Below are 57,671 nucleotides of genomic sequence, written 5' to 3'. Positions count from 1 at the left end.
CGCGCCGGCCTGGACTTCGTCATCCTCGACGAACAGGAACGACCGGGCGGGGCCTGGCAGCACGGCTGGCAATCGCTCAGGATGTTCTCCCCAGCCCAGTACAGCCCCCTGCCCGGATGGCCGATGCCCGCCCAGACCGGCGAGACGTTCCCCACCGCAGGCCACGTCGTGGACTACCTCGAACGATACGAGGAGCGCTACGAGTTGCCTGTGCGCCGGTCGGTCGGCGTCACCAGCGTCCGCCGGGGGCATGAGCGTTGGACCGTGGACACGGACGCAGGCTCTCTGAAGGCCGCTTCGGTGATCAGTGCCACCGGCACGTGGCAGAGCCCCTACCTGCCGTACTTCCCCGGTCAGGACACGTTCTCCGGCAGGCAGCTGCACACCGTCGCCTACGACTCGCCCGACATGTTCGCCGGCCAACGGGTCGTGATCGTCGGCGGAGGGAATTCCGCCGCGCAGATCCTCGCCGAGGTCTCCACGGTGGCCGAGACGCTGTGGGTCACCCGGCACCCACCGCGATTCATGCCAGACGATGTCGACGGCAGAGTGCTCTTCGACGTCGCTACCGCCCGCGAGGCAGCCCGTCGCTCTGGCCGGAACCACGACGGTGTGGCCGGACTTGGAGACATCGTCATGGTGCCTCCCGTGCAGGCGGCACGAGATCGCGGCGTCCTGGACCGTTCGCCCATGTTCGACCACCTCAGCCCGACGGGAGTCTCCTGGAACGACGGCCGAGAGCACGAGTGCGATGCGATCATCTGGTGCACCGGCTTCCGCCCACACCTCAGCCACCTGAGCGGGCTCGGCCTGACCCGCGAGCACGGCCATCCCGCCACCGACGACACTCGAAGCATCGACCACCCCGGGCTGCACCTGCTCGGCTACGGCGACTGGACCGGATTCGCCTCCGCCACCATCATCGGCGCGGCCCGCACCGCCAAGCCCGCCGTCGCCGAGATCGGCGCTCGGATGGCTAGGGCTTAAGGCTGATGTCGGACGTATCGATGACGCAGATGATATTGACGTCTATCGATGCGTCGCGTAGATTTTCTATATAGATTATCATCGAATCAAGGAGTTGGCAGATGGACTGCTGGGAACACGAAACGGCCGGCCAGGGTTCTTTCCCCGCCGTCGCATTCTGCCGGCACTGCGGCGCGGCGCTGTGCCGGGAGCATGCGACAGTCTGTACGGACGAACGCGTTCGCCAGAACGGCATGGGATCGCCCACGCGCCTGCTGCCTGACGGCCGGAAGATCTGCTGCTCGACCTGCCGCGAAGCTTTCGTCGAGTCCATCCCCGTGCACCGAGCGGAGCAACGCCTGCGCGATCTGGCAGCCACCGGGCCAGAGTCCGCAACCGCATCGTGCTGACCCGGCTGGCGCGCCCCTGTTGATGAGTGGTGGACATTAACGACGCTCTATGGAACCTCAACGATGACGAGCCGCCGGCATGCAGGGACTGCGCGGCCGCAATGACATCGCGGCCCGTGTCCACGAGCTCAACGTCGTTCTTACCAACTATTGAACAAAGGTAGATATCGTGATCGAGAAGAAGCCGTCCGTCCTGTTCGTCTGCGTCAAGAACGCAGGCAAGTCGCAGATGGCCGCCGCACTCATGCGCCAGGTCGCCGGCGACTCCGTCCGGGTGCACTCGGCCGGCACCTCCCCCGGGACAGCGCTCAATGCCTTGTCCGCTGCCTCTGTCGCCGAGGTCGGGGCTAGCATGGCCGACGAGCACCCGAAGCCGATCGATCCCACTATGCTGCAGACTGCGGACCGCGTCGTCGTCATCGGCGACGAGGCCGTCGTCGAGCCCGTGCCGGGGATGGCCGGGACCATCGAGACATGGACGATCGACGAGCCCTCGGCGCGAGGGATCGAGGGCGAGGAACGAATGCGCCTGGTCCGCGACGAGCTCGCCGAGAAGGTCCGTTGCCTGGCCGCGGGGCTTGTCAAGACGTCAGAGCCCTGAGCCGGCCACGCACCCCTCGCCGTCGTCGCCTTCGCCCGCCTGGACGTTCTCTGGCGCGCTGGCGATCCTGAACACCTCCTCAAGGTCAGCGAGGACGGCGAAGTCGCTGGCGACGGTGCCGGTCGCCTCGGCCGTCGGCTTCACCAGGAGAGACTCGTCACCAGCAGCACTCAAGTTACTGCACATATGGATGCCAAAGGCCGATTGCGTCCACGATCGCCTCCCACCCGCTCGACATTCACTCCATCATCAGCCGGTGCGCCGGCGCGCCCATCCGGCTACGGGTTATCCGCATGTCCCCGTTGAGCTCAATACCGAATTGAGCAACTAATGGCACTCACCGCTGGCCGTCAATCCAGTCTCGCGCGCAGCGCCGCTTCGATCTGCTCCTGACCAGGTGCGCCAGCGAACCCCTTCCCTGTGGCATAAACCCGGCACGCCAGCGAACGAACCGGTGTCGTTGGGAACAGGTCGACACCGTCGACGAGGATCGTGGGCGAGCCTGCGAACTGCGCGTTCGTTGCATCGACCTCGGTGTGAATCGTGACCAATTGGATGGGCACGGCCGTGAGTCCGAGAACATCCAGTGCTGCGCGCGCGTTGGCTTCGGCGCTGGCCGTGTTCGGGCAGTCGACGATGTGGAGCAGTTCGACCTTCACGAGATCTGCTCCTTCCGGGCCCGGGCGGCACGCAGGCCGTTGAGGATCACGACGACCTCTGCGATCTCATGCACGAGCACCACAGCGGCAAGCCCCAAGACACCGAACAAGGCAAGCGGAAGCAGGACGGTGATGATCAGCAGCGACAGAACGATGTTCTGGTTGATGATGTGCCGTCCCCGGCGGGCGTGGTCGAACGCGCGCGGGAGCAGACGCAGGTCGTGGCCGGTGAAGGCGACGTCGGCTGACTCGATCGCGGCATCGGAACCGGTGGCACCCATCGCGATGCCGATGTCCGCAGCCGCGAGGGCCGGGGCGTCGTTGATGCCGTCGCCGATCATCGCGACCGATCCGTTCTTCTCGCCGAGCTCGGCGATCGCTGAGGCCTTGTCCTGGGGGCGCAGCTCGGCGCGCACGTCATCGATCCAGGCCTGCGCGGCCAGGGCGCGGGCGGTGCGGGCGTTGTCGCCGGTGAGCATCGTCACCTCGACGCCCTGTCCGGCGAGGGTGCGGACCACCTCGGGGACCTCGGGGCGCAGCTCGTCGCGGACGCCGATCGCAGCCGCGGCGGTGCCGTCACGGTGCACGATCACGACCGTCATGCCTTGCTCCTCCAGACCCGCGACCCGATCGCCGAGACTCCCGGCGTCGAGCCAGCGCGGGCTGCCGACCGTGATTCGCGCGCCGTCGAGGGTGCCTTCGATGCCGTGACCTGCCTGCTCGGTCACGGCATCGGCCACAGGCGTACCCGGTGCGGCGGCGGTGATCGCCGAAGCGAGCGGGTGGGTGCTGTGCTGCTCCAGTGCGGCCGCCCACGCCAGCGCCTGCGCCTCGGTCACTCCGTCGGCGGTGAGCACCGCGTTGACGGCGGGCTCGTTGCGGGTCAGGGTGCCAGTCTTGTCCACGGCGACGTGGCGGATCACGCCGAACCGCTCGAACACGGCACCCGACTTGATGATCACGCCGAACTTGCTCGCCGACCCGATCGCGGCCACCACCGTCAGCGGCACCGAGATCGCCAGTGCGCACGGCGAGGCCGCCACGAGCACCACGAGGGCGCGGGTGATCCACAGCTCCGGGTCGCCGAACAGCGACCCGATGACCGCCACCAGGACGGCGAGGATCAACACACCGGGCACGAGTGGTCGGGCGATGCGGTCGGCGAGGCGGGCGCGGTCACCCTTCTCCGCCTGCGCCTTCTCCACCAGGTCGACGATCGTGGTCAGCGAGTTGTCGGTGCCCGCAGCGGTCGTCTCGACTTCCAGCGCGCCGGCGGTGTTGATCGCCCCAGCCGACACCGTGTCGCCGGGCTCGACCTCGACCGGGATCGACTCGCCGGTGATCGCGGAGGTGTCCAGGCTGGATCGTCCCGTCCGGACGATGCCGTCGGTCGCGATCCGCTCGCCCGGCCGCACCAGCATGAACTGACGGACAGCGAGATCCTTGGCCGCGACCTCGACCGATGCGCCGCCTTGGCGGATCGTGGCGGTCTCCGGGACGAGCTTGAGCAGCGCCCGCAGCCCGCCGCGGGCGCGATCCATCGCCTTGTCCTCCAGTGCCTCGGCGATCGAGTACAAGAACGCCAGCGCAGCGGCCTCCTCGACGTAGCCGAGGATGACCGCGCCGATCGCGCTGATCGTCATCAGGAGGCTGATGCTGAGCTTGCCCTTGAACAGCTTCCGGATCGCGCCCGGGGTGAACGTCGACGCGCCCAACAGCAGACCGATCCAGAACAGCACCAACGCCGGGACCTCCAGCCCCGACCATTCCAGCACCAGGCCAGTTAAGAACGCGACGCCAGAGAAGACCGGGACCATGATCCCGGCATCACGCCACCAGGGACGTCCCTGCTCCTCCTCGGCTTCCTCCCCGGTCTGAGTCTCCGGCTCGTCGCAGCCGCACGCCGCGCTCACGCGCCCGACTCGCAGCAGCCCGGCACAGTGCACTCGGCGTCCACGCACGGCGCGTGCTCGTCGACCGCGAGGGTCACATCCATCAGGGCCGTCAGCGCCGCCGCGAGGTGCGGGTCGGCGATCTCGTAGCGCGTCTGCCGCCCCTCGGGCTCGGCCACGACGATCCCGCAGTCGCGCAGGCAGGTCAGATGGTTCGAGACGTTCGAACGGGTCAGCTCTAGCTCGCGCGAGAGCACGGCCGGGTAGCTCGGGCCGGCAAGCAGGGTCATCAGGATCCGAGAGCGGGTCGGGTCCGCCATGGCCCGGCCGAGTCGATTCATGACGTCGAGGCGTGAAGCAATAGTCAGCATGCACTGAACTATACAGTGGCCGCTGAACTATTGTCGATCCTTATGTTGGCTCGACGCTGATCCCACCCCGGGGATCCCCTCGATGACCTCACGATTGACGGCGGAACTCGCCGACCTGCATATCCAGCGGGCGCATCCGACCGGCGGTTGTCGCCCTGCCGTGTGTGCTGGCGACCGTGAGGACGGTCCCTACGGCGGCCACCGCGGCCAGGACCGCGAAACCGGTTGCGTAGCTGCCGGTGACCTCGGCAAGGACCGCACCGGCCCCGGGAGCCAAGGCGGTGGCCAGCAGGACCGGGAGGCCGAGGACGCCGGAGAGGCGGCCGTATCCGCGTGCGCCCCACCGATCAGTGACCGCGGTCGCCTGGAGCAGCGTCGCGATGCCGCGCCCGACCCCGGCGGTCATCGACGCCGCGACCAGCAGACCAACCGGCCCGGGGACCACAGCGAGCACCGAGGTGCTGACGGTGACGAGGCCGAACACGGTCACGGTGCGCACGGTCAGCGAGGCATGCCGGGCAAGAGCGGTGTAGACGAGCCGACCGGCGACCTGCCCGAGTCCGCCGAGGCCGAGCACCCAGGCGGCGGCCTGAGGACTCAGGCCGCGCTCGAGCATAAGCGGCACCAGAGCCAGCAACGCGGCGTACATCGCCAGGGCCACCAAGGTCAGTCCGGCGGCAAGCAACCGGAACCGTGAGTCCCGCACGACGCCGGCAGCGTATGCCTTCTCAGCCTCTGGCTCCTCCGCGTCGACATGCACCGGGCGGGGCCAGGGGCGTCGCAGCACGAGCCAGTGGACCGGGACCGTGAGGACCGCCAGTACGACCGCCGCCCAGAAGTACGTGCCTCGCCATCCCAGCTGGTCATACGCGGCTGCGGTCAACGGCGCGAAGACCGTGCTCGCCAGTCCTGCCACCAGCGTCAGCGTGGTCAGCGCGCCGAGTCGGCCCGCAACGAACCAGCCGGTGATCGCGGCGAAGGCCGGCGGGTAGAGCACTCCGGCCATGGCGACTCCGGCCAGCGCCCAACCGACGACGAACACCAACAGATTCGGCGACGCGGCAATCACCACCAGCGTCACGACGCCGAGACCCGAGCCAGCCGTCATGACGAGACGGGGTCCGTGCCGATCGATAAAGCGCCCGACCGGCACCCCGGCCAACGCCGACACAGCCAGGGCCACAGAGAACGCCGAGGTCACGGCCACCGACGACCAGCCAGTGTCCGAGCTGATCCGCGGAACCAGGACCGGGAAAGCATAGTAGAGCAAGCCCCACGAGACGATCTCGGTCACGCACAGCGCAGCCAGCACCCTTCCCCGCCCGGGCCGCACAACAGCCTCAGCCAACGACGACGCCCCTCGACTGCCTGGCCAGGGCATCGACGACGTAACCCGCGTCGCGGTGGACACCGCGCAGGGTGTTCGACGAGAACGAGCGCTGGAACTCCAGGCCCAGGAACGCCAGGCCAGGCAGCACGGTCGAGACGCCGCGATCGTGCCTCGGCGCGCCGGCCTCATCGAGGACGCCGAGAGATCGCAGGTACGGCATGTGCGGCCGATAGCCTGTCGCGAAGACTATTGAGTCGACGCGCTCCCGCGAGCCGTCGGGCCACGCGACACCGTCCGGGACGTAATTGGCGAACATCGGCCGCTCGTCTGGATGTGCCGCCTCGAGCGCAGCCCTGTACTGTCCGTCGTCGATGATCGGTGTGCCTGTGATGATCCTGGCGAGGACCGACGGCGGCAGGAGGTCAGCGCGGGTGAACCGCAACCACCAGTGCAGGTCGCGCCCGGCAATGACCTGCGGCGCATACCGGACACGGTCCCGCACCGCCAGCGACGTCTCCGCGTGGTCGGCCAGTTCGTGGGCGATCTGGACGGCAGAGTTGCCCGCACCGACGACCACGACCCGCTGACCGGCGAACTCCTCCGGCGACCGGTAGTCGGCCACGTGCAGGACCCGGCCCTGAAATTTCTCCCGGCCGGGGATCATCGGCACGTAGGGGTTGGCGAACGACCCCGAGGCAGCGATGAGTGCATCCCCGACCAGGCTGCTCCCATCGGCCAGCTCCACGGCAAAGCCCGGGCCGTCGGCGGCGACCTCGGTGACGCGAGCATTGGTCCGCACCTCGACGCCCAGCCACTCTGCGTAGCCGCGGAGGTAGTCGGCGACCTCGTCGCGGCCCGGGTACCCGTCGGGGTCGCCGGGGAACCGGTGACCCGGGAAGGCGCTGTACCGGCGCGGGGAGAACAGCCGCAGGCTGTCGTAGTAGCGCGGCCACGACCCAACCGGCTCGTCACCGGCCTCGAGCACCACCGGCTCCCAGCCGCGGTCACGCCCAGCACGGGCCGCGGCGAGGCCCGACTGCCCGCCGCCCACGATCAACAGGCGACCGCGGCTCATCCGTCGGTCCTCGTGCCGATCTGGACCAGCTGGGGCGCGGGTGTGCAGCACCCGCCCGACGTCGCCTGCTCCGGGGCGTCGAACAGGCCCGATCCGCCGCACACGCCGGTGTCGGGCAGCTCCAGCTCGACACGGTCAGCCGCCTCGTGATCGCCGGCGAGCTCGGCGACGACACTGCGGACCTGCTCGTATCCGGTCATCGCTAGAAACGTTGGAGCGCGGCCGTAGGACTTCGCGCCGACGATGTAGAAGCCCGGTTCCGGGTGGGCGAGATCGGTCGCCCCCGTGGCGCGCACTGAGCCGCAGGAATGAAGATTCGGATCAACCTCAGTGGCGACCTTCGTCGGAGCCTGCAGGCGCACGTCGAGGTCGAGTCGGACTTCGGAGAGGAACGACAGGTCGGGACGAAAGCCCGTCGCGACGACCACTCGGTCCGCGGGTTCGAGTCGGCGTCCGTCCTCGGCGACGAGCACCGCCCGACCGTCTTCGACGAGGACCCGCTCGGTACGGAATCCGGTGACGAGGTCGATGAAGCCATCCTCGACTACCTTCTTCGCTCGCTGGCCCAGGGCACCGCGCTCGGGCAGTTCGTCGGCGGAACCGCCGCCGAAGGCGTTGCCGACGGTACCGCGGCGCAGCGCCCAGGTCACCCGGGTGCCCGGCTCGCGGCGGACCACTGTCGCGAGGTCGCCGATCGCGGTCGCGGCCGAGTGGCCGCTGCCGACCACGACGATGTGCTTGCCTGCCAGTTCGGCGGCCTCCTCGCGGCTCGGCGTGCGGTGATCAAGTAGGCCGGCTTCGACGGCGGCCTGTTCGCCGAGGGCGGGCAGTCCCTCCGCGCCCGCCGGGCTCGGTGCCCGCCAGGTGCCCGAGGCGTCGACCACAGCCTTGGCCTCAAGCCGTTCTTCAGTGTCGTCGGCGCGGCGGACGTGGACGACGAACGGCTGCTCCGCGCGGCCGGCGTCGACCGAGAGGTCGCGGCCCTTGCGGCCCACGCCTATGACGCGGGAGCTGTAGCGAACACGGTCGCTCAGCGTCTCGGCCAGCGGGGCCAGGTATTCCTCGACCCACTGAGCGCCGGTCGGGTAGCCGGTCTCGGGCGCGCTCCAACCGGTCGGCTCGAGCAGCCGGCGCGACGCTGGGTCGATGAGCTCGGACCACGGCGAGAACAGGCGGACGTGGCCCCACTCGGATACCGCAGATGCCGGACCGTCGCCCGACTCCAGGACCACGGGCTCCAGGCCTCGCTCGAGCAGATGAGCAGCAGCGGCCAGGCCCTGCGGACCGGCCCCGATAACGACGACGGGATTCACTTCAACCTCCATGTATTGATGTTCTTCGATGGGTCGAGCTTGCCCCACATATCGACAGATGTCAATGCATGAGGCAGAATGGACCCATGACCACTCCCCCAGCCATCGAGTCCGCATCCGACGTCGCGCCCTGCTGCGTCCTCGGCGAGACGATCGACGACGCGGTCGCCCAGGACCTCGCCAGGGTGTTCAAGGCTCTCGGCGATCCCACCCGGGTCAAGCTCATGTCCATCATCGCCGGAAGCAGCGCGGGCGAGATGTGCGTCTGCGACCTCACAGAACCGGTAGGCCTGTCGCAGCCGACGGTCTCCCACCACATGAAGCTGCTCGTCGAGGCCGGCCTGGTCGAGCGCGAGCAGCGCGGCCGCTGGGCGTACTACCGGCCGACCATCGACACCCTGGCGTCCGCAGCCAAGGCGCTCATCGCCTGATGGAAGGCGTGCGCGTCTGTCGACGGAGTGCCTGATTGCCGGACGACCCTCGCTCAGCAGCACTGGCGTCACCAAGACCGATTCTTCCTGCTGCGACAGCCTGCGGAAACCTGCGACGCAGCGGACACGTCGACCAAGACGAGCCAGTGCTAACTTGAAAGCACTACATCCCTCACGCCTCTCCACGATGCGCACTTGGGGGATTTTCTCTGCCCACGTCGTCAAGCTCAGACCGGTCGGTGCTGAGCCTTATCGAGCTCCGCCAGCACCTCGCCAGGATTCTTGACCAGGTCGAACAGGCTGCTTGTCCGGCGGGCCCACCGCGCTGGGTCGTCACCCTCAGCAAACGCGGCAGCCGAGGCGAACTGGTCGTGGAGATTGACCGGCAATAGGTCAGCCAGCTCCGCACCGAACTCGCCAGCGCGGCCGGCTCGAGGAGACGAAGGCCGCAAGAATCTGCCCGGCTTCCCGGTCGCCGGGATCAGTTCGTCTGATGCACCTTCAAGGGCTGCGACAGCGTCGCTCACCCAATCGGTGTCCCAGGCATCAGACAGAGGTACCGCGATCTGCTGAACGCCTTGGATCGCATCTCGTCCCAGCGCCAGTGAGAGCCCGCCTGGATCCTCGTGGTAGTTGAGGTAGCGTGCGACGTCGATTCCTGGAGGGCAGACCTCGGCGAGGACGACGTCACCAAGCCAGTTGCTGGGATCGACGATCCAACCCTCCCGTTCTGTGACAGATGGTTTCAGATGGACCCGGTAGAGGTAAAACTGATTGCCTCGGTCAGCCTGGTCGCGCATTCGCCTGAGCATGTTGTGCACCGCGGCCTCGTACGTGCCGACGTGGAGCGCTTTCGCCCGCTGCCGCGCGGCCCACGCTGTGACCCTCTCGTCGCCGCCCATCATCCTTCGGATCCCGGGCGTCAAGTCCGCCGCGGGGTCGAAGTCCCTCGACGGCCAGTCCGGCTGCGTGCTCGTGTGATACCAGAAAAACTGTGCTACCAGGTCGTCGTTCAGGGCAGGGTCGCCAGCATCGACCGTCACTCTGGGTGCGTCCTCGTGCTCGCACGTCAGGCCGCAGCCGGGACATGTCTCCTTCGCCTGCTCCCAGCGGTCGATCCAGTCCAGGTCGACGACGAAACAATGGCCGCAGCCGCCGCACAGCATGCGCCGATCGCGCCAGAAGTCAAGGGGTCGTTCCATGGCTCCATTCTCCAGGAACGTCTTGCAGAGAAGGACCAACAATCTGGTCCGGGTCGACGGGATGGTCTGTGGTCGTCGGTGCACGAGCTCTAGAACGAATCTCAGAAAGGCTGATTGACCGAAGCCAATCGTGGCCGCCCTGAACGCACGACTCCAGACCTGCGAGCTCATCGCACATTTCGATTACACCAAAGGAGAACTCCTCCTCATAGGCGGAGACGTTCCGATCGTTGACGACAATGGCCGGCTGATAGATGCACTTGGCCTCCCGGGTGGCACCCCCGAGCAAGACGCGGAAGTCGCCCGCGATGCAACGGGCTACGAGCTCATCCTGCTCGGCGCGACGAAGCTGCTCATCGCACCGGCCTCCTCGACTGCCGCTGTGAAGTCCCGCTCGGATACTGAGTGCAGCAGGTCGGCCGGCGATCGATCCGAGCCGTCCGGACCCTTCGGTAATCCAGAGTGCGATGTCTGCCACCAGTCCAACAGCGCAGACGCGAGCAGTGTTGGGTCTGTGTCTGCGTATGTGGTGACGAACATTCTGTTAATTTCCGCGAGGGCGTCGATGATTTTGCCGTCACGGAACTGGAAAGCGGGATAGTGCCTGGTCTTCCCGAGTTCGACCTCGATTACGACTTGGTATTTCCGATAGGCCCGCAACAGGCTGCGTTGAGCCGCCTTCATCGCTCGCGCGGCCTGCTCTGGCGTCCGATCGTACTCGGCGTCGATGACCTCTGCGCCAGTCAACGACGCTCGCGTCTCGGCGGCCGTCCGACACTCAGCACGGTCAAGCAGACTCGCCGCCAGCATGGGCGAAGTGTCGAGTGCGAGGCCCCGGTCCCATACAGGGCTGCTCCGCCAATCGTCGGGAAACCCGAGCTGCAACATTGAGAATCCAATCTCCTGCGACCTGGCTTCAATGAAGTCCGCGAAGTCGACGACATCCGACCGCTCCGGCGCGATGCTCAACATGAGGTGACGCAAGATGAGCAGCACGCCATAGAGCTTGTTATCCACGCCCTTGTCCGCGAGCGAAGCCAGAAGGTGGCTCGGGTCCGCGCGTGTCTGTCCCGGTGCGTCGATGACCACGTCGAACGTACGGTTCCACAAGCGGCCGTAATGCGCACAGATGTTCCGGACGTTGCGGATGTTGTTAAGCCAATTGCTCAGTGCACCGCGGTCGCCGCTACCGTCGGCGGTGCAGATTTGGAAGCGCGCGGCGAGGATCTCCTGATCGCCCTGGGGCATCAGGTCGTAAAGGCCGCTCAGGACGCCGAACGACATCACCTCCGTGGCGACCCAGATCGGCAGATGTGGACCGTATGTCTCGCGGAAGTGCACGACGAAGTCTCCGCGTGCGCGCTTCTCGTGGCGGTCGTACTCCTCGAGCCATTCGCGGTAGGCAGTGGTCGGCTCGGGAGACTCACTCGGGTCCGCCGACCGGAGCGCGCCAAGGTCGTCCGGCCGCCGATGGGCGAATCGGTCCGCCCTGCCGAGCCGGTGACCGATGTGGAACCGGAACGACGTTTCGACCATGCTGATGAAGTCACTTAGACGGGTCCGCAGCTCGTGGTCGAACTCGTACAGGGCGACCACGTGGGCCAGGCTCGTCTCGGGCATGAACGAGTCCAGGCGGATCTCGCGGCCGTCCTTGTCGAAACGGTCTGCAGGAGGCTCGGGTCGAGCTCGGTAGAGGTGCCAGTACCCCGACAGCCGGTAGTACCCGTAGCGTTCGAGGACGCCGGCAGCGAAGGTCTCTGTTCCGCAGTCCATGCCCCGCGTGCGCAGCCGCTGGATCTGCTCGGGGATCGTCAGGAATGGCTTGGCGTAGGTGCTGTCCGGCGTGCTCATCTGCTTATCGTCCTCGTGTCCCCGGCGCGGGGCAGAAAGAGAACAGGCCCGCGTCTCATCTAGAGAAGCGGACCTGTCGTGTTGGTACTAGCTTACGGCATCGGTTCACACGGACCAAACGGGCCGACGGAGCAGGACGAGGCCTTCATGAATCGCCAGCCTCACTAAGTCAATGCGTTGGCCGGGCTCTGGATTCGCTCTGAAGACTGGCCATGCAACTGCGCGCTAGAGACATCGGCGACTGGGCAGACGACCCGTTCTGGCGTCGCCACCTCGACTGAACCATAGCCACACACATGGCCCCGTCAGGCCAGAGCCTGACGGGGCGCATGTGTGAGACGCTAGAGCTACACATAAGCGGGCATGTCAGCTGTCAGATCGCCTTCTATCTGAGCGGTTCAGCTCAACTACCGGCAAGTTGGCGAAGCACGTACTGCAGGATGCCCCCGTTGCGGTAGTAGTCGGCTTCACCCGGGGTGTCGATGCGGACCACTGCGTCGAAGTCGACGGTGGTTCCGTCTTCCTTCGCGGCCGAAACCTTGACGGTCTTCGGAGTGGCGCCGTCGTTGAGCTCGGTGATGCCGGAGATCGCGAAGGTCTCCGTACCGTCGAGGCCCAGTGAGTCGGCCGATTCTCCCGCGGGGAACTGCAGAGGGAGCACACCCATGCCGATGAGGTTCGAACGGTGGATGCGCTCGAAGCTCTCGGTGATGACGGCTTCGACCCCGAGCAGCTTGGTGCCCTTCGCCGCCCAGTCACGCGAGGACCCCGAGCCGTACTCCTTCCCACCGAGGATGACGAGAGGCGTATCGGCCTCCGCGTAGTTCACGGAGGCGTCGTAGATCGAGGTCTGGGGACCACCCTCCTGGGTGAAGTCGCGGGTGAAGCCACCCTGGACTCCGTCGAGGAGCAGGTTCTGCAGACGGATGTTCGCGAACGTGCCGCGGATCATCACCTCGTGGTTTCCGCGACGCGAGCCGAAGGAGTTGAAGTCCTTGCGCTCGACACCGTGGTCGGTGAGGTACCTGCCGGCCGGCGTGTCGGCCTTGAAGGAGCCTGCGGGCGAGATGTGGTCGGTCGTGACCGAGTCGCCGAGCTTGGCCAGCACGCGTGCGCCCTTGATGTCGGTCACGGGTTCCGCCTCGAGTCCCATGCCGTCGAAGAATGTCGGTTTGCGCACGTAGGTCGACTCATCGTCCCACTCGAAGATCGCACCTTCTGGCGTCTGCAGCTGCTGCCAGCGCTCGTCACCCTCGAAGATCCGGCCGTATTCGTTGTCGAACATATCGGTCGAGATCGACGAGGAGATGACCGACTCGACCTCTTCGGGCGAGGGCCACAGATCCTTGAGGTAGACGTCCACGCCTTCCGAGTCCTGGCCCAGCGGCTGGTTCTCGAAGTCGAAGTCCATGGTTCCCGCCAGAGCGTAGGCGATGACCAGCGGAGGCGATGCGAGGTAGTTCATCTTCACATCGGGGCTGATGCGGCCTTCGAAGTTGCGGTTGCCGGAGAGGACTGCGCTGACGGCGAGGTCGTTGTCCTGAATGCTCTCCGAGATCTCGGAGTCGAGCGGACCCGAGTTGCCGATGCAGGTGGTGCAGCCATAGCCGACGACGAAGAAGTTGAGCGCCTCGAGGTCCTCGATGAGACCGGCCTTGTTGTAGTACTCGGTGACGACCTTCGAACCCGGTGCGATCGAGGTCTTGACCCACGGCTTGGAGTTCAGACCGCGCTTGCGGGCGTTGCGGGCCAGGAGTCCGGCGGCCATCATCACCGAGGGGTTCGAGGTGTTGGTGCACGAGGTGATCGACGCGATCGCCACGGCTCCGTTGGCCAGCTCGAAGTTGGCTCCGTCGCCGGTGGTGACGGAGGCCGACTTGTTCTCCTCGCCGGGCTGCGAGTAGTTGTGGATGTCCTTGGCGAACTGGTTCTTCGCGTCGGAGAGTTCGATGCGATCCTGCGGGCGCTTCGGTCCGGAGATCGACGGCACGACGGAGGCCAGATCGAGCTCGAGGTACTCCGAGTACTCGACTTCCCTGCTCGGGTCGTGCCACAGGCCCTGAGCCTTCGCGTAGTCCTCGACCAGCTGGATCTGCTCGGCCGAACGGCCGGTCAGCTTCATGTAGTCGATGGTGACCTCGTCGATCGGGAAGATCGCGGCGGTCGAACCGAATTCGGGACTCATGTTGCCGATCGTGGCACGGTTGGCCAGCGGCACCGAGGCCACACCGTCGCCGTAGAACTCGACGAACTTGCCGACCGCTCCATGCTGACGCAACATGTCGGTGATCGTGAGCACGACATCCGTCGCGGTCACTCCGGCAGGGATCTCGCCGGTCAGCTTGAAGCCGACCACGCGAGGGATGAGCATCGAGACGGGCTGGCCGAGCATGGCCGCCTCTGCCTCGATGCCGCCGACGCCCCAACCGAGCACACCGAGGCCGTTGACCATGGTGGTGTGGGAGTCGGTGCCGACCAGGGTATCCGGGTAGGCGCGGAGGACACCGTCGACCTCACGCGGCATGACGACGCGTGCGAGGTGCTCGATGTTGACCTGGTGGACGATACCCATGCCCGGAGGAACGACCTTGAAGTCGTCGAAGGCCGTCTGGCCCCAGCGCAGGAACTGGTAACGCTCACCGTTGCGCTTGTACTCCATGTCCATGTTGAGTTCGATCGCCTCGGCGGTGCCGAAGTTGTCGATCTGGACCGAGTGGTCGATGACCAGCTCGGCCGGGGCCAGCGGGTTGACCTGATCCGGGGACCCGCCGAGCTCGACGACCTTCTCACGCATTGTCGCGAGGTCGACGATGCAGGGCACGCCGGTGAAGTCCTGCATGACCACTCGGGCCGGGGTGAATTGAATTTCCGTAGCCGGTTCGGCACTGGGGTCCCAGTTGCCGAGGGCTTCGATATGCTCCGAAGTGATGTTCGCACCGTCTTCAGTGCGCAGCAGATTCTCCATCAGCACCTTGAGGCTGAATGGAAGATTCTCTGCACCTGGGACCTGGTCCAGGCGATAGATCTCATAATCCGTATCGCCCACGGTCAGGGTGCTCTTCGATTTGAACGTATCGACGTTGCTCATCGTGATTCTCCTGTTTCATCCGACACTCATCCAAGAAACCGGGCAAACCCATGCATCGCGCACCGATTTACGCGACACAGTTGTTTCCAAAAGTATCTTGACGTCAAGATAAATTCTATCTCATTTGCCCGGGCTTGACCACCTACGGAACCGGGCCTGTCGGGGAACCGACGATCGGGTTTTCCCCCGGCAGAGATCCGGAGAACTCCAGCGCGAAGAGACCTACCGCCTCCCTAGGCTGAGGTCATATCAGCAGCTGCGAGCAAGGAGCCACTCATGGACCCATTCACCCTCGGAGCCGGTTTCGGCTTCGGCGCACTCCTCGTCGGCATCATCTTCGCCGTCATCTGTCGAACACTGGCGAGCGAGAAGGGCCGATCGGCCGGCTGGTGGGGCCTGTGGGGCTTCCTCACGACCTTCATCGCCCTCATCGTCCTCGTCCTCCTCCCCCAGAGGACACGAGTATAGGATCACCCGCCGCCGAGGTGGGCGTGTGTGAAGCCCTGTCCTCGCCGAGGTAGGCCGACGCCGAGATACGGTCATCGTCTGAGGACGGTGACCGTTTCCAAGTGGGCGGTCAGTGGGAACAGGTCGAAGCCGCGCAGGCTCTCGATGGCGAATCCTCCGCCGACCAGAATCGCCAGGTCCCGAGCCAGTGTGGCCGCATCGCAGGAGACATAGACGATCGTCCTCGCGTTCGAGTCGAGCAGGGCTCGAGCGACTGCTTTTCCCGCGCCGGAACGCGGAGGGTCGAGAATGATGACATCCGAGTTCGGAATCGTCACACGATCTGCCCGAGTCGCATCGAAGGCGGCCTTGAGGCCCTTTGCGTTCACCTTCGCGTTCTCGATCGCCGACTTCGCCCCTTCGACCCCGTAGAGTCGGGCACCGGTGGCACTGGCAGCGCTGATTCCCAACAGCCCCACACCGCAGTAGAGATCGGTGACCATTCGCGTCGCTTCACTCAGCGCGGAGTTGACCTGCGCGCTCAGCAGCTGCGGAGCATGTTCGTGGACCTGCCAGAACCCGTCGGCCGCGACTCTGAAGTCACGCCCGGAGACCCTTTCGATCAGCTGGTCGTCTCCCCTGACCACGGACAGCTTGGTATGCCCGCCCGTGGTGCCGACTCTCCTGCGGCCGGTTCCGCTTCTCGCATCTGCGAGCACCGACCATCGCGTGGGCAGGGCCTGGGCGAGCTCGGCCACCACGGAAGGATCGGCGTCGCCGCGCACGATCACGGCTCCGCGATCACCCGACCAGGCGAACTCGAGCCGATCGGCGCCGGGCAGACGCAGCTGTGTCAGGGCAACCTCGGCGATGGCTCGGGTCGCCAAGGGAGCCGAGGCCAGGGGCACGACATCGTGGGAGCGCGGAGCCAGCATGCCCAGGCGTCCGTCGGCGTCGACGGCCAACTGGACCCGGGTTCTCCAGTTCAGCCCTGTGCTCTCTCCCGGTGCGGCAGCGACCTCGACCTCACGGTCGATATGACCGATGCGGGAAAGTTGGTCGCCCAGGACTTCGGCCTTGAGCTCACGACTGTGGGCGAGGTCGACATGGGCGAACTCCATCCCTCCGAAGAGATGCGAGTCATCGGCGTCCTCGGTGAGGAACTGCCGGCGACGGTCGGTGATACGGAAATCGGAGGCCTCGATCACCTCGGTGACGTCGGCCCGGAGGAATTTCGCGGCCGGTCCCGCCTCGGTGCGGGCGCGAACGGTCTCCCCCGGGATCGCGCCGGTGACGAAGACGACCTGCCCCTCGTGGCGGGCGATGCTGGTGCCCCCGGCGGCAGGGCTCTCAATGTGCAGGGTCAGATCCATGGCCGGGATCTCTTCGGCAGAAGGTGCGCTCATCGGTGTCAAGCCTGTCTGTACAGTGGGTCGTCGTTCTCGGGTCCGTCACCGCCGTATTGCCGGGAGAAGGAACGCAGCCGCCAGGGAACTGAGACCACGACGACGTTGGGGACCAGCAGCAGACGGGTGCGCAGCTTCAAGGCTACTTGGTTGTGGAGGATGTGCTCCCACCAGCGTCCCACGATGAACTGGGGAATGTAGACGATGACGAGGTCGCGCGGCGACCGGCGGCGGATCGCGAGCACATGTGCGAGCAGGGGCCGGACGAGCTCACGATAGGGCGAGTCGAGGACCGTCAGCGGCACGGGCAGCTCCATCTCGTTCCACTGGCGCTGCAGACCGATTGCCGAGTCCTCGTCGACGGCGACCGTAATGGCCTCGAGCTGGCTCGAACGCGTCACCCGGGCATAGGCCAGGGCGCGCAGGGTCGGCTTGTTGATCTCGTTGACCACGACGATCGCATGGGTGTTCGACGGGATCGTGCGCGATCCCCCGTCGACTTCCGGGGCGAGTTCGCGTGCGACGCGGGAGTAGTGGCGCTGGATCGCGCCCATCACCAGATAGAGGCCGGCCATCGCGACGACTGCGAGCCAGGCGCCGGCGAGGAACTTGGAGACGATGACGACGAGGAGCACCCCCGAGGCGATGACACATCCGGCACCGTTGACGAGGCGGTTGATGTGCATCCGCACGCGGGCCTTCGAGTCGATGGCCAGGCGCAGGCGCTTGTTCCAGTGCAGGACCATGCCCGCCTGCCCGAGAACGAAGCTCGCGAAGACGCCGACGAGGTAGAGCTGGATCAGCGTCGTCGCCGAGGCTCGTGTCGCTATGACGAGCAGAATTGCGGCGAAGGCCAGGAGCAGGATGCCGTTGGAGAACGTCAGCCGATCGCCCTTGGTCGCCAGCTGGCGAGGCAGGAATCCGTCTCTGGCCAGTCGGGAGGCCAGACCTGGGAACCCTTCGACCGCGGTGTTCGCGGCGACGATGAGCACGAGGGCCGCGACGAGGACGACGAGATAGAACATGACGGGTGCGTTGTCGAAGATCGCATGGGCCAACTGCGCGAGCACGGGCTCCTGCTCGTATTCGGCGCTGACCGCGCTGCCATCGGGCCTGACCAGGTAGAGATGCGGATCGGCGACGTATTTGATCCCGGTCACCGACGCCAGGTAGGTCAGCCCGGTCAGCATCAGCGCTGCCAGCAGTCCCGACAGCAGCAGGGTGTTGCCGGCGTTCTTGCCGCGTGGCTTCTTGAACGCGGGCACCGCGGTGGCCACTGTCTGCACGCCGGCCAATGCCACGGACCCGGAGGAGAAGGCACGCAGGACGATGAGGATCGTCGCCAGGCCCAGGGTGGCCTCGTCGCCGGTGCCGCTGTGGACGACCGTATAGTCGGCCGTCTCCGCCTGCGGAGTGTCACCGGTGCCGACCCGGATCAGCCCCACGCACATGGTGAGGAAGACCGCCCCCAGGAACAGATACGTCGGAACCGCGAGCAGGACAGGAGTGGCGCGCGAGCCCCGCAGGCCCGCGAGCGTGATGAGCAGTATCCCGATGATCGCCACGGGCACGCGGTAGGGAGCCAGGAGCGGAAACGCCGTCGTGATGTAGGCGGCGAAGACCGTCATCGACACTGCCAGGGTGAGCACGTAGTCGACCAGCAGCGCCGCCGCGACGACCAGCCCGGCACGCGGCCCGAGATTCTTCGACGCCACCTCGTAATCGCCGCCGCCGGAGGGGTAGGCCCGGACGTTGATGCGGTAGCAAGCGACGATCACAAGGATGACCGCGCCGACCGCGACCCCGATCCACGGTGCCACTGTCAGCGCCACAAGCGACGTCAGCGACAGTGCCAGCAGGATCTCGTCCGGGGCGTAGGCCACCGACGAAAGCATGTCGGAGGCGAAGACCGGCATTGCGATGCGCTTCTTCAGCGCCGGCGTACGCCTGTCCTCACTGCGGAAGGGCCGTCCAACGAGTAGTCTTTTGACGGCATCAGAAAAACTGCTGGCCACGGGCACCAATGGTAGATCAATGCGGAGAGGAATACCCATGCACTTCGTGATTATGGGCTGCGGCCGAGTTGGAGCCTCCTTGGCCAAAGCGCTCGATGCCAATGGTCACTCCGTCGCCGTCGTCGACCGCGATCCCGATGCCTTCCTCAAATTGGGCAGGGAATTCAGCGGATCCACCATCACCGGCATCGGCTTCGACCGCGAGACCCTCTCCCAGGCGAAGACCGCGGAGGCCTATGCCTTCGCCGCGGTCTCCAGCGGCGACAATTCCAATATCCTGTCCGCGCGTGTCGCACGGGAGACCTTCGGGGTGGTCAACGTCGCGGCCAGGATCTACGACCCCGACCGGGCCCAGGTGTTCGAACGCTTGGGCATCCCGACCGTGCCCACGGTCAGGTGGACGGCCGATCAGGTCATGCGCAAGCTCGTGCCGCAGGGGTCGATCACCGAATTCCGTGAGCCCTCGGGCCGGCTCGTCCTCGCCGAAGTCCACCTCGATCCGGGTTGGGTGGCCAGGCCGATCAAGGAGATCGAGGCTCGGACCAAGGCACGGGTCACCTACGTCACCCGACTGTCCGAGGGCGTCCTCGCCCATGAGGACCTGCTCATCCAGGACGGTGACTTGGTCCATCTGATGTGCCCGGTCGACCGCCTCGGCGAGATCGAGAGGATCCTCGACCAGCCCGTGCGAGCAATGGAGGAAGAATGAGAGTCGTCATCGCCGGGGCCGGATCCGTCGGCCGTTCCGTGGCCAGGGAACTCATCGACAAGAAGCACACGGTGATGCTCATCGACCAGAGCAAGGAAGCACTGGGGCATGAGCGCATCCCGGGGGCGGAGTGGCTGCTCTCCGATGCGTGTGAGCTGGCGGGACTGGGCGAGGCCAGACTCGAGGAAGCCGATGTGGTCGTCGCCGCCACCGGTGACGACAAGACGAATCTCGTCCTGTCCCTGTTGGCCAAGACCGAGTTCGGCGTCCCGCGTACGGTCTCCCGGGTGAACAATCCGAAGAACGAATGGCTCTTCGACGAGAACTGGGGCGTCGACGTCGCCGTCTCGACCCCGCGTCTGATGACCGCTCTGGTCGAGGAAGCCGTCGAGGTCGGCGGTCTCGTCCATCTGATGAGCTTCGAGCGCGGTCAGGCCGGTCTGATGGAGTTCACCGTCCACGAATCCTCGGCGCTTGTCGCCTCGCGCATCGGTGACATCGCCTTCCCGCTCGACACGGTGCTCGTGGCGGTCATCCGCAATTCGCGGGCATTCGCGCCCAGCGCAGACGACGTCATCGAGGCGGCCGACGAACTGTTCTTCCTCTCCTCACCGGATCAGGAGGACGCACTTCTGAGCCTTCTGCAGGCCCCGGCACAAAGAGGCCGAGGAACACAATGAGTCCGAAGCGCTCGCACCGCCGTCGGCGTGTTCACTCCCGGTCGTCGCGGGTCTGGATCAGTTCGTAGACCGGGTTATGAGCCTTCAGCGCTCCGTCGTGGCTGCAGAAGCGACCTTCGAGCACGATCAGCGCACCCGGTCTGATTCCGCTGATCTCGCGGCGGCCGAGGAACTGTGCGTGGACCTCCCCGGTCCCGTCGGCGACGGTGATGTCCAGACGCGGGCTGTCGCCGCTGCGTGACTGCGTGAGGGCGCTGACGACTCCGGCGACCCTCGACATCTGCCGCGGTCGGAGATCCTGGGCGCTGATGACGCCGGGGATCTGTGAAACCAGCCGCAGATCGGCCCGCGCCTCGGCATCCCTCGAACCGAAGTCACGCACGAGGCGCGTGATGAGATCCCGCATGGGGCTCAGCGGACCTCGGTGATCTCTGGTCCGCGTTCGAACGGGTTGAGTTCGTCCTTGCCCTTCTCGTCTGATTCGCCGGTGTCCCCGTCGACCTGAGGAGCCGTGAGCACGATGAGCTCGCGCGGGGCCATGGCCTCCTGGCCTCTGTCGACGACGACGCCGCGGAACAGTGCGCTGAGCTCGGAGCGGATCTCCTCATCGGTGACGGCTTTGCCCGAGAAGACAGCGCGGACGAACCAGCGGGGGCCGTCGACGCCGGCGAAGCGCATTGCACGCTTTCCGGGACGACCGTCCTCCGTCTTGGCGGGGACTTCGACGGCCAGCTCCGTGCCCAGCGAGGTGTGCCGCTCATCCGATTCGCCGCCCTGTGAGGCGACGCTGGACGTCAGCTGATTGCGCACCGTGTTCCACAGGCCTTCCGACCGTGGCGTCGCAAAGGCCTGAAGCTGGATGCCTCCGCCTTCGTGGATGAGGGTCACGGCCAGCACGCGCTGGGAGTCATCGTCCGTATCGAGGCGGACCTGCATGCCGTCGACGACGGGGACCTTGAGCGCGCCGAGGTCGAGTCGGTTGATCTCCGGGTAGTCCTCCGCCGCGTCGAAGGGCCCCTTATCGGCGCGATCGTAGGGTGCGGACTTCTCGAGCAGCGCCTCCTCGGCGAGCTCCTCGGCATCGGCCTCTTCGGTCTCTGCATCGGACTCGTTGTCGGTGTCGGTGTCCGACTCGACGTCGGCGTCCGTTTCTTCGGCTTCGCTCGCCTCGGTGCCGTCGGAGTCCTCATCGGAAGCGAGGTCCTCGGCGGCGAGGTTCCCCTCGGCCGTCACATCGTCATCGGTCTCGTGCGATTCGTCGATGCTGTCATCGGTCTTCGCAGAGGACTTCTTGGAGAATCGCGAGAACAGTCCCATGGTCGTTCACACCTCTTTCTCGGTCAGACCTGCTTCGACTCCACCTGTGGAGCCGAATCCCCCGGCACCGCGATCACTGTCGTCCAGTGATTCGACGAGGGTGAAGTCTGCTTGTTTGATTTCCTGGATCACGAGTTGGGCGATGCGGTCCCCGCGCGAGATCCGAAGCGGGGTGCCCGCATCGAGGTTGACCAGCGGCACCTTGATCTCGCCCCGATAGCCGGCGTCGATCGTTCCCGGAGCGTTGATCACGGTCACACCGTGCCTGCTCGCCAGACCCGAGCGAGGATGGACGAATCCTGCACAACCGACAGGCAGCGCGATCGCGATACCCGTGGGCACGGCCTTCCGCTCGAACGGTTCGAGGACGAAGTCGATGGCCGAGCACAGATCGGCACCCGCATCGGCCGCATGCACGTAGGTCGGAGGAGTCATGCCCGCGTCGAGCAGTCTGAGGTCAATCCTGAGGGTTTCTGTCACAAAGAAGCACTCTAACGCCGAAGCCTGAACGCTTCCAAAAAGTCCGTTATGGGAGAATGAGGACATGGCAACGACTCAACCAGAAACGCGTGTGGTCTTCACGGAGAAGATCGGCCCATCCGTCGGCATGTGGGTCATGATCGCGATCGCTGCGGCTTCGACTGCGCTGATGGTCTTCCCCGTGTGGAAGACCGGGGCCGTGATTCTTCCCGTGGTCAGCTTCGTCCTCCTGGCCTGGTGGCTGCGCTCGCTGTCGATCACGACCATCGTCACCGATCGTCAGCTCTTCGTCGGCGATGCCCATATCGACCGCGGCTACATCACCGGCGCCACCGGATACGACAGCGAGGACGCTCGGACAGCACGCGGAACCGGCCTCGACGCTCGAGCGTTCCTCATGGTCCGCCCGTGGGCCAAATCGGCGGTGCGCATCGACATCCACGATGAGACCGATCCGACCCCCTACTGGCTGGTCTCGAGCAAGCGGCCGATGGAGTTGGCGGCGGCCCTCACATCCTGACACTCCGCCCCTGCACGGTCTCCGTGCCCCCGCCCGACAGTCGGCACCCTGACAACCGACGCCGCGACAGACGGTAACCCGACAACCGACAGCCCGACAGTCGGCACCCTGACAACCGACAGCTCAAGAAGCGGAGAAACAGAAACGCGCCCCGATGAGGGCGCGTTCTTGCATCGTCCGACAGACGTTTCAGCCAGCACAGTCCGTGCAGATGGGAACCCCGCCCTCTTCGCTCGCCAGCTGCGAACGATGCCTCACCAGGAAGCATTCCATGCAAGTGAACTCGTCATTCTGCTTGGGCAGCACGCGAACGGAGAGCTCTTCGTTCGACAGGTCCGCGCCGGGCAGCTCGAACCCTTCCGCTACCGCGGTCTCGTCTTCGTCGATCTTGCTTGCCTGCGCCTGCGAACGTGAAGCCTTCAGCTGTTCAATCGAATCGCTTTTGATTTCATCGTCTTGCTTACGAGGTGCGTCGTAATCCGTTGCCATATGGCTCATCGCTCTCTGTCGGGTGTGCTGAAGAGGATTTTCAACCCCTCTCGCCAAACGTGTCCCCAGCATTGTGCACTGAATGGTTGCTGTTGGCAACATCAGATCGTCCTTGTTAACAGTGATTCTCATCACTGATGAGTCGTCTCATGTCGGTGCACACATACGATTCTCGAAAAGCTCTGCGAGAATACATAAGTCGAATAGCCCCGATAGCACTTTGTCGGTGAATGAAACCGGGATCTCCTCACCCGTGAGGGACGACCCGAGGAAGGACGGATACACGATGAGTGAATTCGCAAATCAACTCGATACCAGGATCGACGATGTCCGTCATCGCATTCATGAAGCCCGGTCAGCCGGAGACGATTACCTCGTCGAGAACCTCATCGACGATCTGCAGAACCTCTTGGAGATCGCCGATCGCAACGATGTCGACACCGGACCGATCGCTGCCGTGATCGAAGCCGAGACCGGGGCGATCCCCGTCATCCCCGAACCGGAAGAGACCTGAGGCACCGATTCCCGCAGAATCGACGATCCCTCCCCTGCATCTACTGCAGGGGAGGGATTTCTGTCGGGGCTCAGCGGCGCGGCGCGCGCGGCGTCGAACTCAGGTCGACCAGCTGGGCTCAGGCCGACCATTTGGGTGAACTCAGGCCGGCCAGTCGGGTTCTGTGGCTCGTTCGATGCGGCCACGACAGCAGTCGATGCTGCAGGCACCGCTCCCCGGAGTCAGCGCGGTCGAGCCGGGGATCGTCGGCGCGTGCGGTCGTTCGCCGCGCAGCTGCGCGATCCGCTCCTCGACGAGGTCGACCAGGCTCGACACGAAGCGGGGGTGCGTCCCGACGGTTGCGACGCGGGTGAAGGCGAGGTCGAGGTCCGCAGCCGTCTCCTTGGCCTCGGTGTCGAGATCGAAGACGACCTCCATGTGGTCGGAGATGAATCCGATGGGCACGAGAATGACACCGGTGACACCGTCGGCGGCGAGCTCGGTCATCCGGTCGTTGACATCGGGCTCGAGCCAGGGGACCTCCGGCGACCCCGACCGGGAGCAGTAGACCAACTCCGCCGGCAGCCTCTCGGATTCGGGCAGCCCGTCCACGAGGTGGCTCATGAGCTCTTCGTGCTGGGCTCGGTATCCGCTGGTGGCCACCGCAGACGCATCCTGCATGACGTTGGGGATCGAGTGGGTGACGAACAGTATCCGATGCCTGTCTGCGTCGAGGCCGCCGACCTGCTCCGTGAAGTCGGTCAGCCCCTCCCGCAGGTGATGGGCGCAGGCCTCGGCATAGCCGGGATGGTTGTAGAACTGCCGGATCTTGTCGATCGTCACGGCTGTCCCCTCGGCAGACAGCGCTTCGACGGTCTCAGCGAAGTCCTCTCGGTACTGTCGGCAGGAGGAGTAGGAGGAATACGCCGAGGTGTCGATCGACAGGAAACGTGTCCGTCCGGCCTGAGCTTCGGCACGCACCTCATCGGTCAGATACGGCTCCCAGTTGCGGTTGCCCCAGATCAGAGGAGCATCGATCTCACGTCGGTCGAGTTCGGCCCGCAGCGCCTGCAGCAGCGCCTTGTTCTGATCGTTGATGGGCGACTTCCCGCCGAACCCGTAGTAGTGCTCACCGACTTCTTCGAGTCGCTCCTCCGGTATTCCGCGACCGGCGGTGACGTTCTTGAGGAAAGGGACGACTTCTTCTTCGGCCTCCGGTCCTCCGAATGACATGAGGACGAGAGTGTCGATGGGGGCAGTGTTAATCACAGTTTCCGATTTTACAGCTTGTAGAGTCACGTTGCCCGCTGTCCGCACAGTGAGTCGGTCCCGCTCATCGCACGAGTCGGCCCCGCTCAGCACAGTGAGCAGATCCCGCTCACCGCGCAGCCCCGTCATTTCGCGACTCGCGCGCGAATCTGCCCCGTCGGGGGCTTCGGACGTGACACGATGCAGAGGAGACGCGATAAAGGAGCTTAAGGCATGCGTGAACTGATCTTGAACGGAGTCGACGCCGACGGCACTCATCTGCTGCTGAACGACGAGAACGGGCTGCAGTATCGATTGGCTCTCGACGAAGCTCTGTACGCGGCTGTCCGCAGGGACCGCACCACGAGTCGGTCCGACACCCCTGTCCGGCCCCGTGACATCCAGGCGATGATCCGCGGCGGGATGAGCGCCGAGGAGGTCATCGCCTCCACGGGTGCCGATATCGAACAGGTCCGCACCTACGAGCGTCCCGCCCTGGCCGAACGCGCACACACGGCCTACAACGCCAGTCAGCACCCGATCTACTCCGACCATGACCCCAATGGGGATCCGACTCCCCTGCTGGAACTGTGCCAGACACGTCTGGCGATGCGCGACGTCGACATCGAAACGATGGAGTGGGACGCGTGGAAGCAGCAGGACGGCAACTGGTACATCCAACTCAGCTTCACCGCCGCCGGTCGGATTCGGACTGCGGGCTGGAACTTCTACCGTCGGTCCCTGACTCCCATCGATGATGAGGCCAAATGGCTGGCCGACTCCGGACCGACCGACACCGGCCCGATCCCCAACTACGGAAGCGGCACCGAACGCCAGAGGAACACCGAGGAGATCGAGGCACCCACGCCTCCACCGACGACGTCCGAGGCCTCCCCCGCCACCCGCGACCACCAGGCGGAGACCGGACGAATCCTGGAGAACCTGCGCAAGCGTCGCCGTCACGACGAGGACGAGGAGCCGCGTGGTCGTCTGCGCGCGGTCACCGAGGACCCGGAGACCCACCCTCAGGGTGCCCACACCGCACCTGGTCGGCCCGAAGATGCCACGGACGACGAGATCTTCGCGTTCGAGCAGCCCTCTCAGGTCGATCCTGACGAACCGCAGGAGCCGACTCAGGAGGTCGACAGATTCGATGATGACAATCAGCTGTCCCTGCTCAATGAGCCGGGTGTCGGCGGAGAATCAGATCAGGGCAAGGACACGGAAGCGAAGCCGAAGACCAAGAAGAGCAGCCGTGCCTCGATCCCCAGCTGGGACGAGATCATGTTCGGCTCGAAGCGAGACTGACTCGGCCGCCCAGTTCGACCACCCGATCATCCTCGGCGATCAGACTGTGATCGTGGGTGACCATCACAACGGTGTGTGAGTCCAGATTCGTCCGGAGATCTCTCATGAGCCTGTATGCCATGTCGTCGTCGAGATGCGCAGTCGGTTCGTCGAGCACGATCACCTCCGCACCGCTGAGCAGGGTTCTGGCCACGGCCAGACGCTGACGCTGACCACCGGACACCTCGGTGCCGTGGTCGCCGACCCAGAGGTCGAGTCCGGCCGGGTTCGCCCATTCGTCGAGTCCCGCACCCCTCAAAGCTGCGTACATCCGCTCATCGGTGGGCGCGTCGGCGCGCGCGATCGCCAGATTTCCTCTCACGGTCGATCGGAAGATGTGCGCCTCCTGCGGGCACCATGCGATCCTTCCCGCGAGGTCCGCCGGGCTCAGTTCCAGCATGTCCGTCCGCGCTCCTGCCTCGTCCTCGGCATGGTATCTGCCCGTCCACGGGTCGAGGAACCGCAGCAGCACGCTCAGCGTCGTCGACTTTCCCGAGCCGCTGTCGCCGACCACGACGGTCCACTGCCCCCTCTGTGCGTGCAGGTCCACGTCCTCGACGACGGGACCGGCATCCCATCCGACCGACATCTGCTCGAGTTCGAGACTCGTCACCGGCCTCTGGCCGAGCGCCTCGTCGCCGGCCGGCTCACCATCGGGATCATGCGATGATGCCGACTGCGGGGATGAGAGGTCGGGCAGTCGGTCGAGGACGACTCCGAGGCTCGGCAACTGACGGAAGGCGCCCAGTGACTGTGAGAAGACGTCGTTGAGCCCCAGTGCCATGAGGACGAGGACAGCCAGGATCTCGGTCGGTGCCGACGAGGTCACTGCGATGAGCATCGCGGTCGCCACCGTCGTCAGCTGCAGCCACAGCTGTGCAGCACCGAAGTTGCGGGAGGAACGACGCGCGGCCGCCTCCAGGTCGCGCTCCTCCCGCTCGAGCGCCATCAGCACCGCCGCCTCGGCGCGGTTCGTCCGCAGGTCCGTTTTGGCGTTCAGGGCGCGGGTGAGAACCGTGAGGATCCGGTTGCGCACGCGACGGATGCGGCCCGCCAGGCGGCTCTGGCTTCTCACGACCATCCCGGAGAGCACAAGGAGGTCGAGCAGGCCGAAGGCCACGAACAACGGCAGAGAGGCAGGGTCGAGCGCCCAGGTGGCGATGAGCACGGCGACGAAGACCAGAGCGGAGGCGACCGGTGGGAAGAGCGTCCTGGGAATCAGATCCCGGACGTCGTCGGCATCGGAGACCATCGTGGCCAATGCGGCATCGGAGGTCAGCAGCTTCCGGTCGCCCATGCCGACGGTCTCGAAGTGCCTCCAGAGTCGGGAGCGCAGCCTGCCCAGGGACGCGAAGATCGCCGAGTGCAGCTTGAGTCGACTGAGGTAGAGCAGCACGGACCGGCTCAGTCCGAAGAACCGCACACCGACGATGGCGACCAAGAGGAGCATGATGGGAGGCTGGTACGAGGCCTCGACGATGAGCCAGGCGGAGACCGCGGTCAGCGCGATCGCCGACAGGCTCGAGGCACACGAGGACAGCAGCGCGATGATCATGTTCGGAGTGAACAGCGGCAGGCTCGATCGCAGCAGCGACCACCGTCGCCGGAGGGTCGACCACCGCTCATGCCGGTTCGGGCGAGGTTCCGCGGCCGCCTGTTCTTCCGCCGTCGCGGTCCCTGCTTCGCGGACCGTCTCGGTGGTCGGTGCCGAGGAGACCGACGTCGCCGAAGAGACCGCTGCTCGGTGCGCCTCTGTCTCCGCATCGCTCGGACTCGAAACGGAATTCTCGGGCGTGATCGTGTGACCTGCCAACTCCCCGACCCGGTTGTCATGGCTGGCCAGGACGACTCGGATACGTGTGGCCGCCTCGGCGATCATGCCGATGATGAACTCCGCATTCTCATCGTCGAGGTGGGCGGTCGGCTCGTCCAGGACGAGTATCTGTGCTTCGCCCTCGATCCGGTGCAGCACGCGTACGAAGGCGAGCCTGCGAAGCTGTCCGGGGCTCAGAGCCGAGGTCGACTGGCGCGGGTCGTCCGGCAGGCCGGCGGCCAGAAGTACCGACTGCCGCTGTGGCACCGGCACACCGTGGACATCGAGTTCGGCCCCGATCGTGTCGGCGAATACTCGCGGTGCCTGCGAAACGAATGCGACCCGTCGCGGCCTCAGAGTCGTCCGGGTCCGGGCGGGGAGGGTCCCGGCCAGAGCTGCGAGAATCGTGGATTTTCCTGCGCCCGAGGCACCACGGACGGCGGTGACGCCGGGACCGGTCGGAATGTCGTCCGTCCACGCGATCGTCGTTCCGTTCGGGTAGATGACGCAGTGGGAACCGTCGACCCGCCCGTCCGGCTCGCGTTCGTGCCCGGCCGTGCTGTCGGTGCTCGAGATCAGCGCATGTGCGCGCTCCTGCGCGTCACGCCCGTCTTCGCTGGCGTGGTAGCCGGAACCGAGTTCGCGCAGCGGGATGAAGCACTCCGGAGCCAACAGCAGGACGAAGAGTCCGTCGCCGAGGTCCATGCTGCCCGAGACGAGACGGAGGCCGATGACGACGGCGACCAGAGCGACGGAGATGGTGGCGATGAGTTCGAGGGCGAGGCTGGAGAGGAAAGCGATGCGCAGTGTCGCGAGGTTGGCGGAGTGATATCTCTCGCCGAGGGCCCGCAGCGTCCGCGCGTGGTCCCTCGAACGGCCGAGGCCGATGAGCACGGGCAGCCCCTCGGCCAGCTCGGCCAGATGGTTCGACATCCGCTCGAGAGCCGTGTTGCTTGCCGCCGTCGAATCCTCGGTGAAGCGACCGATGAGGATCATGAATACCGGCACCAATGGCAGACACAGTGCGATGATGACCGCGGAGAGGACATCGGTGAACACGATCCGGACGAGCAGAGTCAGCGGCACTACGGCCGCCGCGCTCAGTGCCGGCACCACCGTCGTGAAGTAGTCGTCGAGGTCATCGATGCCTCGGGTGACGGTGACCGCAGTGTTCATCCGCGGCTGCCCGCGCCCTGTCAGCAGTGACCGCACAATCGAGGACCTCAGCCGCTGTTTGTTCGCGGCCGCCAGGGAGGTGCCCAGGCTGTGATCGATCCACAGACTCGACCCACGCAGCGCCGCCCCGAGTAGGCCCAGCACCGCCCAGACGGCGAGGGGGCTCACGTCGACGATCGCGCGCACGAGCGACTCGGCGATGAGCACGATACCCACCGCTCGGGCCAGAGCGCTGAAGATCGAGAGGCCGAAGCCACGTCGGCCTTCCGGCAGGTCGAGCAGGATTCGCAGCGGTGATCTCATGATCTGATCGCCACCGGCACCCTGTGGGCTTCGGGGATGTGTGTTTCGGCGATCCGGCCGAGGAACATCCGGTAGCTGAAGATCTGGTAGCCGATGATGATCGGCAGGCAGATCACCGTCGCGACCAGCATCACGGTCAGCGTGTAATCCGATGACGACGCCGAGGCGATGGTCAGTGAATCGGCCGGATCCAGCGTGGACGGCAGCACATTCGGGTAGGCGCCGGCGAACACGGCGAAGATTCCCGATCCGAGGTAGATTCCGTGCAGTGCGAAAGCGGTCTTCTCCGCTCCGGCACGCACCGCGAAGAAAGTCGCCGCCAGAGCGATCAGGGCCGCTGCGACGACGGCCGTGAGCCACGTGGCCTTCGTGATCGAGAGCGAGAACCAGACGAGGAAGCCGACCGATCCCGGCAGCATCAGACGCATCGCCCACCGCCGGGCCTTCTCCCGCACGTGCTCCTGGGTCTTGAGCCCGAGGAAGATCAGGCCGTGGACGAGGGCGAAGCCGATTCCGCCCAGACCGCCGAAGACGGCTGGCCAACCGAACCAGGCGAAGGCCCCGCCGACGATGTCACCGTGCTCATTGAGCGGCAGCCCGCTGGAGGTGATGGCCAGCAGGGCTCCGACGAAGAACGCGGTCCCGGCCGAGCCCAGCGCCATCGCCCAGGTCCAGAAGGACTTCCATGCCCGGGAGTGGCCCTTGCCGCGGTACTCGATGGCGACGGCGCGGAAGATCAGCGCCAGCAGACACAGGGTCAGGGGTATGTAGAGGGCGCTGAACAGCGAGGCGTACCAGTGCGGAAAGGCCGCGAAGGTTGCGCCGGCCGCGGTGATCAGCCACACCTCGTTGCCATCCCATGTCGGTCCGATCGTGTTGAGCAGCACGCGCTTCTGCCGCTCGGTTCGACTCAGCACCGGCATGAGCATCCCGACTCCGAGGTCGAATCCGTCGAGGAACAGGTAACCCGTCCACAGCACGATGATGAGGACGAACCAGATCGTGGCGAGCATTTCCATCGTTTCTTCTCCTCAGTACGCGAACGACAGGACGTCGTCTTCGTCGTTCGTGATCCGCGGGGTGTGGTTGGTCTTCGCGAGCTCCGGCATCGCCGAGGCGACCCCTCCCCTGATGTAGACGATGAGCAGGCGGAGTTCGACGACCATGAGAATGCCGTAGACGAGGCTGAGGCTGATCAGCGAGAACAGCAGCATCCCGGGAGTCAGCTCGGGTGACAGCGCGGCTTGGGTGAACATGTACACCCCGTCGAGTTGGGCGGGATTGGGCGCGACCACGAACGGCTGGCGTCCCATCTCCGTGAAGATCCAGCCCGCGGAGTTCGCGAGGAACGGGGCGGTGATCGCCAGCAGCGCACCGCGCTTCAGCCAGGGCGAGGCGGGAACAGTGCCCTTCCGGGTCAGCCACAGGCTCAGGGCGCTGACACCGGCCGCGATCATGCCGAATCCGATCATCAGCCTGAATCCCCAGTAGGTGACGATCATGATGGGCTGGTAGTCGATCTTCTCGCCCGAGTGCTGTCCGTAGCGTTCGTCTTCGGGCAGATGGGTGCCGTACTTCTCCTGATAGTCGGGCAGCAGGGTCGTGACTCCGTGGACCGGGGTGTCGAAGTCCCCCTTGGCGAGGAAGGACAGCAGCCCGGGAATCTCGAACACGTTCTCCACCCCGTCGCAGTCGTTCGACGCGGGATCACCGATCGTGAGCACCGAGAACTCGGTGCCGTCGTGGCAGGCAGCCTCGGCGGAGGCCATCTTCATCGGCTGCTGTTCGAACATAAGCTTCGACTGGATGTCGCCGGTGATCGCCACTCCGACGAAGGCGACGATGCCCACGATCGCGCCGATGCGCAGAGACCGAATCCAGACCTGGTGATCCAACGCGTCACGGCCGGGCACATCCGCAGCTGCGCCGACGACGACCTTCCCGTCAGCTCCGATCGTGTCGATGCCGTCCTTTCGCCGACGGTACAGGTGATACCAGGAGATGCCGATCAGGAAGCTGCCGCCCACGGCCAGGGCTCCGCACAGCGCGTGGCTGTAGGCGGCAAGCGCCGTGTTGTTCGTCATCACGGCCCAGACATCGGTCATCACCGGCCTTCCGTCGACCATCTCCACACCGACCGGGTGCTGCATCCAGGAGTTGGCGACGATGATGAAGTAGGCGGAGATCCACGAGCCGATAACGGCGCACCAGAGGCTGCCCAGATGGACCGCACGCGGCAGTCGACCCCAGCCGAATATCCAGAGACCGAGGAACGTGGATTCGAGGAAGAACGCCAGCAGCGCCTCCAGTGCCAGCGGTGCGCCGAACACATCCCCGACGAAGCGCGAGTACTCGCTCCAGGCCATGCCGAACTGGAACTCCTGGACCAGACCGGTCGCAACTCCCATGATGAAGTTGATGAGGAAGAGCTTCCCGAAGAACTTGGTGCTGCGCAGGTACATCTCGTTGCCCGTGCGGTGGTACATGGTCTGCAGGATCGCGACGAGCATGCCGAGGCCGAGAGTCAGCGGGACCATCCAGAAGTGGTAGACGGTGGTGATGCCGAACTGCCAACGTCCGATGAGGACCGGATCCAGGTCCATGGGTACTCCGTTCATGGAAGACCGAATTTCTACTACACGTAGAATTCTACAGTGCGTAGAAGGTAGTTCCGCAAGCTCTCGCCATTCGAGATCCCACGTATCAGAGCACTTCGCGTCGCCCGACAGGTCCGCTCACAGGGCACCGCGGTCGATCTCACATGGAATTCGACAGCTTGTAGAGTTAGACTGAGGCGTAGACAGAACCATCACCTCGAAGGACAAGGACACCGTGGGAACACTCGGCGAACTCGAACGCAGCGTCATGGACGCCATCTGGGTACATGACGACGGCTTGAGTGCGGCCGAACTCCGCGACGCCCTGGCCTCACGCGATCTGGCGCTGACCACCGTCCACACCGTCCTGACTCGGTTGGAGAAGAAGGGGTTCGTCACGCGTGACCGCAGCATCCGCCCGCACCGCTACCTCGCGGTCTCAACGCGCGAAGACCATGTGGCAGAGCTGATGACCGAAGTTCTGTCTCAGGCCCCTGATCGCCAGGCGGTCCTCGCCCGCTTCCTCGGCACCGTTTCGGAAGCCGACACGAAGGCTCTGCGCAACATTCTCGGACGCAATCACTCAGCCAATTCCTGACGCAGGTCGTACACGAGCATGAGCATCGTGGGATCCGCCCTCGCAGTACTGGCTGTTCTCCTGGCATGGCCGGTTCCGGCCGCGCTCTCGCGTTTTCGCGGGGATCCCATCTCGAAGGTCGTGCTGTGGCAGGCGGTCGGACTCTCCGGCGGACTCTCCCTGATCGGAACGGCTCTGGCTTTCGCCGTGGCACCGGCCTCACACAGCCTGCCCGAAGGTCTCTGGCAGCTCGTCAGAGGGCATTCACATGCACAGCTCTCCGTCGTCGCCTGGATCTTCCTCATCATCGCCGTGCTGCTCATCGGGCGACTGCTCGGGTGTCTGGCACTGACCTTCTATTCGGCGCGCAGAACCCGCATCCGCCATGATGAGATCCTGCATCTGCTCAGCGAACCCTCCGCCACCTACCCGGATACTCGGATCATCGCCTCTGACGAGGCGGTGGCCTACTGCCTGCCGCAGGGTCCACGCAAGGGCACCGCGGTGGTCTCCACGGGTCTGCTCGAGGTCCTCAGTGACGAGGAGCGCGCGGCTGTGATCGCCCATGAGAGGGCGCACCTCGACTTTCGCCACGATGTCCTCGTCATCCCCTTCGCCGCGTGGCACCGTGCTCTGCCGTTCTTCTCCGCGACGGCGATCGGCCTCAACTCGGTCAACGGGCTGATCGAGCTCATGGCCGATGATCAGGCGCGCGAACGTGTCGACCCCGAGATCCTGGCGAGGGCGGTGCGCAGCGCGGCCGATATCAGCCCGGACCATCGAAGCGAACTCTCCGCCCAGCGGGTCGAGCGGCTCTCGCGCCCGATCGACCCGACGCGGATACCCGTCAGGGTGATGTCGGTGCTCATCGCCGTCGGGCTGCTGTTCGTGCCCAGCCTGCTGCTGTTCGCCCCCGTGACCTCGGGGCTCTGAGAACGACCGACTGACAGCGGTGCGCTCAGCTGACAGCGGTGCGCTCGGCTGACCGCGGTACCGTCAGCCGACCGCTGTGCCCTCAGCTGTCGATGCGTTCGGCGTCAAGGGCCGCCGCTCCCGAGACGATGAATTCCTTCCTCGGCCCGACGGAGGCACCCATGAGAAGTTCGAACGTGGTCTCGGCCGCCTCGGCGTCGGCCATCGTGACACGACGCAGGGTGCGCATGCTCGGATCCATCGTCGTCTCGGCCAACTGGTCTGCGTCCATCTCCCCGAGACCCTTGTAGCGCTGGATGGGCTCCTTGTACGTCTTTTTCGACTTCTCGAGCTTCTTCAGCAGTGCATGCAGCTCCGCCTCGGTGTAGGTGTAGACGATGTCGTTGGGCGTCCCCCGTTTCGTGACCACTTCCACCCGGTGCAGCGGAGGCACAGCGGCGAACACCCGCCCCTGTTCGACCATGGGCTTCATATAGCGGAAGAACAGAGTCAGCAGCAGCGTGCGAATGTGAGCACCGTCGACGTCGGCATCGGTCATGATCACGACACGACCGTAGCGGGCCGTGTCGATGTCGAAGCTGCGGCCGGAACCGGCCCCGATGACCTGGATCAGGGCGGCGCACTCGACATTGGCCAGCATGTCGGACAGGGTGGCCTTCTGCACGTTGAGGATCTTGCCGCGAATGGGGAACAGGGCCTGATGGTCGGAGTTGCGCGCGGCCTTCGCCGTGCCCATCGCCGAATCGCCCTCGACGATGAACAGCTCCGTGTCCTCGACGCCGTTGTCACGGCAGTCGTAGAGTTTGGCCGGCAGGGACGATGCCTCGAGCGCCGTTTTGCGCCGCTGGTTCTCCTTGTGAGTGCGAGCGGAGATGCGCGACTTCACCTCCGCGACGACCTTCTCCATGAGCACTGCGGCCTGCTGCTTCTCCGCGCGCTTGGTCGAGGACAGGATGGCACCCAGCTGCTTCTCGACGGTCTTCGCCACGATCTGCTTGACGGCGGCGGTGCCCAGGACCTCTTTGGTCTGCCCCTCGAACTGCGGTTCGGCCAGCTGAACGGTGACCACAGCGGTCAGGCCCGCCAGGACGTCGTCCTTCTCCAGTTTGTCCTTGCCCAGTTTGAGCTTGCGCGCGTTGGCCTCGACCGCCTTGCGCATTGCCTTCAGGCTCGCCTGCTCGAATCCGGCCAGATGGGTGCCGCCCTGGGGAGTCGACACGACGTTGACGAAGGACTTGACCTTCGTGTCGTATCCGGTCCCCCACCGCAGGGCGATGTCGACGCCGACCTCACGTTCGACCTCCTTCGAGACCAGATGTCCGGAGGAGTCGAGCACCGGGACAGTCTCGCTGAACTGACCGGTGTTCTGCAGACGCCAGGTATCGGTGATGGGCGGATCGATCGACAGATGATCGACGAACTCGGTGATCCCTCCGTCGAAGCGGAAGACCTCGACGCGTTCGGCGATGACCTCACCGGTCTCGTCACGGGCGACTCCCCGACGGTCCTCGATGCGCAGCTCAAGTCCGGGGACGAGGAACGCAGTCTGACGGGCGCGCTCGACGAGGTGCTGGTAGTCGAATTCGGCCTTGGACAGGAAGATCTCCGGATCGGCCCAGTACTGGACCCGGGTGCCCGTGACTCCCCTCTTCGCCTTGCGGACGATGTCGAGACCGGTGGGTTCGCGGAACTCTTCGAACGGATGCTCGGGACTGGGCGGGCCGGAGGAATCGTCGAACCGCCCGGGAACACCTCGGCGGAAGGACATCTTGTGGACCTTCGACCCGCGTGTGACCTCGACGTCGAGCCGGGCCGAGAGCGCATTGACGACCGAAGCGCCGACTCCGTGCAGGCCGCCGGATGCGGCATAGGAGCTGCCACCGAACTTACCGCCCGCATGGAGCTTGGTCAGGACGACTTCGACGCCGGTCAGGCCGGTCTTGGGTTCGATGTCCACAGGGATCCCGCGGCCGCTGTCCGAGACCGCCACCGAGCCATCGGGTTCGAGCTCGATGCGGATCGATGCGCCGAAGCCGCCCAGGGCCTCGTCGACGGCATTGTCGATGATCTCCCACAGGCAGTGCATCAGCCCTCGGGAATCAGTGGTCCCGATGTACATCCCCGGCCGCTTGCGAACCGCTTCCAGGCCCGACAGCACGGACAGGTGCCTGGCACCGTAGCTTTCCTCTTCCACACGTTTCCTCTCGTTCGATTAAATTCTAATCGCTGTACCGCTCCCGGCTCAGCCTTTGCGGGCCGTGTCTCCCTGCGAATCGCCCGAGACCCCGCTCGCGGGCCGTTGCTGGAACAATGACACCATGTCTACCAGTCGTCGCACCCTGATTCCTTTCCTCTGCACTTTCCTCACACTGCAGGGACTCGTCGGCTGCGGGTCGAATCCGCCGAGCCCCGAGTCGTCCTCGCCCTCACCGGTGGTGCCGGAGGGAGCCTCCGAATCCCAGAGCTCGGGCCAGAGCGCTGAGAAGGAGACTTCGACGAAGACTGAGAAGACCAGTCACGCGGGCGTCGACCTCAGCGGACGCACGATCGCCATCGACCCCGGCCACAACGGCGGCAATGCCTCACACCCCGATGAGATCGCCCGGCAGGTCCCCGATGGGCGAGGCGGAACCAAACAGTGCAACACCACTGGGACCGCGACCGATTCCGGCTTTCCCGAAACGGATTTCACCTGGGCCGTCGGGCAGATGCTGGAGGCCGAACTCGAAGACGCCGGCGCCGAGGTGGTCATGAGCCGCGAGGACAACGACGGCGTGGGCCCCTGTGTGGACGAACGCGGCACGTTCGCCGATGACGCCGACCTCATGGTCAGCATCCACGCCAATGGCAGCGAATCGACGCAGTCCAAGGGATTCCACGTCATCGTCGCCGACCCGGGCACCTCCGATGAGGCAGAGGACGGATCGAACAGGCTGGCTAAGGCGATGAGCAAAGCGATGGCCGATCCCTTCACTCCGAACCGGGCTTACGGGAAGAACGCGATCAGCCGTCGGCCCGATCTGGGCGGACTCAACAATGCCTCGGTGCCCGCCGTCATCGTCGAGTGCGGCGAGATGCGCAATCCCAGTGAGGCCACGATGATGGAGTCCGAAGCCGGTCAGAGGAAATACGCCGACGCCCTGATGCGCGGAGTCGTGGAGTGGTACTGAGGTTCGCCGACGGTCCGGAACGGATGGGATCCGGCCACTGACGAGCCATCGCCTGTGGTCGCGGGGTTCCGCGTCCACAGGCGATCACCGCAGCGCAGGCTCAGTGCCGGGCGGGCGTCAGGAGATTCGGAACTCAGTCAAGGTAGTCGCGCAGCACCTGTGACCGTGAGGGGTGCCGCAACTTCGCCATTGTCTTGGACTCTATCTGACGTATCCGCTCACGTGTCACACCGTAGACCTTGCCGATCTCGTCGAGGGTCTTCGGCTGTCCGTCGTTGAGGCCGAAGCGCATCGACACGACACCGGCTTCGCGCTCTGACAGGGTGTCGAGGACCGAATGCAGCTGCTCCTGCAGCAGTGTGAAGCTGACAGAGTCGGACGGCACGACAGCTTCGGAGTCCTCGATGAGGTCGCCGAACTCCGAGTCACCGTCTTCGCCGAGCGGGGTGTGCAGTGAGATCGGCTCGCGGCCGTACTTCTGAACCTCGACGACGCGCTCCGGCGTCATGTCGAGTTCCTTGGCGAGCTCTTCGGGGCTCGGCTCGCGGCCGAGGTCCTGCAGCATCTGGCGCTGGACCCGTGCAAGCTTGTTGATGACCTCGACCATGTGCACCGGAATTCGGATGGTGCGGGCCTGGTCCGCCATGGCGCGAGTGATGGCCTGACGGATCCACCACGTCGCGTAGGTCGAGAACTTGAAGCCCTTCGTGTAGTCGAACTTCTCGACCGCACGGATGAGACCCAGGTTGCCCTCCTGGATGAGGTCGAGGAAGAGCATTCCTCGGCCGGTGTAGCGCTTGGCCAGCGAGACGACGAGTCGGAGGTTCGCCTCGAGCAGGTGGTTCTTCGCGATCCGTCCATCGTGGACGATCCACTTGTAGTCCATCGACTCACGGGGTTCGGGGATCTCGCCCTCGTTGAGCAGATGCTCGGCGTACATTCCCGCCTCGATGCGCTTGGCCAGATCGACTTCTTCGGCCGCATTGAGCAGTGCGACCTTGCCGATCTGCTTGAGGTAGTCCTTGACCGGGTCCGCGGTGGCACCTGCGGAGATGACCTGCTGCGCAGGTGCGTCCTCCTCATCGGTGTCGGAGACGATGAAGCCACCCGCCTCCGTGACGGCGGCGTTCTTCTCCTTCTCTTCGGAGTTCTTCGTCTCGGTCGCCTCGGCGGGACTCTGCTCGGTGGCAAGTGCGTCCGCTGCCGGTTCGACGACTTCGCTCGTCTCGAGCACGTCGTCGGTCTTCTTCGTCTCGGTGGCCTTAGCCGTCGTCTTCTTCGACGCGGCCTCCTTCGCCACCTTTGCCGCCGTGGACTTCGTCGTGGCAGACTTGTCGGCCGTCGTCTTCTTGGCCGCAGTGGTCTTCTTGGCTCCCTTCGAGGCCGCAGCGGTCTTGGACCCACCGGTGGAGGTCTTGGCGGCCGTCCCCTCCGACTTCTCCGTCACCGTCGTGGATTCCTTGTCGACTCTCGGCACGTGTTCACCTTTCGCGAGCGTTGAAACTTCTCGAATGCACCAGGACACTACTAAGACCCATGTCAAGAGGTCCGGAGATCGGGCCCGTGGGGAACACATAGTCCGCCCATGATGCTATGACAGGGTCAACACTCAATTTTCGCACGATATTCCCGGCTTGGCGAATTGGGCCGCGGACGCGCGTGCGGAGCATGCGCCGCCTCATCCGGCAGAATGTGCACCGCCTCATCCGACAGAGCGTGCGCCGCCTCCATCGGCTCGGACCGGAGGTCGGAGCGAACCGGTCAGCCGAGATCCCGATGGGCCGACATCAGCCACCGTGGGAGATACCCGTGTTCGACGGCGTCCAGGACCAGCGAGGCCATCGAGTTCTCGGAGTCGAGTGCGAGCCCCGCCCGCGCGTAGTGCTCGGCCATCGTGGAACCGCCCAACGACCATTCGAACCAGGCGATCACAGCATATGCAGCGGCACGAACGTCGGGATGGCCCAGGGGGATGTAGGTCTTGAGGAACTCGATGCCCAACTGAACATCGCGGGGCCGGGGTGCACGCGGGGACAGCCCTACCATGTGTTGGGCCGCCTGCGGAGACTTCGCGTACTTCCACGCCCTCAGATGCAGCTTTCCCGGTCGGCATCTGTCCATGTCTTCGGGCGTGAAGTTCGGGTGATCGAAGCTGAGGATCATCTCGAAGGCGTCTCGGGACCACTTCTCGACCAGCAGGGAATCGATCGCCATGACCGTCTGCAGAGTCATGAGTTCGGCCAGGGCGCCGTGGTCAAGGGCGTCCTCTCCCTCACGCAGTCGAGCCAGCCGCGGGTAGATGGCCGAGAGCACATCGAAGCCGTCCTCGATGCTCAGCCACTCACCGTCCAGGTGACCCCTTCTGTCGGCGAACTCCGCCGCCGATACGGGCCCGACGACGAGCTCCTGCGGTGACCCCGCAGGAGAGGACCCGGCCGCGACGAGCTCGGTTGCGCATGCCGACGCCGAGGCGGCTTCGAGGCCCGTGCTCGACGCCCCATCGTCGTCGATGCGGCCGAATCGGCCTTCGCTGACCCACCAGGCGCTCAGCGTGTCGATCCCACAGTCTCCCAGCGACAGTGCGATCTCATCGATCGCCGCTCGGATGAGATCTCTGTGGACACGCGGGTATTCGTCATCCCAGTCAGGCTCTTCCGAAGACACGTCGGCGGAAGGATCGGCGCCCCGTCCGTGGTCGCCGGGGGACCGTAGGGAGTCGGAGCCGTGGTCCTGGGGATAGTTCAGGTCGTGAGGATCATTCAGATATCGGGGGTCGTAGAGGACGAGGAACACGCCGGTGGCGGTGCACGCTCCGGTGATGAGCCGACTGAACCATTGTCCGCCCTCCGCCACGATATGGGCCGCAGTCTCCAGGTCGAAGTCGACCCGCAGCGTCGTGGCGCATGTCTGTAAACCGTGTTCGTCGGTTCCCACAATGATGGCCACGAGACTCTCCTGCGGCACATAGCCAAGGGTGTGGGGGACGATTCCGATGAGGTCTTCTGCTGTCTTCGCTTTCGTCTGCATGCCATCACTTCAGCCCGTCCCCACCCCGGCTGACCAGAGCGAGCAGAGCCCCTGTGGACACGCTCCGAGCATCCACAGGCCCCAGGCACACGAGTGCGCCACGATATCCCCACGCGCCCGGGCGTCGAATTGCCTCGGCTGAGCAACTGGCATAGAAGTGAGGGGTGGCGAAACGACGGATATACACAGCACCCCACTCACAAGTCGTCGATGTCTCGACCGGCACAGCGCATCTCGAGAAGGTCGATGGGGAGGTCGACAGCTATGTTCTGCACGTCAACGGGGTGCCGTCCTCGTCGATCACGCTGGGCGATCCGACCCGACTGGACTTCGAATACCTCGATTGGATGTCGAGGATCATCGATGTCCAATTCGCGCCCGGGCCGCTGCGAGCAGTCCATATCGGTGCCGCCGGCTGCGCGCTCGCTCGTGCCCTGCACGCCCAGCGCCCGGGTTCGAAGCAGACGGCCATCGACATCGACCCAGTCCTCCTCGACTACTCACGCACCTGGTTCGATCTGCCACGTTCGCCTGCGTTGGCGCTGCGTGCAGGAGACGGCGCGCTCGAAGTCGAGAAGTTCCGGCCCGATACTCTCGACGTCCTCGTCCGCGACGCCTTCGATCACGACTGGGTACCGCCTTCCCTGCAGACTTCCGAGTTCGTCACCACCTGCGCACGCATCCTCAAGGACTCGGGCGTCTACATCGCCAACGTCCCCGATGCCGGGGACCACCGCACCCTCAGAGCCGAGCTCGAGCTGCTGCATTCTGCCTTCGGTCATGTCGCTGTGGCGGCCGAACCAGGAATCCTCAAGGGCCGAAGGCGCGGGAACGTGGTCGTCATCGCCGCCGCCTCCGCGCTCTCCACCTCAGAGCTCGACCGGAGTCTGCGCACCGCACCGACCATGGCGACGTTCCTCACGGGGAACGCGCTGCGGTCGCGACTGGGACTGTGACCGATCGCACCAGCAAAGAATAGGTCCGTCTGACTACTCCCGGTGAAAAAAGTTCGGCATAATTGAATGCCGACCCAAGAAGGTGAGATGACCGAGACTTCAGAATTACGCGTCGAGCAGACCAAGCTCGACGAGCTCTATGCACGGCTCGACGAATTGCGAGATGAGACCACGGACCGGTTGGGGACGGTGAGGGCCTCCGAAGTCGGCGGCAACCATCAGCACCGGAGTGAGCGAGATGCCTTCGCCACCCTGTACGAGGACCAGCTGATCCGCCTCAACAGCGCCGAGGACGGACTGTGCTTCGGCCGCCTCGACCTCAGCTCCGAGCCCGAACCGAGCTACATCGGTCGGATCGGACTCACCGATGAGAACCGTCAGCAGATCCTCATCGACTGGCGGGCACCGGCCTCGGAACGCTTCTACCAGTCGACGGCCGCCAATCCGGAGGGAGTCGTGAGGCGTCGCCATCTGGTGACGAAGAACCGCAGGGTCACGGACCTCGAAGACGATGTGCTCGACATCGAGGCCCTCGACGATGACGAACGGTCGAATCTGCAGGGTGAGGGAGCGCTCATCGCGGCCCTGACCAATCACCGCACCGGCAGGATGGGCGACATCGTCGCAACCATCCAGGCCGAACAGGACGCCATCATCCGCCAACCACTGCAGGGCGTGCTCGTGGTCCAAGGCGGGCCGGGAACGGGCAAGACGGCGGTCGCGCTGCACCGAGCGGCCTACCTCCTCTACCGACATCGGGAGCGCATCGCCAAATCGGGAGTCCTCCTCGTAGGGCCCTCCCCCGTGTTCCTCAAGTACATCGAGAAGGTCCTGCCCAGCCTCGGCGAGACCGGAGCGCTTCTGCTCACACCGGGCCAGCTCTATCCGGGCCTCGACACGGAGATCTCCGATGATGCGGACATCGCGGCGATCAAGGGCCGGTCCCAGATGGCGACGGTGCTCAAGACCCACATCGCCAACTACGAGCGCATCCCCGACCACGACGAAGAGCTGCGCGTGGGCTCGCACAACATCTGGCTCCGACGCCGGGATGTGCGTGCGGCCCGCGATCGGGCTCGGCGCACCGGTGATGCCCACAATGCCGCCCGGAACGGCTTCGTCTCCGGCCTGCTCAAGTCCCTCGCTGAGGATCTGGCGCGTGAGATGGGTCTCGACGGTGCCGGTGAGCGGCTGCCGGAACTGATGGAGGAGCTGCGTTCGAGCGTGGACGTGCGACGCGCGCTCAACCTCGCGTGGTTCCCCATCAGTCCCTCCGGTGCGTTGCGCACCCTGCTGTCCAAACCCCACAAGCTGCAGGCCGCGGCCGGGCACCTGCTCTCCCCCGCCGAACAGGAAAGGCTGATCCGCTCGCCCGATGCCCAACTCACCGTAGACGATGTCCCCCTCCTCGATGAGCTCGCGGAGCTGTTGGGAAACAGTCCGCAGCAGACTGCCGCACGCGATGAGTCCGCCAGAGAATACGCCGAGACGGTCCTTGAGATGACGGAGACCTCGTCCCTCATCGACGCGGAGACGCTGGCCGCCAGGTGGGAGGAAGAAGCTCCGTCGGTCACCCTGGCCGAGCGTGCGATCGACGACCGCGAATGGACCTATGGCCACCTCGTCGTCGACGAGGCCCAGGAGCTGACCCCCATGCAGTGGCGGATCCTCTTCCGTCGGGTCCCGTCGAAGTCGGCGACCGTGGTGGGCGACCTCGCCCAATCCTCGCGCGTCGACAACACCCGGACCTGGGATTCCATTCTGTCCGAGTTCGTCGGCGACCGTTACGCTCTGCAGGTGCTCACGGTCTCCTATCGCACCCCTCAGACGGTCATGGACCTGGCGAACCGCTACCTGCATCGTCATTTCCCGCAGCTCGAACTCGTCGAGTCCGTGCGGCGGGGCGGACCCGCCCCGCGGTTCGACTCATTCGCCTCGGCTGCGGAAGCGGTGAATGCGCTCGTCCCCGCCGTCGCGGAGGAAGTGGAGGCCGTCGCGGGCGGCAAAATCGCAGTGATCGCTCCCGATCACCTCATCGATTCCGTCGCCGAGGTGCTCGACGAGTTCGACATCGGCCGTTCCGTCATCGGACTCGACCATCAGATCGCGGTCATCAGTGCCCAACAGGCGAAGGGGCTCGAGTTCGATTCCGTCATCATCGTCGAGCCCGGAAGTATCGCCCCGGAGGGACATGAGGACGGTGTCGGTGCTCTCTACGTTTCGCTGACGCGCACAACCGACCGTCTGCGGATTCTGGCCGCGACGGTGACCGAGCTGACGGATCTCATCGACGGCTGAGACGGCCCCATCTCAGGGCAGCCCGGCGGCAGCCCGAACGCAGCGCAGGCGATGACCACGATCTCAGAGCAGCCGGAGCGTCTGGGGATCGACCGGAGGGCACATCGGAGACAGTCTCCGATGTGCCCTCCGTCGTTGTCAGTCAAGGCTTCGTCATTGTCCGTCACGATTGCAGCAAGAACGTAAAAGGCCGCTTGACGGTCCGGCTTCCCCTCCGAACCGCAAGCGGCCGCGCGCCTAAGCGCGCACTGACAATGTTACACAATTATCGACGCACTGGTCGACTCGGTCCACAGATTTCTGGGCAGATTCCCTCAGCCGTGGAAATCTTCCGGCGTCGCCTGCCTGGCGTCTCCCGACTTCAGCGCGGCATCGGCACGCAGCGAGTCGATCGCGGCTTCGAAGTCCTCGAGGGAATCGAAACCCTGGTAGACGCTGGCGAAGCGCAGATAGGCGACCTGGTCGAGTTCACGCAGGGGTTCGAGGATGCTCAGCCCCACCTCGTCGGCATCGATCTCTGCGATTCCCTTGGAGCGGATGTCCTCTTCGACCTTCTGCGCGAGCTTCGCCAGGTCGTCCTCGTTGACGGGGCGTCCCTGACAGGCCTTCCGGACACCCGACATGATCTTCTGACGCGAGAATTCCTCGGTCACACCTGAGCGTTTGATCACCGAGAGGCTGGTCGCCTCCATCGTCGTGAAACGGCGTCCGCAATGACGGCACTGACGCCTGCGGCGGATGGCGGCGCCATCCTCACTGGTCCGCGAATCGACCACGCGGGAATCTGACTCACGACAGAACGGACAACGCATATCTACTCCTCGAACCGGATGCTGACCGCCCGACCGTGGGCGGGAAGCTGCTCGCTGGCCGCCAGCGCCTCGACGTGCTCCGCAACCTCGGCGAGGGCCGACCTGTCGTAGTCGATGACCTGACTGACCTTGATGAATGAATGCACTCCAAGACCGGAGCCGTGGGCGGCGGTGCCCATGGTGGGCAGGACGTGATTCGACCCGGCGCAGTAGTCGCCCAGCGACACCGGTGCCCAATCCCCCACGAACACTGCTCCCCCATTGGTGATCCGGCCCGCCACCGCGTGGGCCTCGGCCGTGTGGACCTCGACGTGCTCTCCCGCATAGCCGTTGACGACCTGGATGCCCGCATCGAGGTCGTCCACGAGCACGATCGCCGATTGCCGACCGGACAGGGCTGTGTCGATCCGCTCCCGGTGGTGTGCGCTCGGCACCTGGGCGGCGAGCTCGGATCGCACTCGGTCGACGAGCCCGGTGGAGTCGGTGACGAGGACGGAGGCGGCGAGTTCATCATGTTCGGCCTGACTGATGAGATCGGCGGCGACGAACGCCGGGTCCGCCGTCTCATCGGCAAGGATGATGATCTCAGTGGGTCCGGCGACCGCGTCGATGCCGACCTGGGAGCGCACGAGCGACTTCGCGGCGGCGACATAGGCATTGCCGGGCCCGGTGATGAGATCGACCGGCGCCACCTGCTCCTCATCGTCGAGCCCGAAGGCGAGAGCGCCGATGGCTTGAGCCCCGCCCATCGCCCACACTTCGTCGATGCCGAGGATGTGGGCCGTGGCGAGCACGGTGGGGTGGGGCAGCCCATTGCCCTGAGGGGGGCTGGCGATGGCCAGCGAGGACGAGCCGGCCGTCTGCGCCGGCACGACGTTCATCACGACCGTCGACGGGTAGACGGCGAGCCCTCCGGGCACGTAGAGGCCGACCCGTTCGATCGGCAGGTGCCGTGTGGTCACGTGCGCGCCGGAAGAGAGTTCTGTGCGGACGTCAGCGGGCCTCTGATCGTCGGCGACCTTTCTGGCCCGCGCGATCGACTCGATCAGGGCTGCTCTGACCTCAGGGTCCAGTTCGTCTTCGGCGCGCTTCAGTTCGGAGGCGGGCACACGCACGGACTCGAGTTCGACCGAGTCGAATCGCTTCGTGAAGTCCTTCACGGCGCGCGTTCCCCCGGTCTGCACCTCGGCCAGAAGATCGGCCACTCGGCGTTCGACATCAGCATGCGCCTCGGCAGCACGGGGCAGCCTCTGCTTGAGGAATCTCTTGCTCAGGCTCTCGCCGCGGAAGTCCAGAATGTTCACCCGCACCATTCTAGTGCCCGTACCCGTGTCCGTGCTCGCCGCCCGGGTGTCAGGCGCTCAGGCAGCGAGATCCCAGCAGCGCTTTCAGGTCGCCGAACAGGCTCGGATTCGGGTCGACGCGGACGGCGCGGTCAAGGCGCATCACGGTCTGCCTGCCCGGTTGCGCGAGCACCAGGTGCACATCGGTCTGACCCTTGTGCGATTCGAGGACTCGGCGCAGCTTCGACGCCATGTCCTCGGTCGCCTTCTCCATCGGCAGCATCAGATTGAGCGGCCGGTCCTTCGGGTCGGTGACATCGGGAATCGTCATCGACATCGCCATCATCGACGTCGGTCTCTCGTCCGAGAGGCGGATGCGCCCTGTCAGTGCGATGACGAGGTCGGTCGCCAGGAGACTCGCCACGGGTTCATAGGTGTCGCCGAAGAACATGACCTCCACCTCGGCCTCGAGGTCCTCCACGGTCACGATCGCATAGGGTTTGCCCGAGTTCTTCGACACCTTGCGGGTGACCTGAGTGATCATGCCGCAGATCTTGACTTGCGAACCGTCGTGGCGGTGGGATTCCGGATCCACCACCTCGGCGATGGAGGCCTCCGACTCGGCCGCGAGGACGCCTTCGAGACCGTTGAGGGGGTGATCGGAGACGTAGAGACCGATCATGTCTCGCTCGAATCCGAGCTTCTCCTTCTTCTCCCATTCGGGCCGGTCCGGAATCGTCACCGAGAAGCTCGGCCCATCGTCGTCTCCGCCGATCCCGGCGAACAGATCGAACTGGCCGTTGGCCTCCTGACGTTTGACCCCGATCACCGAGTCCACGGCTTCCTCATGGACCTCGACGAGCGATCTGCGGGTCTGGCCGAGGGAATCGAAGCCGCCGGCCTTGATGAGTGATTCGATCGTGCGCTTGTTGCAGACATGGCTGGGAACCTTGTCGAGGAAATCCGTGAAGGAGGTGTAGCTGCCCTTCTCCTCGCGGGCCTCGACGATTCCGTCGACGACATTGGCGCCGACGTTGCGCACCGCCCCCATCCCGAAGCGGATGTCGCCGCCGACCGGGGTGAAGTGCAGTGCGGAGTCGTTGACGTCCGGCGGCAGCACCGTGATGTTCAGCCGTCGGCACTCGTTGAGGTAGATGGCGAGCTTGTCCTTGTTGTCGCCCACCGAGGTGAGCAGGGCCGCCATGTATTCCGCCGTGTAGTGGGCCTTGAGGAAGGCGGTCCAATAGGACACAAGGCCGTAGGCCGCCGAGTGGGCCTTGTTGAAGGCGTAGTCCGAGAACGGAAGCAGGATGTCCCACAGTGCCTGAGAGGCTTCCTCGGAGAAGCCGCGCTCCTTCATTCCGCCGAAGAAGCCGACCTGCTGCTTGTCCAGCTCCGACTTCTTCTTCTTGCCCATGGCACGACGGAGGATGTCTGCTTGTCCCAGGGAGTAGCCGGCGACCTTCTGCGCGATCGCCATCACCTGCTCCTGGTAGATGATGAGGCCGTATGTCGTGTCGAGAATGTCCTTGAGCGGCTCTTCGAGCTCCGCGTGGATCGGGGTGACTTCCTGCTGACCGTTCTTGCGCAGGGCGAAGTTCGTGTGGGAGTCGGCGCCCATGGGGCCCGGACGGTAGAGCGCAATCGTTGCGGAGATGTCTTCGAAGTTGTCCGGTTTCATCAGCCGCAGCAGTGCCCGCAGTCCGCCGCCGTCGAGCTGGAACACACCCAAAGTGTCACCGCGGGAGAGCAGCTCATAGGCACCGTGGTCGTCGAGGTCGAGGTGTTCGAGGTCGAGGTCGTAGTCACGATTGGACTTGATGTTCTCCACCGCGTCGGAGATGATCGTGAGGTTTCGCAGTCCGAGGAAGTCCATCTTGATCAGTCCGAGACCCTCGGATGTGGGGTAGTCGAACTGAGTGATGACCTGACCGTCCTGGAAGCGGCGCATGATCGGAATGACGTCGATGATCGGGTCCGAGGACATGATGACGCCGGCAGCGTGCACGCCCCACTGGCGTTTCAGGCCCTCGATGCCCTTCGCGGTCTCGAAGGTCTCACGTGCCTCCGAGTCGGAGTCGACGAAGGACCTGAACTCCCCTGCCTCGTTGTAGCGCTTCGATTCCGGATTCTCGATATCGGCCAGCGGGATGTCCTTGGCCATCTCGGCAGGCGGCAGCGCCTTGGTCAGCCGCTCTCCCATGGAGAACGGCTTGCCGAGGACTCGTGCGGAGTCCTTGAGCGCCATCTTGGTTTTGATCGTGCCGTAGGTGACGATCATCGCCACTCGTTCGTCGCCGTATTTCCTCGTCACATAGTCGATGACCTCGCCGCGGCGACGATCATCGAAGTCGACGTCGAAGTCGGGCATGGAGACACGGTCCGGGTTGAGGAAGCGTTCGAAGAACAGCCCGTGCTGGAGCGGATCGAGGTCGGTGATGCGCATGGCGTAGGCGACCATGGAGCCCGCGCCCGAACCGCGCCCTGGGCCGACGCGGATGCCGTTGTCCTTCGACCAGTTGATGAAGTCGGCGACGACGAGGAAGTATCCGGGGAAGCCCATCGAGATGATGATGTCGAGTTCGTAATCGGCCTGTTTGCGCACATCGTCGGGGATTCCGCTCGGGTACCGGTATTCGAGTCCCTTCTGGACCTCTTTGACCAGCCAGGAGGTTTCGTCCTCGCCGGGTGGGCAGGGGAACTTCGGCATGTAGTTCGCCGAGGTGTCGAAGGAGACTTCGCATTTCTCGGCGATCTCGAGGGTGTTGTCACAGGCTTCGGGGAACTCCGAGAACAGCGCACGCATCTCCGCCGCCGATTTGAGGTAATAGCCCGAACCCGAGAACGCGAAGCGCGACCCTCCCTGGTCATAGGTCGGTTCGATGAGTTTCGATCCTGACTGGATGGCCAGCAGCGCCTCGTGCGCCTTCGCATCGGATTCGTGGGTGTAGTGCAGGTCGTTGGTGGCGACCAGCGGAATGTCCATCTCCTTCGACAGGCGGATCAGGTCCTTCGTCACCCGTTTCTCGATGGAGAGCCCATGATCCATGAGTTCGACGTAGTAGTTGTCTTTGCCGAACATCTCACGGTATTTGCCGGCCGCAGCCTTGGCCTCTTCGTACTGGCCCAGGCGCAGGCGGACCTGGATCTCGCCGGAGGGGCAACCCGTGGTCGCGATCAGTCCGTCCGAGTAGGTCTCGAGGAGGTCTTGGTCGATGCGCGGCCATTTGCTGAAGACCGAGTCGAGGGAGGCGTAGGACGAGGCCTTGAACAGATTGCGCATGCCCGTGTTGTTACGCGAGAGCAGCGTCATATGAGTGTACGCACCGCCGCCGGAGAGGTCATCGCGCTTCTGCGACTCATCGGTGCGCCACTTCACCCTTGTCTTGTCACGCCGATCCGTTCCCGGAGTGACGTAGGCCTCGACACCGATGATGGGTTTGAGGTCGGCGGCGATCGCCTGTGACCAGAAGTCGAATGCCCCGAAGAGGTAGCCGTGGTCGGTCGTCGCGATGGCCGACATCCCTGAGGCCTTGGTCGCGGCCATCAGGTCGGTCAGCCGCGCCGCCCCGTCCAGCATGGAGTATTCGGTGTGGACGTGAAGATGGACGAAATCGTCTGTCGGCACTGGCTGCCTTCCCTCTGATGTGACCTGTGGTGCGACCCCCAGCTTAGACCATCGACGGCTCGCTCAGCAGACCCCTGCGACCCCGTTCAGCAGACCTCTGCACCCCTTTTCGGCAGACCCCTGCGACCGTGTTCAGGGTGTGCGGATGCGATCCATGGCGTCCTGCAGATCCGCCGGGTAACCGCTCTCGAATTCCACCCACTTCTGGGAATCGGGGTGATGGAATCCGAGTTTGACGGCATGCAGCCACTGACGCTCCAGGCCGAGGTCCCGAGCCAGCACGGGATCGGCCCCGTAGGGCAGATCACCGGCGCAAGGATGCTTCGTCGCTGCGAAATGGACGCGGATCTGGTGAGTTCGTCCCGTCTCGAGGTGGACCTCGACCAGCGCGGCCCGTCGATGCGCTTCGAGGACCTCGTAGTGTGTGATGGCGTTCTTTCCCCCGCTGTGCACGGCATAGAGCCCGTCATGCCGGGGATGTCGCGCGATCGGCGCATCGATGGTGCCCAGCACCGGATCCGGCAGCCCCTGGACGACCGCGTGGTACGTCTTCTCGACAGTGCGCTCTCTGAAGGCACGTTTGAGCACGCTGTAGGCGTATTCGCTCTTCGCCACCACCATCAGGCCGGAGGTGCCGACGTCGAGTCGCTGGACGATCCCCTGTCGTTCCGCGGCCCCGGACGTGGCGATCCGGTACCCGGCGGCGGCGAGACCGCCGACGACGGTGCGTCCCTTCCAACCCAGTGCCGGGTGGGCAGCGACGCCGACGGGTTTGTCGACGACGACGAAGGACTCTTCGTCGTGGACGATCTTCATCCCGGGAACCGGGTCCGGCACGACTTCGAGCGGCCTGTTGGGTTCGGGCATCATGATGTCGAGGCGTTCTCCGGCTTCGACCCGGTCGGATTTCGCGACGACGCGCCCGGCCAGTTGGACACCGCTCTCGGCGCAGATGTCGGCGGCCGCGGTCCGGGAGAGCCCCAGCAGCTTCGACAGTGCCGAATCCACCCGCTGGCCTTCGAGGCCTTCGGGTACCAGAATCGAACGTTCAGCCATGTGTGTCCTCTCCGATCGTGCTCGTGCGCTTGGAATCCGTTCCGTCCAGTTCGACGCCTCTCAGGCTGGTCACCACGAGGGTGACGGCCGCTGCGGATATCGCAATGTCGGCGACGTTGCAGATGAATAATGACAGGTCGATGAAGTCGACGACCGCTCCGTGGAGGAACCCCGGCTGACGGAACAGACGATCGATCAGGTTGCCGAACAGACCGCCGAGCAGCAGACCGAGTCCGACGGCCCACGTGATCGAGCCCAGCTTCCTCGACAGAATGATGATCACCGCGAACACGGCCAGCGCGATCAGCGGGAAGATCCAAGTCACTCCGGCCCCGAGCCCGAGAGCCGCCCCCGGATTGCGGTAGAAGTTGAATCCGGCGAGGTTGCCGATGACGGCAATCGGCTCGCGACCTTCCAGGAAGGTGACTGCGAGGAACTTGGTGAACTGGTCCACCATGAGCACGATCACGGCGATGCCGAACAGCATCCCCAGCATTCTGCGCCGACGGGGTCTGGCCTCAGTGGCATCATCGTTCATTTGGCTCATTCTAACTCACAGGTGCCCGGGTCGAAGACGCCTCGGCGTCCACCCGCGGCACCTCCGACTCGGGCAAGAACAAGGTCCGGGAACCCGTTCGAGTTCCCGGACCTTGACTGTCTGTGCCGGCGGATCAGAGCTTGTGATTCGACGATGAGCCGAAGGTGTTGCCTTCGAGGGTCTCCGGAGCCAGGCTCGTGGAGTTCTCGAGATCGCGCAGCTGATCGTTGAGGTAGCTCTTCAGACGTGTGCGGTACTGACGTTCGAAGTTCGACAGCTGATCGATCGAACGCTCCAGCGTCGACTTCTGCGACTCCAAGGTCGACAGGGTCTCGTCGCGCTTCGTCTCCGCCTTGCCGACGATGTCGGAGGCCTCGGCTTCGGCGCCCTTGATGAGTTCGTCGCGACGACGTTCGCCCTCTGCCACGTGTTCGTCATGCACGCGCTGTGCCAAGGCGATGAGCCCGTGAGCGTCCCCGTCGCCGCTTCCGATGCCCGCGCCGATGCCAAGACCGGCGGCGGTACCCGCCGCTGCAGGTGCTGCGCCGTTGGCCGATTCGTTCGGGGCGTTGGTCTGCGGTGCGGGAGCCGCTTCCTTGACCACGGGTGCCGTGGACTGTTCCGTAGGTTCTGCAACTGGCGGAGCGTCGGGAGCCTGTGACTGCTTCGGCGCCTCGTCGTTCTTCTGCGAGGAGGTGGACGGCACCGCTGCAGGCATGGCCTGAGTCGCATCGATGTCCTGCGCGGGTGCGGCAGCGCCGCCAGCGCCAGCGTCCTTGACGCGCTGTTCGGCGGTGGAGAGCTTCTGACGAAGTTCGTCGTTCTCCTGGTAGAGACGGCGGAGCTCTACGACAACCTCGTCGAGGAAATCGTCGACTTCATCCTGGTCGTACCCGTCGCGGAACTTCACATGCTGGAACCGCTTGTTTACTACGTCTTCAGGCGTGAGCGCCATGAGGTCACCTTTGGTCGATCTACATTCATTACGCTGCCGCCGTATAGACGGCTTCAACGTCACATTAGCGTAACACCTGCGGTTTTGTCCTGCAGTAAAGCCGTGCCACGCCTTCGTATGACGAAGTTGTAATAATCGAGCCTAGCAATATTCGGATCAGTTCCGCGAACTGAGCATCATCGCTGGTGATTCATCGTGAAGTATGTAACAGTCGTGTAACCGATTTGATACGCAGTGCAGCGAACCGACGATCGTGGCTCAGACACTGACCCGGGAGAGGTTGAACAGAACGGATGCGAGGATCTGGATTCCGATCAGGAGCACGATGAAGCCCAGATCGAGAGAGATCTGTCCCAGGCGCAGGGGCGGAATCACCTTGCGCAGCAGTCGCAGAGGCGGATCGGTCAGAGTGTAGACGATCTCTGCCAGGACGAGCAGAAATCCTGAGGGCTTCCAGTCGCGCGAGAAGACCTGCACGAGATCGAGGACGACTCGCGCCAGCAGAACGTAGACGTAGAGACTGAGCGCGGTGCCGAGGATGTAGAAGATGATGGCCACGTGTTTCCTCGTGCCTTTCCTTGATGCTTAACTGTCAGCCCCAGTTTATACGCTCGAGCTGAGGATGGGATCAGAACACTCCCCATTCCGCGAGTGACCAACCCGATTGCCGCGGGTGGACAACCCGATTCTCCGGGAGTGAGCACCCGGCCCTCCGGGCCACCATCCCGTTCTCCCGAGAGAACGGCCCGAAGTCGGGCGAACGCCCCCGGGAAGTCGAGCGGATCAGCTCTGGTTGAAGAAGCTCGCCTGGGCGTCCGGATCAGATTCGTTCTCACCGCTGACTTCGATGTTCTCGGGCGTGAGAAGGAACACCTTGTTGGTGACGCGCTCGATGGATCCGTGCAGACCGAAGATCAGACCTGCGGAGAAGTCGACGAGGCGCTTCGAGTTGTTCTCGTCCATTTCGGAGAGATTCATGATCACTGGGGTTCCCTCACGGAACGCGGCACCGATGACCATGGCGTCATTGTAGCTGCGGGGGTGGATGGTCTTGATGCGATTCATGGAGATTCCTGGCGCCGGAGAGTCAACTGGACGAATCGGTGACGGGTGGATCGGCGTCACCTGGGCGGGGGGCCGTTCCTCGTCTTCGACGTGTTCGTCGACAGGCTCCTCCTCATAGGTGTCGATGACCTCACGATCGCGGCGATCCTCACGATCACGACGGTCGACGGTCTCGTCCTCTTCTTCGACGAAACCCAAGTATTCCAGCGTCTTCTTGATTGCTGACATTTCTACTCTCCTCGGCCTTCGGCGCTTCCTCGCCTGCCGCCAAACTATCTCAACAGACCTGCCTGGCGCGTCAGTCTCATGGGTGTGTCGTCGGGTTTTCTTCCTGGAGCCAAACGACACCGGCGAATCTTCCTGTGGACCCGTGTCTCCGATAGGAGAACAGATCCTCGGACTCTCTCGTGCATGTGCGTGAGAAATGGTCGATGCTCACGCCTCGTCTGCGCAGCTGCTCCGCAACCGCACCTGCCACGTCGAGGGCGGGAGTTCCGGTCACCGACACTGAAGCGGCCACAGGTTCGACTGCCGCGACTTCGTCCCTCATCGCAGCTGGAACCTCATAGCAGCGAGGGCACACGGAAGGGCCGATGACAGCGTGGATGTCCGTGGCTCCCAGCCCGTGCATGCGCGCAACCGCTTCACCAACGACCCCGGCTGCCATGCCGGGGCGCCCGGCATGGATCGCACCGATCACACCGGCTTCCGGATCGGCGAGCATGATCGGTGTGCAGTCCGCAACCATGATGGCCAGGCCGATGCCGCTGCGCACCGTGACCTGGGCATCGGCTGTGGCCGGAGTCTCGCGCAGCTGTTCAGGACCATCGATGACGTGAACATCGGTCCCGTGGACCTGGGAGACGAAGCTCAGCCGTTCGCCGCTGAGCCCGAGCACCTGTGCCAATGCGGCGCGGTTGGCCGAGACCAGCTCGTCTTCGTCGCCGACATGCCGTGCGAGGTTGAACGAGGACAGGTCGCCTCTCGAGTAGCCGCCGTGCCGGTCGGTGAACGCCACGTGGGCGTTGAGCCTTCCGGGGACGACGAATCTCGAGTGCAGCATCTTATTTGAGGAAATCCGGGATGTCGAGGTCGTTGTCGAGGCTCGAGCTGCTGCGTTCGTTGGGCAGGGAGCTCGGGACCTGGTGCTCTTCGCTGTGGGTCTCGGGCTCGGCTTCGACTTCTGGCTCGGACTCCGCCGAGACGGGGGCGGGTTCGGCTTCGGTGGTGTTCGGAGTCGTGGGCAACGGCGCCGGAACCGCCTCGCCGGCCGTTGACTCCTGTCCGGACATGGAGTTGTCGAAACCGGCGGCGATGACAGTGATCTGGCATTCGTCGCCGATGTTGTCGTCGATGACCGCGCCGAAGATGATGTTCGCCTCCGGGTGGGCCGCCTCCTGGACCAGCCGGGCCGCCTCGTTGACCTCGAACAGACCGAGGTCGGCACCGCCCTTGATGCAGAACAGCACTCCGTGCGCACCGTCGATGCTGGCTTCGAGCAGAGGCGAGGCGATGGCGGATTCCGCGGCCTGGACTGCGCGATCGTCCCCGGTGGCCGCTCCGATTCCCATCAGCGCCGTGCCGGCATCCTGCATCACGGATTTGACGTCGGCGAAGTCGAGGTTGATCAGCCCCGGAACGGAGATGAGGTCCGTGATGCCCTGGACACCCGAGCGGAGCACTTCATCGGCCGAGCGGAATGCGTCGACGACGGAGACGCTGCGATCGGAGATGGAGAGCAGACGGTCATTGGGGATGACGATGAGGGTGTCGACCTCTTCGCGCAGGGCGGCGATGCCGGCTTCGGCCTGCGCGGACCGGCGGCGTCCCTCGAAGGTGAATGGGCGGGTGACCACCCCGATGGTCAGGGCTCCCAACGATCGTGCGATGCGGGCGACGACCGGGGCTGCACCGGTGCCTGTGCCACCGCCCTCACCCGCGGTGACGAAGACCATGTCCGAATCTTCGAGCGCATCGCGAATGGCTTCCTCGCTGGAATCCGCGGCCTTGCGTCCGATCTCGGGGTCGGCGCCGGCTCCGAGTCCACGGGTCTGGTCGCGTCCGATTTCGAGCTTCACATCTGCGTCCGAAAGCACGAGGGCCTGGGCGTCCGTATTGATTGCGATGAATTCCACGCCTCGCAGCCCGACGTCGATCATCCTCTGCACAGCGTTGACACCACCGCCGCCGGTACCGGCAACTTTGATGTTCGCTCCGGATTGTGGGAATTCAGCCAAGTCGGTTCCTCTTTCGGCGCATCGTCCACGCATCATCTGCGTGCAAATTCGAAAAGTCTTCTCTGCCCTGAGGCTATTGTCCGGGGCAACACCACTGCAACCATTCTCGCCGGAGTGTCGGACATCGGCCAAACTCCGGCCCCGGTGTGTCGGCGTCAATGACGGGCGAGGGACGGCTTTCGGGGGTTTTCAGTCGGTCACGGGCACCGAGGGCACGGAGACGTCGATATCGGTGCGTCCGTCGGCGGCCAGCTGCAGCGCGGTCCGCATCTTCAGACTCGCGCTCGTACTGTCGCCGAAGGCCACCTTGGCCCGATCGTCTCCGGCGACGATGACGCCGGTGAGGTTCTCCTCGTCCTCGGCACGGATCGAGGCCAGGTCCGAACGGAGCTCCGGTCGCAGGTCCCCCATGAATCGGATCACGGCGGACACGGTCTCCTGGTTCGGGGCACCATCGGAGTCTTCGAGCACGGTCACGCCCTTGGGCGCTTCGTCGACGGCGCCCAGGTCGACGGCTTCGGCATCGTAGAGATCGAAGCCGTTCTGGGTGGTCACCGCCAGCACCGGGGTGCGGTCGGTGACCTCGATGCTCAGGCTGCGGGGTCCCGAGTAGTGCACCGAGGCTTCCTTCGCCCGTGGGAATTCTTCGAGCACGTCTTTCTCCACCGAACCCGGCCGCACCCGTGGCAGCGGAGTGCCTCCAAAGGTCTTGACCACGGAGTCCGAGATCTGCTCGTTGTCGACCAGGTCGCTGCCTTTGACACCGACCTTGTCCAGGGCCAGCAGCGGGGAGAACCAGACGACGCCGGCGAAGACGAGCACGACCACCACGACGCCGAGCACGAGGAGGCGGTTGCGCCAGATCTGCTTGCGGCGTGCGCGGATGACCCCGGTGAGGTCCGCGGTGGAATCGTCGTCGGTGCGCGGCTCGGGAAGGGGCACCATCGCGTTCAGGCCTCCAAGGCGGTCAGCAGCTCTGGTCCGAGAATCGTCACATCCCCTGCCCCGAGGGTCAGCACGAGGTCTCCGGGTCGCACGCGCGCGGCCACATAGGGCACCGCATCGCCGAATGATTCGATGAAGGTCACGTTCTCGTGCGGAACCCGGTCGGCGATGAGCGCACCGGTGACCCCCGGCACCGGGTCCTCTCTGGCCGGGAACACATCGAGCACGACCACCTCATCGGCCAATCCGAGCGCCTCACCGAATTCGGTGCGGAATTCCATCGTCCGCGAGTACAGGTGCGGTTGGAAGATCGCCCACACACGTCCTTCCTCGGTGACGACACCGCGGGCGGCGCTGAGGACCGCTCGCAGCTCTGTCGGGTGGTGGGCGTAGTCGTCGATGACGCGGACACCGGCAGCGATGCCCCTCTCCTCGAAGCGGCGCCGGGTGCCCCCGTAGCCGCCGAGGCCGCCGGCCGCTTTGGTCACATCCGCGTCGAGGGCGTGCGCGACGGCGATGGCGGCCGTCGCGTTGAGCGCATTGTGGGTTCCCGGCTGACGCAGCGCCACCGGCAGCGGGTCCACATGGCCCGGAACGTCGAGGACGAACTCGGAGACCAGCCCTGAACGGAATTCGCGCAGGCGGACATCGGCCGCCTCGGAGGTTCCGTAGAGGATGACGGAGGTGCCCTGCTCCCTCGCATGTTCGGCGACGTCGAGGGCCCCCTGGTCGTCGGCACAGGCGATGACCGTGCCGCCGTCGGCTCCGATCCCGGTGCAGAATTCGACGAATGCCTCCCGCACTTTCTCGGGGGTGCCGTAGTGGTCGAGGTGATCGGCCTCGACGTTGGTGAGGATGCCGATCATCGGTTCGTAGAGCAGGAACGACCCGTCCGATTCGTCGGCTTCGGCGACGAAGACGTCCCCGGTCCCCAGATGGGCGTTGGTGCCCGTGGTCGACAGGACTCCCCCGATGACGAACGACGGGTCGAGTCCACAGGCCTGCAGCGCCACGGTCGTCATCGAGGTCGTCGTGGTCTTGCCGTGGGTGCCGGCGACCGCAACGGCACGTCGGTCGGCCATCAGCGAGGCCAGTGCACCCGAGCGGTGCAGAATGCGCAGTCCCCTGCGTTCGGCTTCGACGAGTTCGGGATTGTCCCGCCGAATGGCCGAGGAGATGACGAGGGTGTCGGCCTCGCCGAGGTTGTCCGCCGTATGCCCGATCTCGACTCTGGCGCCCAGGGTCCTCAGCACCTCGACGACCGCCGATTCCTTCGCGTCCGAGCCGGAGACGGTGACGTCGTTCATGACCATGATCCTGGCGATCCCGGACATGCCCGAACCGCCGATCCCGATGAAGTGGACGGCCCCCAGCTCCGTGGCGGGAACGATTTCAGCTGTGCTCATGATCAACCTCTCAGCGCGCGTGTGACGATTGTGGCCATGGTGGTGGCGGCATTGGTCGGATACGCCAGGCCGAGGGCGGCCCGGTGCATCGCATCCAAGCGGGCGCCGTCGGTCACGAGGGGCAGGATCTGCTCCGTCACCGTGGAGGCGGTGAAGTCCGCATTGTCGACGAGGAGCGAGGCGCCGGCTCGAACGCTTCCGGCTGCGTTGAGTCGCTGTTCGCCGTTGCCGATGGCCAGGGGGACGTAGAGCGCGGGCACACCGACGACGGTGGCTTCGGAGACAGTGGCCGCTCCCGAGCGTGCCACGAGCAGGTCGGCGACCGCGTAGGCTCTGTGCATGCCGTCGACGTAGTCGACGACGTGGTAGTCGGGCAGCTCGGCGGCGGCTTCCCGCAGGGCGTCGTCCTTGCCGGCACCGGTGATGTGCAGGACCTGCACACCCTTGTCCTGGCACACCGGGGCCGCCGCGAGGAACGCGTCGTTGATGCGCTGCGCCCCTGAGGATCCCCCTGTGACGACGAGGACCGGTCTGTCGTCGCGAAGGCCGAGGTCGG

The 57,671-nt window shown here is 65.1% G+C and carries 51 protein-coding genes (2 of these 51 only partly in view); 14 read left to right on the top strand and 37 right to left on the bottom strand.

Features of this window, described 5'->3' with window-relative positions; translation table 11 throughout:
* On the top strand, positions 1-987 hold the 3' portion of the coding sequence (locus BKA07_RS11165; protein WP_139908194.1) for an ArsO family NAD(P)H-dependent flavin-containing monooxygenase. Its footprint begins 63 nt before the window's first position; the window shows 987 of its 1,050 coding nt (coding positions 64-1,050); its start codon lies off the left edge, out of view; the stop codon is at positions 985-987.
* A 558-nt stretch (positions 988-1,545) separates the two neighbouring features.
* The gene (locus BKA07_RS11160; RefSeq protein WP_157689076.1) at positions 1,546-1,977 is read left to right on the top strand and encodes an arsenate-mycothiol transferase ArsC; all 432 of its coding nucleotides are present in this window, start codon (positions 1,546-1,548) and stop codon (positions 1,975-1,977) included.
* On the opposite strand, the gene BKA07_RS11155 is transcribed toward BKA07_RS11160, so the two are convergent.
* The 7 genes from BKA07_RS11155 to BKA07_RS11125 all read right to left on the bottom strand — a co-directional run bounded on the left by BKA07_RS11155 (position 1,966) and on the right by BKA07_RS11125 (position 8,629).
* Positions 1,966-2,121 (bottom strand): hypothetical protein, encoded by a 156-nt coding sequence (locus BKA07_RS11155; protein ID WP_157689074.1) that lies wholly within the window; start codon positions 2,119-2,121, stop codon positions 1,966-1,968. The two genes, BKA07_RS11160 and BKA07_RS11155, sit on opposite strands and share 12 nt — an antisense overlap.
* A 206-nt stretch (positions 2,122-2,327) precedes the next feature.
* Positions 2,328-2,636 carry a hypothetical protein gene (locus BKA07_RS11150; protein WP_039209028.1) on the bottom strand — a complete coding sequence of 103 codons (309 nt, stop codon included), beginning with the start codon at positions 2,634-2,636 and terminating at the stop codon, positions 2,328-2,330.
* Positions 2,633-4,549 (bottom strand): heavy metal translocating P-type ATPase, encoded by a 1,917-nt coding sequence (locus BKA07_RS11145; protein WP_197678128.1) that lies wholly within the window; start codon positions 4,547-4,549, stop codon positions 2,633-2,635. Before BKA07_RS11145 ends, BKA07_RS11150 begins: the two co-directional genes overlap by 4 nt.
* Positions 4,546-4,899: a Cd(II)/Pb(II)-sensing metalloregulatory transcriptional regulator CmtR gene (cmtR, locus tag BKA07_RS11140; protein ID WP_039209032.1), complete on the bottom strand. Its 354-nt coding sequence runs from the start codon at positions 4,897-4,899 to the stop codon at positions 4,546-4,548. The genes BKA07_RS11145 and cmtR overlap by 4 nt, the downstream gene beginning before the upstream one ends.
* A gap of 88 nt (positions 4,900-4,987) precedes the next feature.
* A complete protein-coding gene (locus tag BKA07_RS11135) occupies positions 4,988-6,247 on the bottom strand; it encodes an MFS transporter (RefSeq protein ID WP_209043948.1) in 1,260 nt (419 codons plus the stop codon).
* Complete coding sequence (locus BKA07_RS11130; protein ID WP_092013160.1) at positions 6,240-7,304, bottom strand: flavin-containing monooxygenase; 1,065 nt, start codon at positions 7,302-7,304, stop codon at positions 6,240-6,242. Before BKA07_RS11130 ends, BKA07_RS11135 begins: the two co-directional genes overlap by 8 nt.
* Entirely contained in the window at positions 7,301-8,629 is a 1,329-nt protein-coding gene (locus BKA07_RS11125) for an NAD(P)-binding domain-containing protein (protein ID WP_092013157.1), read from the bottom strand. The genes BKA07_RS11130 and BKA07_RS11125 overlap by 4 nt, the downstream gene beginning before the upstream one ends.
* 74 nt (positions 8,630-8,703) lie before the next feature.
* On the opposite strand from BKA07_RS11125, the gene BKA07_RS11120 reads away from it, so the two are divergent.
* Entirely contained in the window at positions 8,704-9,048 is a 345-nt protein-coding gene (locus BKA07_RS11120; protein WP_092013154.1) for an ArsR/SmtB family transcription factor, read from the top strand.
* Positions 9,049-9,275: 227 nt separating this feature from the next.
* Here the strand turns inward: BKA07_RS11120 and BKA07_RS11115 are convergent, their stop codons facing one another.
* From BKA07_RS11115 to acnA, 3 genes are all read right to left on the bottom strand, one after another.
* On the bottom strand, positions 9,276-10,250 hold the full coding sequence (locus BKA07_RS11115; RefSeq protein WP_139908196.1) for a hypothetical protein: 975 nt from the start codon (positions 10,248-10,250) through the stop codon (positions 9,276-9,278).
* A gap of 318 nt (positions 10,251-10,568) precedes the next feature.
* On the bottom strand, positions 10,569-12,101 hold the full coding sequence (locus BKA07_RS11110; RefSeq protein ID WP_167950955.1) for an Abi family protein: 1,533 nt from the start codon (positions 12,099-12,101) through the stop codon (positions 10,569-10,571).
* Positions 12,102-12,504: 403 nt separating this feature from the next.
* Positions 12,505-15,189, bottom strand: coding sequence for an aconitate hydratase AcnA (gene acnA / locus BKA07_RS11105; RefSeq protein WP_167950954.1), 2,685 nt, complete (start codon positions 15,187-15,189; stop codon positions 12,505-12,507).
* 276 nt (positions 15,190-15,465) lie between these two features.
* On the opposite strand from acnA, the gene BKA07_RS11100 reads away from it, so the two are divergent.
* Positions 15,466-15,657 (top strand): hypothetical protein, encoded by a 192-nt coding sequence (locus tag BKA07_RS11100; protein ID WP_167950953.1) that lies wholly within the window; start codon positions 15,466-15,468, stop codon positions 15,655-15,657.
* A 71-nt stretch (positions 15,658-15,728) separates the two neighbouring features.
* Here the strand turns inward: BKA07_RS11100 and BKA07_RS11095 are convergent, their stop codons facing one another.
* Both BKA07_RS11095 and BKA07_RS11090 read right to left on the bottom strand, forming a co-directional pair.
* Complete coding sequence (locus tag BKA07_RS11095) at positions 15,729-17,042, bottom strand: class I SAM-dependent RNA methyltransferase (RefSeq protein WP_245161927.1); 1,314 nt, start codon at positions 17,040-17,042, stop codon at positions 15,729-15,731.
* Between the two features lie 5 nt (positions 17,043-17,047).
* Complete coding sequence (locus BKA07_RS11090; protein ID WP_167953135.1) at positions 17,048-18,958, bottom strand: APC family permease; 1,911 nt, start codon at positions 18,956-18,958, stop codon at positions 17,048-17,050.
* A gap of 136 nt (positions 18,959-19,094) precedes the next feature.
* Between BKA07_RS11090 and BKA07_RS11085 the strand changes: the two genes are divergently transcribed.
* Positions 19,095-19,766 (top strand): potassium channel family protein, encoded by a 672-nt coding sequence (locus BKA07_RS11085; protein ID WP_167950952.1) that lies wholly within the window; start codon positions 19,095-19,097, stop codon positions 19,764-19,766.
* Complete coding sequence (locus tag BKA07_RS11080) at positions 19,763-20,446, top strand: potassium channel family protein (RefSeq protein WP_167950951.1); 684 nt, start codon at positions 19,763-19,765, stop codon at positions 20,444-20,446. The genes BKA07_RS11085 and BKA07_RS11080 overlap by 4 nt, the downstream gene beginning before the upstream one ends.
* Before the next feature lie 31 nt (positions 20,447-20,477).
* Here the strand turns inward: BKA07_RS11080 and BKA07_RS11075 are convergent, their stop codons facing one another.
* The 3 genes from BKA07_RS11075 to dut are packed head-to-tail and all read right to left on the bottom strand — an operon-like array spanning position 20,478 to position 22,243.
* Positions 20,478-20,852 carry an OB-fold nucleic acid binding domain-containing protein gene (locus BKA07_RS11075; protein WP_167950950.1) on the bottom strand — a complete coding sequence of 125 codons (375 nt, stop codon included), beginning with the start codon at positions 20,850-20,852 and terminating at the stop codon, positions 20,478-20,480.
* 5 nt (positions 20,853-20,857) lie between these two features.
* Entirely contained in the window at positions 20,858-21,763 is a 906-nt protein-coding gene (locus tag BKA07_RS11070; protein ID WP_167950949.1) for a DUF3710 domain-containing protein, read from the bottom strand.
* Positions 21,764-21,769: 6 nt separating this feature from the next.
* Positions 21,770-22,243 carry a dUTP diphosphatase gene (gene dut / locus BKA07_RS11065; RefSeq protein ID WP_342449036.1) on the bottom strand — a complete coding sequence of 158 codons (474 nt, stop codon included), beginning with the start codon at positions 22,241-22,243 and terminating at the stop codon, positions 21,770-21,772.
* Between the two features lie 64 nt (positions 22,244-22,307).
* Between dut and BKA07_RS11060 the strand changes: the two genes are divergently transcribed.
* Positions 22,308-22,763, top strand: coding sequence for a DUF3093 domain-containing protein (locus tag BKA07_RS11060; RefSeq protein ID WP_167950947.1), 456 nt, complete (start codon positions 22,308-22,310; stop codon positions 22,761-22,763).
* Here the strand turns inward: BKA07_RS11060 and BKA07_RS19955 are convergent.
* Positions 22,753-23,031 (bottom strand): pentapeptide repeat-containing protein, encoded by a 279-nt coding sequence (locus BKA07_RS19955; protein WP_425339331.1) that lies wholly within the window; start codon positions 23,029-23,031, stop codon positions 22,753-22,755. The two genes, BKA07_RS11060 and BKA07_RS19955, sit on opposite strands and share 11 nt — an antisense overlap.
* A complete protein-coding gene (locus BKA07_RS11050) occupies positions 22,953-23,252 on the bottom strand; it encodes a DUF4193 domain-containing protein (RefSeq protein ID WP_092107696.1) in 300 nt (99 codons plus the stop codon). Before BKA07_RS11050 ends, BKA07_RS19955 begins: the two co-directional genes overlap by 79 nt.
* A 286-nt stretch (positions 23,253-23,538) precedes the next feature.
* Between BKA07_RS11050 and BKA07_RS11045 the strand changes: the two genes are divergently transcribed.
* Positions 23,539-23,766 (top strand): hypothetical protein, encoded by a 228-nt coding sequence (locus BKA07_RS11045; protein WP_167950945.1) that lies wholly within the window; start codon positions 23,539-23,541, stop codon positions 23,764-23,766.
* Between the two features lie 141 nt (positions 23,767-23,907).
* Here the strand turns inward: BKA07_RS11045 and BKA07_RS11040 are convergent, their stop codons facing one another.
* The gene (locus BKA07_RS11040) at positions 23,908-25,014 is read right to left on the bottom strand and encodes a ferrochelatase (protein WP_167950944.1); all 1,107 of its coding nucleotides are present in this window, start codon (positions 25,012-25,014) and stop codon (positions 23,908-23,910) included.
* 213 nt (positions 25,015-25,227) lie between these two features.
* Between BKA07_RS11040 and sepH the strand changes: the two genes are divergently transcribed.
* The gene (sepH, locus tag BKA07_RS11035) at positions 25,228-26,301 is read left to right on the top strand and encodes a septation protein SepH (RefSeq protein WP_167950943.1); all 1,074 of its coding nucleotides are present in this window, start codon (positions 25,228-25,230) and stop codon (positions 26,299-26,301) included.
* Here sepH and cydC read toward each other — a convergent pair.
* The 3 genes from cydC to BKA07_RS11020 are packed head-to-tail and all read right to left on the bottom strand — an operon-like array spanning position 26,276 to position 32,229.
* On the bottom strand, positions 26,276-29,632 hold the full coding sequence (gene cydC / locus BKA07_RS11030) for a thiol reductant ABC exporter subunit CydC (protein WP_167950942.1): 3,357 nt from the start codon (positions 29,630-29,632) through the stop codon (positions 26,276-26,278). The genes sepH and cydC overlap by 26 nt on opposite strands.
* On the bottom strand, positions 29,629-30,651 hold the full coding sequence (gene cydB, locus BKA07_RS11025) for a cytochrome d ubiquinol oxidase subunit II (RefSeq protein ID WP_167950941.1): 1,023 nt from the start codon (positions 30,649-30,651) through the stop codon (positions 29,629-29,631). The genes cydC and cydB overlap by 4 nt, the downstream gene beginning before the upstream one ends.
* Before the next feature lie 12 nt (positions 30,652-30,663).
* Positions 30,664-32,229: a cytochrome ubiquinol oxidase subunit I gene (locus BKA07_RS11020; protein ID WP_167953133.1), complete on the bottom strand. Its 1,566-nt coding sequence runs from the start codon at positions 32,227-32,229 to the stop codon at positions 30,664-30,666.
* Between the two features lie 235 nt (positions 32,230-32,464).
* On the opposite strand from BKA07_RS11020, the gene BKA07_RS11015 reads away from it, so the two are divergent.
* Both BKA07_RS11015 and BKA07_RS11010 read left to right on the top strand, forming a co-directional pair.
* Positions 32,465-32,827 (top strand): BlaI/MecI/CopY family transcriptional regulator, encoded by a 363-nt coding sequence (locus BKA07_RS11015; RefSeq protein ID WP_167950940.1) that lies wholly within the window; start codon positions 32,465-32,467, stop codon positions 32,825-32,827.
* Between the two features lie 18 nt (positions 32,828-32,845).
* Positions 32,846-33,739, top strand: a complete 894-nt coding sequence (locus BKA07_RS11010) for a M56 family metallopeptidase (RefSeq protein ID WP_167950939.1) — start codon at positions 32,846-32,848, stop codon at positions 33,737-33,739.
* Positions 33,740-33,821: 82 nt separating this feature from the next.
* On the opposite strand, the gene BKA07_RS11005 is transcribed toward BKA07_RS11010, so the two are convergent.
* A complete protein-coding gene (locus BKA07_RS11005; protein WP_167950938.1) occupies positions 33,822-35,933 on the bottom strand; it encodes a DNA gyrase subunit B in 2,112 nt (703 codons plus the stop codon).
* Between the two features lie 124 nt (positions 35,934-36,057).
* Between BKA07_RS11005 and BKA07_RS11000 the strand changes: the two genes are divergently transcribed.
* Positions 36,058-36,909 carry an N-acetylmuramoyl-L-alanine amidase gene (locus BKA07_RS11000; RefSeq protein WP_167950937.1) on the top strand — a complete coding sequence of 284 codons (852 nt, stop codon included), beginning with the start codon at positions 36,058-36,060 and terminating at the stop codon, positions 36,907-36,909.
* A gap of 133 nt (positions 36,910-37,042) precedes the next feature.
* On the opposite strand, the gene BKA07_RS10995 is transcribed toward BKA07_RS11000, so the two are convergent.
* Together BKA07_RS10995 and BKA07_RS10990 are read right to left on the bottom strand one after the other, a co-directional pair.
* Positions 37,043-38,422, bottom strand: a complete 1,380-nt coding sequence (locus BKA07_RS10995) for an RNA polymerase sigma factor (protein WP_425339354.1) — start codon at positions 38,420-38,422, stop codon at positions 37,043-37,045.
* Positions 38,423-38,670: 248 nt separating this feature from the next.
* Positions 38,671-39,936 carry a DUF4192 family protein gene (locus tag BKA07_RS10990; RefSeq protein ID WP_167950935.1) on the bottom strand — a complete coding sequence of 422 codons (1,266 nt, stop codon included), beginning with the start codon at positions 39,934-39,936 and terminating at the stop codon, positions 38,671-38,673.
* 164 nt (positions 39,937-40,100) lie between these two features.
* Here BKA07_RS10990 and BKA07_RS10985 point away from each other — a divergent pair, with 164 nt between their 5' ends.
* Both BKA07_RS10985 and BKA07_RS10980 read left to right on the top strand, forming a co-directional pair.
* On the top strand, positions 40,101-40,892 hold the full coding sequence (locus tag BKA07_RS10985; protein ID WP_167950934.1) for a fused MFS/spermidine synthase: 792 nt from the start codon (positions 40,101-40,103) through the stop codon (positions 40,890-40,892).
* An 87-nt stretch (positions 40,893-40,979) separates the two neighbouring features.
* Positions 40,980-43,190 carry a HelD family protein gene (locus BKA07_RS10980; protein WP_167950933.1) on the top strand — a complete coding sequence of 737 codons (2,211 nt, stop codon included), beginning with the start codon at positions 40,980-40,982 and terminating at the stop codon, positions 43,188-43,190.
* Positions 43,191-43,504: 314 nt separating this feature from the next.
* Here BKA07_RS10980 and nrdR read toward each other — a convergent pair whose 3' ends face one another.
* The 13 genes from nrdR to BKA07_RS10915 all read right to left on the bottom strand — a co-directional run.
* Positions 43,505-44,002 (bottom strand): transcriptional regulator NrdR, encoded by a 498-nt coding sequence (nrdR, locus tag BKA07_RS10975; RefSeq protein ID WP_167950932.1) that lies wholly within the window; start codon positions 44,000-44,002, stop codon positions 43,505-43,507.
* A gap of 2 nt (positions 44,003-44,004) precedes the next feature.
* Complete coding sequence (gene hisD / locus BKA07_RS10970) at positions 44,005-45,315, bottom strand: histidinol dehydrogenase (protein ID WP_167950931.1); 1,311 nt, start codon at positions 45,313-45,315, stop codon at positions 44,005-44,007.
* 40 nt (positions 45,316-45,355) lie between these two features.
* A complete protein-coding gene (gene dnaE, locus BKA07_RS10965) occupies positions 45,356-48,865 on the bottom strand; it encodes a DNA polymerase III subunit alpha (RefSeq protein WP_209044220.1) in 3,510 nt (1,169 codons plus the stop codon).
* A 180-nt stretch (positions 48,866-49,045) separates the two neighbouring features.
* Positions 49,046-49,969 carry an RluA family pseudouridine synthase gene (locus BKA07_RS10960; protein ID WP_167950929.1) on the bottom strand — a complete coding sequence of 308 codons (924 nt, stop codon included), beginning with the start codon at positions 49,967-49,969 and terminating at the stop codon, positions 49,046-49,048.
* Positions 49,962-50,507, bottom strand: coding sequence for a signal peptidase II (locus BKA07_RS10955; RefSeq protein WP_167950928.1), 546 nt, complete (start codon positions 50,505-50,507; stop codon positions 49,962-49,964). The genes BKA07_RS10960 and BKA07_RS10955 overlap by 8 nt, the downstream gene beginning before the upstream one ends.
* Before the next feature lie 133 nt (positions 50,508-50,640).
* On the bottom strand, positions 50,641-51,462 hold the full coding sequence (locus BKA07_RS10950; protein ID WP_167950927.1) for a DivIVA domain-containing protein: 822 nt from the start codon (positions 51,460-51,462) through the stop codon (positions 50,641-50,643).
* A 258-nt stretch (positions 51,463-51,720) separates the two neighbouring features.
* Positions 51,721-52,020 (bottom strand): YggT family protein, encoded by a 300-nt coding sequence (locus BKA07_RS10945; RefSeq protein ID WP_167950926.1) that lies wholly within the window; start codon positions 52,018-52,020, stop codon positions 51,721-51,723.
* A gap of 225 nt (positions 52,021-52,245) precedes the next feature.
* Positions 52,246-52,755 carry a cell division protein SepF gene (locus BKA07_RS10940; protein WP_167950925.1) on the bottom strand — a complete coding sequence of 170 codons (510 nt, stop codon included), beginning with the start codon at positions 52,753-52,755 and terminating at the stop codon, positions 52,246-52,248.
* Positions 52,756-52,831: 76 nt separating this feature from the next.
* A complete protein-coding gene (gene pgeF / locus BKA07_RS10935; protein ID WP_167950924.1) occupies positions 52,832-53,590 on the bottom strand; it encodes a peptidoglycan editing factor PgeF in 759 nt (252 codons plus the stop codon).
* Between the two features lies 1 nt (position 53,591).
* Positions 53,592-54,764 (bottom strand): cell division protein FtsZ, encoded by a 1,173-nt coding sequence (gene ftsZ, locus BKA07_RS10930; RefSeq protein WP_209043944.1) that lies wholly within the window; start codon positions 54,762-54,764, stop codon positions 53,592-53,594.
* 189 nt (positions 54,765-54,953) lie between these two features.
* Positions 54,954-55,709: a cell division protein FtsQ/DivIB gene (locus BKA07_RS10925; RefSeq protein WP_167950923.1), complete on the bottom strand. Its 756-nt coding sequence runs from the start codon at positions 55,707-55,709 to the stop codon at positions 54,954-54,956.
* A gap of 5 nt (positions 55,710-55,714) precedes the next feature.
* Positions 55,715-57,115 (bottom strand): UDP-N-acetylmuramate--L-alanine ligase, encoded by a 1,401-nt coding sequence (murC, locus tag BKA07_RS10920; RefSeq protein ID WP_167950922.1) that lies wholly within the window; start codon positions 57,113-57,115, stop codon positions 55,715-55,717.
* A gap of 2 nt (positions 57,116-57,117) precedes the next feature.
* A protein-coding gene (locus tag BKA07_RS10915) for a UDP-N-acetylglucosamine--N-acetylmuramyl-(pentapeptide) pyrophosphoryl-undecaprenol N-acetylglucosamine transferase (protein WP_167950921.1) crosses the window boundary here: on the bottom strand, positions 57,118-57,671 show its 3' portion. 547 nt of this gene lie beyond the right edge of the window; 554 of the gene's 1,101 nt are visible here — the last part of the coding sequence; the start codon falls outside the window, past its right edge; the stop codon is at positions 57,118-57,120.

This window comes from Brevibacterium marinum (assembly GCF_011927955.1).
GTDB lineage: Bacteria > Actinomycetota > Actinomycetes > Actinomycetales > Brevibacteriaceae > Brevibacterium > Brevibacterium marinum.
The sequence above is the reverse complement of the archived record's forward strand: the minus strand, read 5'-3'. Positions and strand labels throughout refer to the sequence as shown.

Coding starts and splice junctions, on each gene's coding strand:
- hisD (WP_167950931.1), bottom strand. CDS start 45,315: ATGGTGCGGGTGAACATTCTGGACTTCCGCGGCGAGAGCCTGAGCAAG.
- BKA07_RS11130 (WP_092013160.1), bottom strand. CDS start 7,304: ATGAGCCGCGGTCGCCTGTTGATCGTGGGCGGCGGGCAGTCGGGCCTC.
- BKA07_RS11085 (WP_167950952.1), top strand. CDS start 19,095: ATGCACTTCGTGATTATGGGCTGCGGCCGAGTTGGAGCCTCCTTGGCC.
- BKA07_RS19955 (WP_425339331.1), bottom strand. CDS start 23,031: ATGCTTCCTGGTGAGGCATCGTTCGCAGCTGGCGAGCGAAGAGGGCGG.
- BKA07_RS10990 (WP_167950935.1), bottom strand. CDS start 39,936: ATGCAGACGAAAGCGAAGACAGCAGAAGACCTCATCGGAATCGTCCCC.
- cydC (WP_167950942.1), bottom strand. CDS start 29,632: ATGAGATCACCGCTGCGAATCCTGCTCGACCTGCCGGAAGGCCGACGT.
- dnaE (WP_209044220.1), bottom strand. CDS start 48,865: ATGCTGGACGGGGCGGCGCGGCTGACCGACCTGATGGCCGCGACCAAG.
- BKA07_RS10980 (WP_167950933.1), top strand. CDS start 40,980: ATGACCGAGACTTCAGAATTACGCGTCGAGCAGACCAAGCTCGACGAG.
- BKA07_RS11125 (WP_092013157.1), bottom strand. CDS start 8,629: ATGGAGGTTGAAGTGAATCCCGTCGTCGTTATCGGGGCCGGTCCGCAG.
- BKA07_RS11060 (WP_167950947.1), top strand. CDS start 22,308: ATGGCAACGACTCAACCAGAAACGCGTGTGGTCTTCACGGAGAAGATC.
- BKA07_RS11115 (WP_139908196.1), bottom strand. CDS start 10,250: ATGGAACGACCCCTTGACTTCTGGCGCGATCGGCGCATGCTGTGCGGC.
- BKA07_RS11075 (WP_167950950.1), bottom strand. CDS start 20,852: ATGCGGGATCTCATCACGCGCCTCGTGCGTGACTTCGGTTCGAGGGAT.
- BKA07_RS11095 (WP_245161927.1), bottom strand. CDS start 17,042: ATGAGCGCACCTTCTGCCGAAGAGATCCCGGCCATGGATCTGACCCTG.
- sepH (WP_167950943.1), top strand. CDS start 25,228: ATGCGTGAACTGATCTTGAACGGAGTCGACGCCGACGGCACTCATCTG.
- acnA (WP_167950954.1), bottom strand. CDS start 15,189: ATGAGCAACGTCGATACGTTCAAATCGAAGAGCACCCTGACCGTGGGC.
- BKA07_RS11090 (WP_167953135.1), bottom strand. CDS start 18,958: ATGCCGGTCTTCGCCTCCGACATGCTTTCGTCGGTGGCCTACGCCCCG.
- BKA07_RS10925 (WP_167950923.1), bottom strand. CDS start 55,709: ATGGTGCCCCTTCCCGAGCCGCGCACCGACGACGATTCCACCGCGGAC.
- nrdR (WP_167950932.1), bottom strand. CDS start 44,002: ATGCGTTGTCCGTTCTGTCGTGAGTCAGATTCCCGCGTGGTCGATTCG.
- BKA07_RS11080 (WP_167950951.1), top strand. CDS start 19,763: ATGAGAGTCGTCATCGCCGGGGCCGGATCCGTCGGCCGTTCCGTGGCC.
- BKA07_RS11000 (WP_167950937.1), top strand. CDS start 36,058: ATGTCTACCAGTCGTCGCACCCTGATTCCTTTCCTCTGCACTTTCCTC.
- BKA07_RS11100 (WP_167950953.1), top strand. CDS start 15,466: ATGGACCCATTCACCCTCGGAGCCGGTTTCGGCTTCGGCGCACTCCTC.
- BKA07_RS10950 (WP_167950927.1), bottom strand. CDS start 51,462: ATGGCGCTCACGCCTGAAGACGTAGTAAACAAGCGGTTCCAGCATGTG.
- murC (WP_167950922.1), bottom strand. CDS start 57,115: ATGAGCACAGCTGAAATCGTTCCCGCCACGGAGCTGGGGGCCGTCCAC.
- cmtR (WP_039209032.1), bottom strand. CDS start 4,899: ATGCTGACTATTGCTTCACGCCTCGACGTCATGAATCGACTCGGCCGG.
- BKA07_RS11045 (WP_167950945.1), top strand. CDS start 23,539: ATGAGTGAATTCGCAAATCAACTCGATACCAGGATCGACGATGTCCGT.
- BKA07_RS11050 (WP_092107696.1), bottom strand. CDS start 23,252: ATGGCAACGGATTACGACGCACCTCGTAAGCAAGACGATGAAATCAAA.
- BKA07_RS11010 (WP_167950939.1), top strand. CDS start 32,846: ATGAGCATCGTGGGATCCGCCCTCGCAGTACTGGCTGTTCTCCTGGCA.
- BKA07_RS10940 (WP_167950925.1), bottom strand. CDS start 52,755: ATGTCAGCAATCAAGAAGACGCTGGAATACTTGGGTTTCGTCGAAGAA.
- BKA07_RS11110 (WP_167950955.1), bottom strand. CDS start 12,101: ATGAGCACGCCGGACAGCACCTACGCCAAGCCATTCCTGACGATCCCC.
- BKA07_RS10960 (WP_167950929.1), bottom strand. CDS start 49,969: ATGGCTGAACGTTCGATTCTGGTACCCGAAGGCCTCGAAGGCCAGCGG.
- BKA07_RS11070 (WP_167950949.1), bottom strand. CDS start 21,763: ATGGGACTGTTCTCGCGATTCTCCAAGAAGTCCTCTGCGAAGACCGAT.
- BKA07_RS10955 (WP_167950928.1), bottom strand. CDS start 50,507: ATGAACGATGATGCCACTGAGGCCAGACCCCGTCGGCGCAGAATGCTG.
- pgeF (WP_167950924.1), bottom strand. CDS start 53,590: ATGCTGCACTCGAGATTCGTCGTCCCCGGAAGGCTCAACGCCCACGTG.
- cydB (WP_167950941.1), bottom strand. CDS start 30,651: ATGGAAATGCTCGCCACGATCTGGTTCGTCCTCATCATCGTGCTGTGG.
- BKA07_RS11120 (WP_092013154.1), top strand. CDS start 8,704: ATGACCACTCCCCCAGCCATCGAGTCCGCATCCGACGTCGCGCCCTGC.